This is a genomic window from Shewanella chilikensis (assembly GCF_002836945.1).
Taxonomy (GTDB): domain Bacteria; phylum Pseudomonadota; class Gammaproteobacteria; order Enterobacterales; family Shewanellaceae; genus Shewanella; species Shewanella chilikensis.
The window spans coordinates 1-43,098 of record NZ_NIJM01000037.1; the positions used below are offsets into that span (position 1 = coordinate 1).

Consider the following 43,098-nt stretch of genomic DNA (forward strand, 5'->3'; position numbering starts at 1 on the left):
CCCGGCATGCCTTCAGTCAGATGCCTTGAACGCCAATTGCTGTGTAAGCCAGAGTACCGCGAGGACTTATTCGCACCTTCCCTAAGTAACTCATGTTTCCCTGACACCGGTTCCTCCAAAAAAGGACCTGTGACCGAAGTAGCGGAGGTCAGCATACCTAACGGAGGGCCCTGATAGATTATCTTTCCGCCATGTTTTCTGGCTCCCGGGCCTATTTCTAGTAAGTGGTCGGCATTGGCTATCATCTCAAGATTATGCTCGACGATTATCACCTTTTTTCCTTGATCTGCGAGTAAGGTAAACAGCTCGAGCATGCACTCTACATCGGCCATATTCAGGCCAGAGGAGGGGATTTAAGGACATTCTGCAGCGACCACTCCTGAGTTATACAAAGAAAATACCGCCAAACCAATTGCGGCAAATTTCTTCAGATAAAGGACTGATGTGCCCAGGCTGCCGGTAAGGCGATCGACTTAAATTCGCTTTTGCGGTGGTTTTGTATATCAGGTCGCGGTAGATCACTTGTATGGCTCAATCCTTGACCGTGGCGTCTGCCCTTCAAGTGGTGCACGTCGTTAACTCTTCCGATATCGAGTACATGAAAAAGTCGACGGCGATGCTCGAATTTTTATCCTTTATTCAAATTAAAATTGTTGTTTGGGTGTGGGGGGCGTCTACTATTGGTATTCCGCCTTCCACAAAGTCAAAGGTTCGGCAGAGCACCATTGCCAGAATTTCTTCTCAACCAAGTCACTTGCCTCGGAAGCATCCCGCCCCTCAAACAAGCGCCAATTTTCCTCTGCAAATTTCAGGGCATACTGTCTCAAGTGACCTGTGACTCTCTCAAAATCGGATGGTTCGAGAAGAAATATGCTGCCATTCCTGTAAGACTCCCATGGCTTTTGATCTTTAGGTGGTTGTTGATGATTTTGAAAGAACGCCTCGCTGTAGATGCTGGCCGATCCACCCGCAGACACACAGTTGTCCCAACGTTGGCAGCGAAAGAAAAACTCGTCCTCAGCCTCAGCAGTACCTGTTAGCTCTCGATAGGGGCAAGCTCTGTCCCAAGGCCTATCGATATTGGCTTCCGCCATACCTTTGCGCGCCAGCTCTATTTCATGGGGCTTGGGGAACCTGTCCATCAGCAATTTCGCTGGTTCACCATTCTCGTCTGCCATCAAAATGGAGGTAGTTCCCAAAAGGAACATACCGAGCATGAGGCGGGCGCAAGCTGACTTTGAAAACGATGGCATTAAGTGAAATGACATTCTACCTCCCTGAAGAATTAAGTTATTTATCCTTAAACAGGAATAGGACATTTATAACAATGCCCTTTATCCTTACTTGTGCTGGTTATTTACGAGTACTGGCCTTTGAAGCCGTCCCGTTGTAAGCGTTCAAGCCACCAGCCTCAATGCTCTGTCTTATGGTTTGTTGATTTGGCCGCAATGGCAATTAGAGCAACAATTTCGATATACCAAGTCATACAGTGACCTTGAAATTTTCTTTGTATATAGCTTTTATCACTTGAAGTAATTGAAAGTCATTTTTCGGTGATTATTAAATCAATCCTTCGATGATTCAATTGCCCCTGAGAGTATAAAATACTCAGACATTACACCCTGAAGGATTAATTCATTAGTATGATGACATCAAATTAATCAATTCGTTAAAGTTATTTTTCGGTAAATTATGTAGGAGATGCATTTTCACTGTGTTCGGTGAAATTTTCAGTTTGGCGATTGCTCAGGTCGAGCCGAGTTCACTTCTATTTTTGAAACTCAGCGAACTACATTTAGGAACCGCTATTTAGCTGAACACTTGATTAGCTACTCAAATCCATGCTTTTGGGACCGCTATTCAACCAGTCGCTTACTCTTAATTGTTTTGGCGAGAAGCATATGGTCTTTGTTGTGTTGGTGTTGGGCGGGTGTTTAAGGTTTGTTGTGAACTTACAGGTTTAAGGTGTCTTGCGCTTAGGTTTATTTTGGCGTCCACCTTGTGTATTTGTGGTGTAGCCATAGTCATAAATTAAGCGTAGTGAGCGTGTGCCATCAGTTCTAAGTGTTCGTTTTTCAATGGAAATTAGCCCCCAATTGGTCCCCAATACGGCATTTATCATGTCATTGGGGGCCAACTGGGGGCTAGATTTAGCAATTAACGGCAATAGATGAAAACAAACGGCAAATGACGATCTAATTCACTTCCCGATACAGAAGCTGGAAAAAATTCTTCCCAGTAAATCATCAGAGGTAAATTGGCCTGTGATCTCGGCCAGAGCCTGTTGAGTCATGCGCAGTTCTTCGGCCAGCAGCTCACCTGCCTGATAGACTTCCAGCTGTACTTTGCCCTGCTGCAGATGGTCACCAGCGACTTCCAGGGCTTCCAGGTGGCGGCGACGGGCGATAAAACCGCCTTCCAAGTTACTCTGATAGCCCATCAGGTTCTTGAGGTGCTGTTTCAGCGCATCGACCCCGAGCCCTGTTTTGGCTGAGATCCTAAAAACGTCATAGCCTTTCTCTTCGCTGGGGTTCAGTGATTCACCGGTCAGATCCGCCTTATTGCGTACCACAGTGACGCCGAGGTTTTCCGGCAGGCGATCAATAAAATCAGGCCAGATTTCATGGGGATCAACGGCTTGGGTTTCTGTGCCATCGACCATAAACAATACTCTGTCGGCGGTAGCGATTTCTGCCCAGGCTCTTTCTATGCCTATCTGTTCCACTGTGTCAGTGGTGTCGCGCAGGCCGGCTGTGTCTATGACATGCAGCGGCATGCCATCCAAGTGGATATGCTCCCGCAATACATCCCTTGTGGTGCCGGCTATTTCGGTGACTATCGCTGACTCTTTTCCCGCCAGGGCGTTGAGCAGACTGGACTTACCTGCGTTGGGGCGACCGGCTATCACCACTTTCATCCCTTCGCGGATGATGGCGCCCTGCTTGGCACTGGCCTGTACCAAGTCCAGTTTATCTATGATGCGATAAAGGGCATTGGCAATCTTACCGTCGGAGAGGAAATCCACCTCTTCATCGGGAAAGTCGATGGCGGCCTCGACATAGAGACGCAGATTGGTAACCTGTTCTACCAACTCATGCACTTCGCGGGAAAACTCGCCCTGAAGTGATTGTAGTGCGCTTTTGGCGGCCTGTTCACTGGTGGCATCGATAAGATCGGCAATCGCTTCTGCCTGGGTTAGATCCAGCTTGTCATTCATAAAGGCCTGTTCGCTGAACTCCCCTGGGCGTGCCAAGCGGATCCCCTCGACTTCCAGGACTCGCTTAATCAGCATGTCCATGACGATTTGACCACCATGGCCCTGAAGTTCCAGCACATCTTCACCGGTAAAAGAATTCGGGCCTTTGAAGAACAGGGCGATACCCTGATCCAGCACTTCTCCATGACTTCCTTTGAAGTCACAGTAATCGGCATATCTTGGCTTGGGCTGGTGGCCCAGTAATGCCTGTGCAACGGCTTGGGCCTTGGGCCCCGAGACTCTGACTATGCCAACACCACCGCGACCTGGAGCGGTGGCCTGGGCCACGATAGTATCTGTTGTCACTGCATTAACCCTTGAAAACTTATTTATAAAAGCAAAAGGCGACCCTTAGGCCGCCCTTGAACATTTGACCCGAAATAGGCTTATTTTAAGCCTTTTTTCTCCAGGCCGGCATAGATAATCTTCTGCTGGATAATGGCAACTATGTTACCCACCAACCAGTAGAGTACCAGACCGGATGGGAACCAGAGGAAGAACACGGTAAAGATGACCGGCATCCATTGCATCATCTTCTGCTGCATAGGATCCATAGTCGGTGCCATTGGCTGCATTTTTTGCATCAGGAACATGGAAACACCCATCAGCAAAGGCAGGATGTAGTAAGGATCCTGTACCGACAGATCGTCAATCCACAGCATGAACGGCGCATGGCGCAGTTCCACACCTTCCATCAGTACCCAGTAAAGGGCAATAAAGATAGGCATTTGCAGCAAGATAGGCAGACAGCCACCCATAGGGTTCACTTTTTCCTTCTTGTACAACTCCATCATGGCCTGGCCCATCTTCTGGCGATCATCGCCGAATCTGTCCTTCAGCTCCTGCAGTTTTGGTTGCAGGTTACGCATTTTGGCCATAGAGGTGTATTGCGCCTTGGTCAGCGGGAACAGAATACCGCGCACCGTTAGGGTGATAAGTATGATGGCCACACCCCAGTTACCCACGATGGATTGGAAGAACATCAACAGCTTGTAGATAGGCACAGCCAGCCACCAGAGGAAGCCATAATCCACAACCAGGTTAAGGGTGTCAGACAGTTCGGACAGGGCGGCTTGATCCTTTGGACCTACGTAGAAGTCGGCGCTCAAGGTCATTTCAGTGCCAGGGGCTACTGTCTTTTTCTCGCCCATGAAGCCAATGTTGGCGGTACCTGAACTATCTCTGGTAAATATGGTGTTGGTTTCATTCTTTGGCGGAACCCAGGCCGACACAAAATAGTGTTGCAGCATGGCGGCCCAGCCACCTTCTGTCTTCTTCTCCAGGTTCTTTTCCTGGATATCTTCAAAGTTATACTTTTCGTAGCGGATATCGGCAGTCGAGAAGGCGGCACCACGATAAGTTGGCATCATCATGCTGCTGTCTGAAGGCTTGATAGTTTGTTTTATCTGACCGTACATCTGAACTTGCAGTGGCTCTGATGTGGTGTTGTTAATCTTGTACTCAACGTCTACGGCAAACTGACCTTTGTGGAAGGTGTAGATCTTGGTGTACTTGGCGCCGTTTGCTGCTGTGTAGCTCAATGGAACAGTCAGTGTGTCCTGGCCATCGGCAAGAGTGAATTCTTTGGCGCTGGCTGAATAGGTAGCACGGCCCTTGGTACTGTCTGTACCGCCGCTGCCCATTAGGCCACTCTGGGCTATGTATACGAACCCAGGCTTCTGTTCCAACAGGACGAACGGTTCGTCTTTGTTCAGCTCCAGTTTGTGAGAAACCAGAGCGGCATGAACAATGTCACCGCCGACAGGGTTGATCAGCACATCCAGTTGATCTGTGGTGACTCTGATAAGATCTTTGGACGCCACGGCTGTTTCTTCTGGCATGCCTGATTCGGCTACCGGAACGTCAGCGCTGTGAGTTGTCTCTTGAACGGAAGTGGCAACTGTATTTTCAGTTACAGCGGGTTTGGGTGCTTTATCGGTTTGCCATTGTTGCCACAGCAAAAAGCTGACAAACAGCAGGCCGATAAGCAGTAAATTGCGTTGAGATTCCATAGCCTATTTATTACACCTGTCATTTTTAGGGGGGACGGGATCACTGCCGCCCGGATGTAAAGGGTGACATTTTAATATGCGTTTGATTGCAAACCAACTCCCTTTAATCGTTCCGTGCACTCGCACCGCTTCTATGGCGTAGTGAGAGCAGGTTGGATTAAAGCGACAACGAGGCCCCAGCATAGGGCTGATAAGGAGTTGGTAGGCTCTGATCGCCTTAATTATCAGCCATTGAAACGGCGACTGAGTTTGCGCCATAACTTTTCTACCAGCTTTCTGAGCTGTTCATTATCCATATCCAGCACACCGCCGCGAACCAGGACCACTATATCCAGTGGTGGCAAATCATGTTGATTGAGGCGGAAGCTATCCCGGATCACCCGCTTGATACGATTGCGTTGATTGGCTCTCTTTACATGGCGTTTAGCCACAGTGAGTCCAAGACGCGGATGTTGCATCTCATTGGGTACAGCAAGCAGGGTTATCTCAGCTGAGGAGGCTTTAATGGGGTTGGAAAATACGGTTTTGAATTGCGCGGGAGTTAGCAAGCGTAACTCCCGCGTAAAGGTGTAACGAGTCACCTAGTTGTCTACTCGCAATTAAGCAGACAGACGAGCGCGACCTTTGGCACGGCGACGAGCCAGTACCTTACGGCCGTTCGCTGTAGCCATACGAGCGCGGAAGCCGTGAGAACGCTTGCGCTTCAGGTTGCTAGGTTGAAAAGTACGTTTACTCATGATGGCAATCCGTCTTTGTTAGTGAATTTACCTTATCTCTGTTTGAGGTAAGGGCAAAAAAGAGGCCGAATTGTAATCACTTTAGTCAGGGCAGTCAACACGTGCAGCCCCTCTCAAGGTAATTTATCTCGGCATTTTCGCGATCTGTTGAGCTGTTGTCACCACAGGATGTGGATAACTCTGTGTACGGACACTACATCTTGTGGATCCATTAATCTTTTGGCAGATCGGCGGTCGCTGATTATAGATCAGGGTGGATCGCTTTATAAAGCGGGATTTTAACCGGCTCGCCAAATAGCGGATCTTGGGAGATCGATCTGGATCCGACAGATCTGACTGTTGGGATCTGCCTGGGGATAATTACACTTAAAGGATAGCGATTATTCAGATCTCACTATAGAATACCCTCCTTTCGAGGCGATCTTTTGGGGATAAGTACGTGGCGGTTTCACTTTGGCAGCAATGTATCGGACGACTGCAAGATGAGCTTTCTGCTCAACAATTCAGTATGTGGATCAGACCGTTACAAGCCGAAATGGATGGGGATACCCTGGTGCTTTATGCGCCAAACCGGTTCGTGCTTGATTGGGTTAGAGATAAATATCTCAACATTATCAATCAGTTTTTTACTGAGCATTTGGGCAATGATGCACCCAAACTCAGGTTTGACATAGGTAGTCGTCCGTCGGCCAAGCCTCAGGTACAGGCCCCAACTGCGACCAAGGCCTCTGTCAGCGCACCCAAGAGCGCAGCCGGCAAAGGTGCTACTTTTAATACTGCTGCCGAGCCGGCTGTAAACCACAGCTATCGCAGCAATATTAATCCTACTTATCAGTTCGATAACTTTGTTGAAGGTAAGTCCAACCAACTGGGTAAGGCGGCCGCATTGCAGGTGGCAGAAAACCCGGGTGGCGCCTATAACCCGCTGTTTTTGTATGGCGGCACCGGCCTGGGTAAGACTCACCTGCTGCACGCCGTAGGCAACGGCATTATCAAGAATAATCCCAACGCCAAAGTGGTCTATATGCACTCAGAGCGTTTTGTGCAGGACATGGTCAAGGCGCTGCAAAATAATGCCATTGAAGACTTCAAGCGTTACTACCGTAGCGTAGACGCCCTGTTTATCGATGACATTCAGTTTTTTGCCAATAAAGACAGATCTCAGGAAGAGTTTTTCCATACCTTTAATGCTTTGCTTGAGGGCAATCACCAGATCATTTTGACATCGGATCGGTATCCGAAAGAGATCGATGGTGTGGAAGATCGGCTCAAGTCGCGCTTTGGCTGGGGTCTTACCGTGGCCATCGAGCCGCCTGAGCTGGAAACCCGGGTCGCCATTTTGATGCGCAAGGCGCAGGAGAGTGGGATCAACTTGCCGGATGAAGTGGCCTTTTTCATTGCCAAGCGCTTACGCTCCAACGTGCGTGAATTGGAAGGGGCATTGAACCGGGTTATCGCCAATGCCAACTTTACCGGTCGGCCAATAACCATTGATTTTGTGCGCGAAGCCTTGCGTGACCTCTTGGCTCTGCAGGAAAAATTAGTCACTATAGACAACATTCAGAAAACAGTGGCTGAATATTACAAGATCAAGATGGCCGATATGCTGTCCAAGCGCCGTTCCCGCAGTGTGGCGAGACCGAGGCAGATGGCCATGGCGTTATCTAAAGAATTAACCAATCAGAGCTTGCCTGAGATAGGTGATGCCTTTGGTGGTCGTGACCATACAACTGTGTTGCATGCCTGCCGCAAGATTGCGCAGCTGCGGGAAGAGAGTCACGACATTAAAGAAGATTATGCCAACTTGATTAGAACCTTATCTTCTTAATCAGGGAACAGGACCATGAAATTTTCGATCGATAGGGATGCCCTATTAAAGCCGCTCCAGTTGGTCAGTGGCGCGGTGGAAAGACGCCATAACTTGCCCATTCTGGCAAACCTCCTGGTGGAAGTAAGTAATCACTCACTCAAGATGACGGGTACAGATCTTGAGGTGGAACTGGTTGGCAGTGCTGAGGTCAGTGGCGAAGTGCAGGAAGGGCGCACCACAGTGCCGGCCAAGAAACTGCTCGATATCGTCAAGTCACTGCCTGAGCAGAGCGAAATCAAAATCGAACAGCAGGAAAACAAGTGGCTGCTTCGCAGCGGTCGCAGCCGTTTCTCGTTGGCGACGCTACCGGCGGAAGAATACCCCAATGTCGAGAGTTTCCAGCCTGCCATCGAATTTAACCTCAAGCAGGGCACACTCAAGTCACTGATAGATGCCACTCAGTTTTCCATGGCCAACCAGGATGTGCGTTACTATCTCAACGGTTTGCTGCTGGAAACCGAGGGTAATGTACTGCGTGCCATTGCAACAGACGGCCACCGCTTGGCTCTGAGTCACAGAGAGATAGCAGCCTCTTTGCCGGAAAATCAGGTGATCGTGCCTCGTAAAGGGGTGATGGAGCTGGCTCGCCTGCTGGACAGTGAAGATCAGGATATCCATATTGCCATTGGTGATAACGCCATTCGTGCTACCACAGCCAGCGCCGAGTTCACCAGTAAGTTGGTGGATGGTCGCTTCCCGGATTATCGCCGGGTATTGCCCAAAGGCGGCGACAAGATAGTGCTGGCCAGTCGCAATCAGCTTAAACAAGCGCTATTGCGGGCATCTATCTTGTCCAATGAGAAGTTCCGTGGTGTCAGGGTGCAGCTGGAAAATGCGCTGCTCAAGATCACCGCCAACAACCCGGAACAGGAAGAAGCCGAAGAGATCATCGATGTGGATTATGCCGGTCAGCCGCTCGAAATCGGCTTCAACGTCTCTTATCTGCTGGATGTGCTCAATGGCCTCAAGGCCGATGAAGTCAGGATTACCCTCAGTGATGGTAACTCCAGCGCCTTGATTGAAAACCACGTCGAGGAAGACTCCATGTACGTGGTGATGCCGATGCGCCTCTAGGGGCGACTTTGGGCCATAAATGAGTCTAACTCGTCTCAATATTCAAGCTTTTCGTAATATCGATTCAGCCCAACTGCTCCCCGGCACTGGGCTGAATCTTATTTACGGCCAAAATGGCAGTGGCAAAACCAGTGTCCTGGAGGCGATTTACTTTCTGGGGATGGGGCGCTCGTTTCGCAGTCATCTGTCTCAGAGGGTGATCAATAACCAACAGGATCAGTTGACTCTGTTTGCCAATTTGAGCCTGCCCTCCGGTGACAGTAAGTTGGGGCTGCGGCGGTTTCGCAGCGGCGAAACCGAGGTCAGAATGGATGGCGAGAAGATAAAGCGCCTGTCTGTGCTGGCCGACACCCTGCCTATTCAGGTAATAACCCCAGAGAGCTTTTCACTGTTGTTTGAAGGCCCCAAGGCCAGGCGCCAGTTTATCGACTGGGGGGCGTTTCATTGCGATCCGCAGTTTTATCAGGCTTGGGTTAATGTCAGACGAATTCTTAAACAGCGTAATCAGTTACTTAAGGATGGTGCTGCCTATCAGCAAATCGCATTCTGGGACCGGGATTTTGTCCGTTACACCGAGTTGGTCACCGAGATACGAAAGGCATATGTAGACTCGTTAAATGAACTACTTAAGGGTATAATCGGGGAGTTTCTACCACAGGTTGATATCAAGGTTTCTTTTACCCGTGGTTGGGATAGTAAAACTGAGTTTGCGGCCCTGTTGCAGGCGTCTTATTCCCGGGATCTATCCATGGGGCACACAGTCAGTGGCCCCCATAAAGCTGACTTGAGACTCAGAGTGGGTAATCTGCCCGCTCAGGATGCTTTGTCTCGTGGTCAACTGAAGTTGTTGGTGTGTGCATTACGAATAGCACAGGGAAAGTTGCTTAAACAACAAATAGATAAGAATAGTATCTATCTGGTCGACGATCTGCCGTCAGAGCTGGATGCGAAACACAGGAAGTTATTGCTGCGGCAGTTGAGCGAAACCGGGGCGCAAGTGTTTGTCACTGCGATTGACCCGGCGGCAATATCAGATTCATTAAGCACGCCCCCCAGCCGAATTTTTCAGGTGGAACAGGGGCGGGTAACGGTCATTGAATAACCGATGAGAGAATAATATGTCAGAGAACAGTTACGATTCTTCGAGTATTAAGGTCCTTAAGGGCCTTGATGCGGTACGTAAAAGACCTGGGATGTATATTGGTGATACCGACGATGGCACGGGTCTGCATCACATGGTATTCGAAGTCGTCGATAACTCTATCGATGAAGCTTTGGCGGGTCATTGCAGTGACATAGTGATCACCATTCATGTTGATGGTTCTGTCTCTGTAAAAGATGATGGTCGTGGTATTCCGGTTGCCATTCACCCTGAAGAAGGAGTTTCGGCGGCTCAGGTTATTATGACAGTACTGCACGCCGGCGGTAAGTTCGATGACAACTCCTATAAAGTTTCCGGTGGTTTGCACGGTGTGGGTGTATCCGTGGTTAACGCTCTGTCGGAAAAACTGCAACTGACCATTCGCCGCGATGGTAAGGTTTATGAGCAGTTTTACAAACATGGTGAGCCGCAAGAGCCTATCAAGGAAATCGGTGAAGCGACCAAGACTGGTACTGAAATTCGTTTCTGGCCCAGCCATGAAACCTTTACTGATACCGAGTTTCATTATGAGCTGCTGGCCAAACGTATTCGCGAGCTGTCATTCTTGAACTCAGGCGTGGGTATCCGTCTGGTTGACGAGCGCGATAATAAAGATGAATTATTCCATTATGAAGGCGGTATCAAGGCCTTCGTAGAGTACCTGAACCGTAATAAGACCCCGGTGAATAAGGATGTTTTCCACTTTTCTCAAGAGCGGGAAGATGGCATCACTGTTGAAGTGGCTATGCAGTGGAACGACGGTTTTCAGGAAAGCATTTTCTGTTTTACCAATAATATTCCCCAGCGTGATGGTGGTACTCACTTGGCAGGTTTCCGGGCGGCATTGACCCGTAACCTGAACAACTACATGGAGAAGGAAGGCTTCAACAAGAAGGGCAAGACCAACGCCACGGGTGATGACGCCCGTGAAGGCCTTACTGCGGTGGTTTCTGTGAAGGTTCCAGATCCCAAATTCAGCTCCCAGACCAAAGACAAGCTGGTTTCCAGTGAGGTCAAAGGTGCCGTGGAACAGACCATGGGGGAGAAGCTGAATGACTATCTGCTGGAAAACCCAGCTGATGCCAAGATGATTGTTGGCAAGATTATCGACGCTGCCCGCGCCCGTGAAGCGGCCCGAAAAGCCCGCGAGATGACCCGTCGTAAAGGAGCCCTGGATTTGGGTGGTTTGCCGGGTAAATTGGCAGACTGTCAGGAAAAAGACCCAGGTCTTTCTGAAATCTACATAGTGGAGGGTGATTCGGCCGGCGGTAGTGCCAAACAGGGCCGGAACAGAAAGAACCAGGCTATTTTGCCACTCAAGGGTAAAATTCTTAACGTAGAGAAGGCTCGCTTCGACAAGATGCTGTCTTCTCAGGAAGTGGCGACTCTTATCACCGCCCTAGGCTGTGGTATCGGCCGCGATGAATATGATCCGGACAAGACCCGTTATCACTACATCATCATCATGACAGATGCTGACGTCGACGGCTCGCACATCCGTACGCTGCTGTTGACCTTCTTCTTCCGTCAGATGCCAGAGCTGATTGAACGTGGCTTTGTTTATATTGCTCAGCCTCCTTTGTTCAAAGTGAAGAAAGGCAAGCAGGAGCAGTATCTGAAAGATGAACCTGCATTGACTGAATACTTGACCACTCAGGCTCTTGATGGCGGCAGCATCTATACATCCAAGGATGCACCGGCCATGTCTGGTGAAGGTCTGGAGCGTCTGGTTTACCAATATCGTGAAGTGGAAGCTATCATTGAGCGCTTGGAAAAACGTTATCCAACCAATGTGACCAACCGCATGCTGTATCGTCCGCGGGTGACCGCCGAAATGTTGGCAGACGAAGCCGCTATGACCACTTGGTGCAAAGGCCTGCTGCAGGATCTCGAAGATGAAGAGAACGGCGGCGTTATCTACAAGATGGAAACAGTGCTGGATCCTGAGCGTAAGGTGTATCTACCGCAGCTCATTGTGCGCAAACACGGTATAGATACCCATTATCTGTTTGGTTATGACTTTTTCCATTCCAGCGATTATGAGCGCATTGCCAAGCTCGGTGAGCAGATCTGTGATCTAATTGAAGATGGTGGCTATGTTAAACGTGGTGAGCGGGTCAAAGAGGTCAGCAGTTTTGTTGAAGCACTTGACTGGCTGATAGCCGAGTCCAAGCGCGGTCTCTATATCCAGCGCTATAAAGGACTGGGTGAAATGAACCCCGAACAGCTATGGGAAACCACCATGGATCCCGAGAGCCGCCGCATGTTGCAAGTCACCATTGAAGATGCGATTGCGGCCGATCAGCTGTTTACCACTCTGATGGGCGATCAGGTTGAGCCAAGACGCGACTTTATTGAGGCCAACGCCCTCAACGTGGCTAACCTCGACGTTTAATCAAACTGCTTATTGTTTTTAAAAGGAAGGCTTCTGGCCTTCCTTTTTTATTGGATGTTCGCCGCGTTTACTTTGTTAAATAGTGATTATACTGAACCATCTTGGGTAAAATAATTGCGCAGGAAATCAATTGATAGGACTCTTCAGGAAACTGTTTAATCTCAGGGAAAACGTTGAAGTAGAGCGACCGAAAAGCTTCAACGAAGCCCCGCCCAATATTCAGTATGAGCAGCAAATCTTGAGTCGCTCGCGGGAGATCACCGCCGAGAGCGATGAGCTGGTGGCCGCCGTCGATGCTACGGCTCTGTTTTACAGTTTACTGTTCTCCGTCAGCAGCCAAAATAACGGTGGTGTTGCCAATAAACTCGAAAAGCGGGTCATGAGCGACATTGAGCAGGCTCTGGCCTCACCGCAGCAGATAGCCGATTCTGTACTGCAGATCCCTGGCCGAATACTGGAGCTGGACAACAAACTCAGCGATCCTGAATTTGATAATCAGGATATAGTCGCGCTTATTCAGCAAGATCCCGTGTTGAGTGCCGAGGTTATCCGCATCTGTAACTCGGCGGCATTTCGCCGCAGCGAGCGGCAGATAACCAGTCTTCAGCAGGCTCTGGTTCAATTGGGTAGCAACAGACTGAGACGGATAGTGACTACCTGCATGATGAAAGAGATGATAGATATCAAACCCATCTACTTTCGCCGCTTTGGAGCCCATTTGTGGCGCCATTCACTGCAGGTGGCTTTCCTGGCGGGAGAACTGGAAACCGAAGAACCGGATACTGCTTTTATGGTGGGCCTGCTGCACGATGTCGGCAAGATAGCCATCTTCAAGCTGTTGCTCGATGCATTTATTCAAGTCGAGCCTGGCGAGCAGCCCAAGTCCTGGCTGTTTCGTCAGGTGATGACGGCGCGCTCCTTGTCATTGAGCAGTCTACTGGTGAGCTGCTGGCAGTTGCCCAAGGCATTTGAGACTGTATTGCAACCTTTGGCCAATGTCGGTGCCAAGCCGGAAAATCGTTTAAGCCAGCTGATTTGGCAAGCCAATCTGCTCAGTGAATGTTCTATGCTGGTGCAAGAGGATAAGTTGCCCCCGGAATTGCTGGACGCCTTGTTGAAAGAAGCCAATATCAGCCGGGAAATGTTTGAACAGTGGCATCAGAAACTGCTTGAAATAAAATGAAAAAACGCGCCTTTCGGCGCGTTTTTTAGCTGTTTGGCATCACTGCAACTGCCATCACTGCAACAGTGATATATCGGCCACCCGCAGGAACTGATTTCGCAGCTGGTTCAGCAGTGCCAGACGATTGCGGCGCAGCGCCTCATCGTCGGCCATTACCATCACATCTTCAAAGAAGGTATCTACCGGCTCTTTCAGCGTTGATAACAGGGTCAATCCCTGTTGATATTCCCCTTTGGCAAACAAGGGCTCAAGTTGTGGCTGAAGTGAGCTCAGAACTTGATTCAGGGCCTTCTCTGCATCTTCCTGCAGCAGGGCTGTATCGACTTCGCTTGGCAACTCACCTTCAACCTTGGCGAGAATATTGGAAACCCGCTTGTTGGCTGCGGCCAGAGAGGCGGCCTGTTCCAAGCTGCGGAAATGGCTGACGGCCTGGATACGGCTGTCAAAGTCGGCCGGACGAGTCGGACGACGGGCCAGAACCGCCAGAATGACATCGGTACTGATGCCTTTATCCTGATACCAGGCGCGGAAACGGCCCATCAGGAATTCCAGCACCTCTTCGGCGCAGTTCTGATTACTGAGGTTGCTGCCGTGGGCCTTGATGGCGCTGGCAATCAGCTCGACCAGATCCAGTGGCAGTTTGTTCTCAACAATGATCCTCAGTACACCTATGGCCGCGCGGCGCAGGGCAAAGGGGTCGGCAGCGCCTTTAGGTGCCTGGCCGATACCGAATATCCCGCTCAGGGTATCCAGCTTTTCTGCCAGTGCAACGGCGCAGGATACCGGCGCTGTAGGCACAGTATCACCGGAGAACTTGGGCTTGTACTGTTCTTCCAGTGCCAGGGCAACCGCTTCGGTTTCCCCTTCGAGGCGCGCGTAATGCATGCCCATGGTGCCTTGGGTGTCGGTAAATTCCATAACCATATTGGTCATCAAATCGGCCTTGGACAACAGACCGGCCCGTTTGGCATCGGCTTGGTTGGCATCGATTTTGGCCGCAATGGCTTCGGCCACACAGGAGATGCGCTCCACTCTGTCTTTAAGGGTGCCCAATTGTTTCTGGAATACCACGGTTTCCAGGCTGGCAATGCGGGACTCGAGTGATTGCTTTTTATCTGTGTTAAAGAAGAATTCGGCATCGGCCAGGCGAGGGCGGACAACTTTCTCATTCCCGGCAATGATTTGCGCCGGATCTTTGGACTCAATATTGGTCACAAAGATGAAGTTGGGCATCAGCTTATTGTTGCCATCAAATACCGGGAAGTATTTCTGATCGCCTTTCATTGTGTAGACCAGGGCCTCGGCAGGCACCTGCAAAAACTTCTCTTCAAAAGCCGCTGTCAGTACCACTGGCCACTCAACTAAGGAGGCGACTTCTTCAAGCAGTTCGTCGGCGATATCGGCACGGCCACCCAACTCGGCAGCGGCTTTTTCGGCGTCTGTCTTGATGATATCCATTCTGGCCTGATAGTCGGCAATCACCTTGCCGCGCTCTTTCAAGCTGCTGAGGTAGTTGTCGGCATGATCCAGCTCGAAGCTGGCTTCGCCCATAAAGCGGTGACCACGAACGGTACGTGCCGAGTTGATACCCAACAGCTCACCGGCAACCAGCTTGTCACCCAACAAGATGGTAACTGTGTGCACGGGGCGGATAAATTGAGTCTTGTTGCTGCCCCAGCGCATAGGCTTGGGGATAGGCAACTTGTCCAGGGCGCGCTGTGCCATGGTCGGGATCAGGCTTTCAGTGGTCACACCTTCAACCTTGGCGCGGTGCAGTAGCCATTCACCCTTGTCTGTCACCAGACGCTCGGCTTCGGCAACGCTGATACCATTGCCGCGGGCCCAGCCTTCGGCGGCCTTGGTTGGCTTGCCGTCGGCATCAAAGGCTGAACTGACCGCTGGGCCTCTTTTCTCAACCACTTTATCCTGTTGTGCCAGGGCCAGTTGCTCTACGTAGAGCGCCAAACGGCGCGGCGCGGCATACCAGTGTGCCTTGCTATAGCTGAGTTCGGCCTTGTCCAGCTCTTCGCAGAAGTTGTTTACAAAAGACTCTGCCAGAGTGCGCAGGGCTTTTGGTGGCAGCTCTTCGGTACCTATCTCTATGAGTAAGTTGTCAAAATTCATTAGTTTCTACCTCACTTGCACATTGGGAAGCCCAGGGCTTCACGCGCCTGGTAATAAGCTTCGGCTACCGCTTTGGCCATGGTGCGCACCCGCAGGATGTAGCGCTGACGCTCGGTCACAGAGATGGCGTGACGGGCATCGAGCAGGTTGAAGGCGTGTGAGGCCTTCATCACTTGCTCATAAGCGGGCAGAGGCAGAGGTTTTTCCAGTGAAAGCAGGTGCTGACAGGTTTTTTCGCACTGATCGAACAGACCGAAAAGGAAGTCGACATCGGCATGTTCAAAGTTGTAGGTCGACTGCTCCACTTCGTTTTGGTGGAACACGTCACCATAGGTGATCCTTCCCATTGGGCCGTCGGTCCAAACCAGATCATAGACGCTGTCTACGCCCTGAATATACATGGCAAGACGTTCTAGACCATAGGTGATTTCGCCGGTTACCGGGCTACACTCTAGGCCACCAACCTGTTGGAAATAGGTGAACTGGCTGACTTCCATACCGTTGAGCCAAACTTCCCAGCCCAGGCCCCAGGCACCCAGGGTAGGTGATTCCCAGTTGTCTTCAACGAAACGGATATCATGGATACTGGGGTCCACACCCAGGGCCTGCAGTGAGCCCAGGTACAGCTCCTGAATATTATCCGGTGAAGGTTTCAATACGACCTGAAACTGATAGTAGTGCTGAAGACGGTTGGGGTTTTCGCCATAGCGGCCGTCGGTAGGGCGGCGCGATGGTTGGACATACGCGCTGCTCATCGGCTCAGGGCCCAATGAACGCAAAAAGGTTTGTGGATGGAAGGTGCCGGCACCGACCTCCATGTCCAGGGGTTGAACTATGGCGCAACCTTGCTGCGCCCAGTATTCTTGCAGGGTTAAGATAAAACCCTGGAATGTCTTCACGTCGTGTTTCGTCGTCATATCTACTGCTGTCAGCTATTAATAGAAAATGGTTTCGATTATACCTTGTCGATATAGGCTTATGTAGGTTATTTTTTATCGGATTTAACGATTTAAGGGATTTTGAGTAATGGATATAGTTCGTTGTGGCTGGGTGACCGATGATCCTCTCTATCAGGAATATCACGACAAGGTATGGGGAAGGCCGGTTTATGATGCCAAGGAACTGTTTGCCAAGCTCTGTCTCGATGGTCAGCAGGCTGGTTTATCTTGGCTGACCATTCTCAAAAAGCAGGCCAACTATGAACGCGCCTTTGCCGGGTTTGATCCCCAAGTTATTGCCGGGTTCGACCAAGCCAAGATAGAGGAATTGCTACAAGACCCAGGGATAGTACGCAATCGAGCCAAGGTGAATTCCATAGTTCGAAACGCCAAGGCATATCTGGCATTTGTGGAACAAGGTAATGATTTTTCAGAATTTCTTTGGGGTTTTGTCGGCGGGGTACCCAAAGTGAATCGCTTTGAAACCCTGACTCAGGTTCCGGCTCAGACAACCGAGTCAGAGGCTATGTCCAAGGCGCTGAAAAAACTGGGGTTTAACTTCTGTGGCCCGACGATTTGCTATGCCTTTATGCAGGCTGTAGGCATGGTCAACGATCATCTGTTGGATTGCTGTTGTTATCCCCATGATTAAGTTTTCCCGGCGTCGCCGTTTTTTGCTGCTACTGTTTAGTTCTGGTCCGGGGCCTGGGCCCTTTGCGACGATAATCTATCTGCCATTGTGCATGCTATTCTGGATGTTTATCGCATTTGCTTTGGGTCGTTTATTGACGCTTAGTGATGGTGTTAGTGTGTTTATTGGAGCGCTATTTACATTGCCAACTCTGGCGCTGGTGAACTTGTGGGCCGTTCGGGTGGGTGATACTTTACTGCGACTCAGCTTTGGCAAACAAGCCATCATGCCTACACTCATCCGCTTCCTGTTGCCGGCGCTTGTTAGCTACCTATTGTTATCTTTGGTATTGCTACTACTGCTTATAAAATAAAAGGATGTTCCACGTGGAACATCCTTCCGTTTTACGTCGGGCTTAATCTTTTTTAAATATCTTCAAAGAAGAAGGGCTGGCGCTGCTTCCTATCACCATTGAGTTGATTCATGGTTTCGGCATCATAGAGTTTACCATTGACCATAGTATGAGTGACCCTGTCTGTGACCCTAATATCCTCCAGTGGGTTACCGTCGATAACAATAAGGTCGGCTAATTTGCCCGGCGTTATCGAACCAAGCTGATGGTCCATAGCGAAGGTCTTGGCGGGATAAAGCGTTGCTGTCTTCAGCACTTCCATATTGCTCATACCGCCCTGGGCAAACATCCACATCTCCCAATGAGCAGCCAAGCCTTCGCGCTGACCATGGGCACCAATGTTGGGATGAATCCCCAATTGATTCACCTCATTGGCGACTCTGGCCACATTGAAGTGGTTGTAATGTTCATCCGGTGCGGTAGGCCTTCTCATGGAGCGAGCCCGCAACAGATCGGCTGGAACATATTTTGACAATCGTGGATGAGCCCAGACATCAGTCTTGTCGTACCAATAGTTTTCACCCGAAATGCCGCCATAGGCCACCACCAGCGTGGGGGTGTAACCCACTTGGGTTTGGCTCCAGAACTGCTTAATATCGTTGTAGATTGCTGCTGCCGGCAGGGAGTGTTCCACTGTGGTGTGACCATCGGCAATCATGGTGAGATTATGTTGCAGCAGACTTCCTCCTTCTGGAACCACCATCATCTCCAGTTCTCTGGCTGCGGCTATGACTTGTTGACGCTGATTGCGTCTGGGTTGGTTATAGCTCTTGACGCTGAAAGCACCGACTTTTTTAAGTCGTTCGAGGTGGAATTTGGCATCATCCAATGAGTCTATGTGGCTGGTGTAGCCAGGTAAGTTGGCACCATAGAGTATGGTGCCGGTTGAGAAGATTCGCGGGCCAACAATCTTTCCGGCTTTTTGTTGCTCGCTGGCAGCAAAAATTTCGGTAGTGTCATTGGAGGGGTCATGGATGCTGGTAACCCCCAAGGCCAAGCCGGCATATAGCTGCCAGTTCTGCTGGGGGATGATTTCGCTTTCACCTTGAGCGCCATGGGCATGGGCGTCAAACAGACCTGGCATCAGTGTCTTACCTGAAATATCCACTAGCATGGCATCATCCGGAATTTCCATGTCGGCTTCACCCACGGCTAGGATATGGTTATCTTTCACCAACACCACTCCCTTATCTATTACCCTATCATTCTCCATTGTGATGATCTTACCGCCGACGAAAGCGATTGTTCCACGTGGAACATCTATCTCTGTCTGAAAACCAATCTCAGTAACTTGGACCTTGTCCTTAGCATTCTTCTCTCGATAGTCGTTATCCAGGCTCACTTGATAGAGCTCTGGGCCAAGGGTCCAATAGAGTTGATCGCTGTTGGCGCCCCAACTAATACTCTCACCGGCGCGGGTACTGAGCTGTGTTACCGGTAAATTAGTCGCCTTAGGCCCGATATCAACGGTTTCACCATGCTTGGCGAAGGGGGTGACCCAAACCCGGAAACGTTCCGCAAACGCGAGCTGTTTCCCATCGGGAGATACTCTGAATTCGGTGGCGTGTTTGCTGGTGTAGTGTACCCGCTTATCGAAACCACTAAGCGATATAGAGGCTAGCTGCGGCGTTTCACCATTCTCCATAAAGTAGACTCTGTCGTTGTCGGCACCAAACTGTGGCTGGAAGCCCTGAGCTGAGAGTTTCTTTAGTTCTTTACCATTGCTGTCAACCAGGTAGAGCCCGGGATCCTGACTCCAAGTTTTGGGGGTAATATAGCCACCGGCAATTTTACGAAACACAACTTGTTTGCCATCGGGAGAGAAGGTGGGCTCGATATATTTCCCCGGCTTTTGGGTAAGTGTTGTGGTTTTTCCTCCTCGGGCACTGATGGTTCTAACGCTGCCTTGTTGCTGATCATTCCATGTGGTAAACACCACTCGCTTACCGTCACGGGACCATTGAGGGAATAACTCTTCCAACTGTTCATCCAAACGGGTCAGGCGTTTCGGTTTGCCGTTCGGCAGTTGCTTTACCCAGATTTTTCCCAGAGCTTCGTAGATGACTTTGGTTCCATCTGGCGACACCTGAGCCATGCGCAGCATTTTGACATCCAGTTGCTGCTGATCTATATCCTGCTTAAAGCGCACCGTCGGCTGCACAGCAAGCTCTGTGGTGACATTGAATGGGATCTCTGCCGCTTGCTTGGAAGCCAGTTCGAGCTTGTGGATTTTGCCTTTTGCCCAGAAATAGATCTCTGCACTATCTGGGCTCCAGGCCATAGTGGGATAAACACCGTGTATCGCCCAGGTTTCCTGCATGTCTCTGTCAAGGTCACCATAGAGCTTTTGCTCTTTACCGGAAGCCAGATCCAACAAGTATAAGGTTGACTGAAAACCGTCGCGTTTGATGTAGGCCAACTGTTTACCATCCGGGCTCGGGGTCGGCCTGATGGCGCCACCAGTGCCCTCGACAAGCACTTCGATATTCCCGGTTTGGGTATCGTAGCGTTTTATCTTGTATATGCCTTTGACCGAGTCTTTGGAGTAGTGGAAGGTTTTACCCGGGGTGGCATCTTGGCTGAAATAGATATATCGGCCGTCAGGGGAATAGGCGGGTTCACCCAGGTCTTTCTGATCATTTGGCCGCTCGGTGAGTTTAACTCCTTCGCCACCGGCAATATGATAAAGCCAGACTTCACCGGCACCTAGACTGCGGCTGGCTGTGAAGTGCTTTCGCGCCACCAGATATTGGGAGTCTGGGCTCCAGGCCGGGCTGTTGAGCAGGCGGAATGTTTCATTGGTTACCGGACGCGGATTACTGCCGTCAGCATTCATTACCCAGATGTTGTCGCCGCCATCTTGATCCGACGTAAAGGCAATGTATTTGCCATCAGGGCTGTAGACGGGTTGCATCTGCCAGGCTATGCCTTGTGCCAGAGGTTTGGCTTCGCCGCCCTGAGCGGGAATTCTGTAGATGTCACCCAGCAGATCAAAAACCAGATATTTGCCATCCGGGCTCAGGCTCAGATTCATCCAGGTACCTTCAGATACCTGAATTTTGGCTTGTTCAAGAGGAGCATTCAGCGGGGCATTGACGTCCCACTTGGGGGCTTGATCGTCACTGAATGCCGAAGCTGAAAAGAGCAATGAAACAGCTGTGTACAGAGGGGTTAGTTTAGGTCTCAACATGACAGCGGCCTTATTTTAGTTATCGGTTACCGACTGTCTGTTATCTCACAAATTTATTAACAGTAAAACCTCAATACTGTATCAATTGGTTTTCTGTTTTTTATAAGTCTAAGTTGCGATTTGGCCAACTATCGAGTATCTGGACCGGGTCCTGAGGTCTGATTTTTCCCGGATTGATCACTTTGGCGGTACAGCCACCACGCCAAGCAGGCATTAATGCTGCTTCCAACCCTGGGTGTGCTCGCTCCATTTTGCCGCAAGGGTCTGTTTCTCCGGTAAGTTCAAGCACCAGATGCTCACCAATCTTCAGGTATTTCCCCACCAACTCAGGTGCAAACTCCAGACCATCCAGCAGCAAGTTGGCTCTGCGGCTCGTCCAGGGAAGCTCTGTCTGCAATTGAGCACAGGCTTGTTGCCACTGCTGTTGGGACAATAGTGTCACTTGACGCTTTCCCGGTTTACCGAAAATGTCGCCCTCTACACCTTGAGCCAAACTGACTTCGGCATAAGGTAATAAATCCATTGGGGCGTTTCTTTGCTTTTTATGGGCGATAGCGAGCAGGGTAATCATTAGGTTCCTTCCTGGTAAGTGGGTTAGAGACCTTTCTTAATCAAATATTGATAAGGTAGGTTATCCGTTTGGCTGGCCACCAAGGTGTGGTCCATAAACTGGCAAAAGCTGGGAATATCTCTGGTGGTAGCCGGATCATCGGCGATAATGAGCAGAGTTTCTCCCTCGGCCATATAACGGACTTTCTTGCGAACCATCATGACAGGCTCCGGACACCTCAAACCTAAAGCATCCAGTTGATGTTGGGCACTGGCAAAAACCTGACTCATATAACCTCTTACAACGAGAACAACAGAAGTGGCTAATATTACTCCAAGGCAGCGGTCAAACCAAGTTGGCAGCTATTTTTTGTGCTCTACCGCATTGTTCCACGTGGAACAATGTCTTACTCGTTATTCAGCTCGGGGTTCTACTTCTCATTCAATCAAAGCGCTTTATCGTCAGAGAGCTAACCTCGTATTTGTGGACATCAGGTTAATTAAAGGGGTATCTCTGTGATGGGGATAAACAGCTTTTACATAAAAAAACCGCTTAAGAAATAAGCGGTTTTTCATTGAGAAGGGCAGCTTTTCTATGCCCCTCTGTGTTGGCTATATTTACTCAGACACGCTCAAATACAGTGGCAATACCTTGGCCGAGACCAATACACATGGTTGCCAGACCCAAAGTCGCGTCTTTACTCTCCATCAGATTGATCAAAGTGGTAGAGATTCGGGCTCCCGAGCAACCCAGAGGGTGACCCAAAGCGATGGCTCCACCGTTGAGGTTAACCTTCTCATCGACCAACTCCATAAGACCTAGGTCTTTCACGCAAGGCAGAGACTGCGCGGCAAAGGCTTCGTTCAGCTCAACCAGATCGATATCCGCTATGCTGAGGCCTGCGCGAGTCAGTGCCTTTTGTGTGGCTGGAACCGGGCCATAGCCCATGATTGATGGGTCACAACCGGCAACCGCCATCGACTTGATACGAGCTCGGATAGGCAGTCCCAGCGCCTTGGCTTTCTCTTCTTCCATCACCAGCATGGCAGATGCGCCATCGGACAGGGCCGAAGAGGTACCAGCGGTAACAGTGCCGTTAGCCGGGTCAAACACGGGACGCAGGCCCGCCAGTGATTCTATACTGGTTTCAGGGCGGATCACTTCGTCATAATCTATTTTGATCAAGGCACCATTGGCATCATGGCCTTCGATAGCCTGGATCTCTCTGGCAAAACGGCCTTCAACAGTGGCTGCATGCGCACGTTTGTGCGAGCGAACGGCAAACTCATCCTGCATTTCACGGCTGATACCGTGCATGCGACCGAGCATTTCCGCCGTTAGTCCCATCATACCGGCTGCTTTGGCAACCCGGGTTGCCAGGCCAGGGTGGAAGTCGACCCCATGACTCATGGGAACATGACCCATATGTTCAACACCACCAATGATGAAGGTGTCACCCATGCCTGTCATGATGGCCCTGGCTGCTTGGTGAATGGCTTCCATGGAGGAGCCACAGAGACGGTTTACGGTAACTGCGCCAACCTGCTTGGGGATACCCGCGAGCAGAGAGGCATTACGGGCGATATTGAAACCTTGCTCCAGAGTCTGCTGCACACAGCCCCAGATAACGTCTTCTATGGTGCCGGGATCCAACTGGGGATTACGTACCAGCAGGGCCTTCATCAACTCGGCAGAGAGTGTCTCTGCACGAACATTTCTAAATACACCGGCCTTGGAACGGCCCATGGGTGTACGAATGCAATCTACGATAACTGCTTGTTTCATGGTTAAAATCCTTTCCGCAAATTAGGCCTGATAGTAAGAACCGTTGTTGGCTGCCAGTTCACGCATGCCATCGGTCACTTGGTAGAGTCCCCCCAGGTGGGCGTATTTGTCAGCCAGGGCGACAAAGTTGGCAACGCCCATGGTATCCAGATAGCGGAACACACCGCCTCTGAATGGTGGGAAGCCAAGACCATATACCAGACCCATGTCGGCTTCGGCCGGGGTGGCGACTATGCCTTCTTCCAGGCAGCGTACGGTTTCAATAATCATGGGGATCATGGTGCGGGCGATGATTTCATCGCTGCTGAACTCTTTGAGTTCACCGTATTCGGCCTGCAGTAATTCGTAGCTGACAGGATCCTTGTCTTTCTTCGGCTTACCACGCTTATCCACAGAATACTGGTAGAAACCTCTACCGTTCTTCTGCCCCAGGCGCTCATGACCAAACATGATATCTATGGCGTCTTTGCCTGTTTTGCCCATACGGTCCGGGAAGCCTTCGGCCATGACGGCCTGGGCGTGATGGCCGGTATCCAAACCGACTACATCCAGCAGATAAGCCGGGCCCATAGGCCAACCAAACTGTTTCTCCATCACCTTGTCGACGGCGATAAAGTCTGCACCATCGGCCAGCAGGCCGTTAAAGCCGGCGAAATAGGGGAAGAGTACCCGGTTAACAAAGAAGCCGGGGCAGTCGTTGACCACAATCGGCGTCTTACCCATCTTGCTGGCATAGGCCACTACAGAGGAGATGGTTTCTTCCGAGCTGTGTTCGCCACGGATCACTTCCACCAGAGGCATCTTGTGCACTGGGTTAAAGAAGTGCATGCCGCAGAAGCGGGAAGGGTCTTTCAGACTCTTGGCAAGCAGGTTAATCGAGATGGTTGAGGTGTTGGACGCTATGATGGCATCGGCAGCTAGCTGCTGCTCGACTTCGGCCAGCACAGTAGCCTTAACCTTGGGATGTTCTACTACCGCTTCTACTACTATATTGGCGTCTTTGACAGCGCTGTAATCGAGCGATGGGGTGATGTTATTGAGCACTTTGGCCATCTTGGCCGGGGTGGAGCGACCACGCTCTACCTGGGCCGTCAGTAGCTTGGCCGCCTCGTTAAGGCCGAGATCCAGCGCCTTCTGCGCTATGTCTTTCATCACAATCGGTGTACCTTTGCTGGCACTTTGGTAGGCGATACCGCCGCCCATAATGCCTGCGCCCAATACAGCGGCTTGTTCTATGTTCTTGGCTTGTTTGGCGGCCTTCTTGGCTTTGCCTTTGACCAGTTGGTCATTGAGGAAGATGCCGATCAGCGCCTTGGCCACATCAGTTTTGGCCAGTTGAATAAAGGCTTGATGTTCTACCAATAAGGCTTCTTCGCGCCCCAGACCGGCTGCCTTTTCCACAACGTTAACCGCCGCCATTGGCGCCGGATAGTGCTTGCCGGCAACGGAAAAAACCATGCCCTTGGCTGTGGTGAACGACATCATGGCTTCTAGCTTTGGCAGTGTCAGTGGCGACTGTTTACGTTGACGGCGGCTCTGCCAGTCAAGTTTGCCAGCCAGCGCGTCCTGTAGCATCTGTAGTGCTGCGGCCTGGAGCTGCTCTGGAGCCACGACGGCATCTACTGCGCCAACTTTGAGAGCGGCTTCTGGGCGTTGGTCTTTGCCTGTGGTGATCCACTCCAGTGCATTGTCTGCACCTATCACTCTGGGCAGACGCACTGTGCCACCGAATCCCGGGATGATCCCCAGCTTGGTTTCCGGCAGGCCGATTCGGGCACTGGTGTCGGCAATGCGGAAGTCTGTGGCCAAAATGGTTTCGCAACCACCGCCCAAGGCAAAACCATTGATGGCAGAAGCGGTTGGGAAAGGCATGTCTTCCAGCTTGTTGAATACCGCATTGGCTTGCTGCAACCATGACAAGAGTACTTCATCTTCCTGAGCGAACAACCCGAGGAACTCAGTAATGTCGGCGCCGACTATAAAGGCAGCTTTAGCCGATGTCAGCAGCAGTGCTTTCACGCTGGATTCTGCTTTGATGGCGTCCAGAGCCTCATCCAGAGAGGTCAGGGTGGCGCGGTCGAATTTGTTTACCGATCCTTCGGCATTGAAGCAAAGGCGGGCGATATTATTCTCGAGTAACTCAACTTGAATCATCGAATTTTGGTAGATCATTGCTTGCATCCTTATTGCTTAGGAGTAGGGCAGCTCAGGCCATCATTTGACCAGTTGTTGCTCAGTGTGCTTCGAAAAAAGGAAAAATACAACACCCAATTTAAACGATCGTTTAATTGCTTGCCGGTTAGCTGCAAATTTCAGCTTTGTGATACACTGCACATTGGCTTTTGTTGTAACTGTGAACAGCGTCCAATGGCAAGGGGAACCTTGATTTCAGATAACAGGAACGGCTTATTATGCAACTGGCTCAGCATTATCAATCACATATAAATATTCTTAATCAAAGAGTTGCCGAGATTTGTGCCCGTGAGGGACTGTCTGGGTTGGCAATTCATTCGGGTCAACCCCACAGGCAGTTTCTGGACGATATCGATTACCCCTTTAAGGTGAATCCCCATTTCAAGGCCTGGGTGCCTTTACTGGAAACGCCTCACTGTTGGTTGCTGGTCAATGGTCGCGATAAGCCAATACTAATCTTCTACCGTCCCGAAGACTTCTGGCATAAGGTGACAGATCTGCCGCAAAGCTTCTGGTGTGACAGCTTTGATATCCGTATTTTGACCAAGGCCGATAAGGTGGCGGACCTCCTGCCTGTGGCAGAGGGTTGCTGGGCCTATATTGGTGAACACCTGGAAGTGGCTTCTGTGCTCGGATTTAACAACTGTAATCCAGAAGCCGTAATGAGTTACATGCATTTTTATCGTGCCTGTAAGACAGATTACGAGTTGGAATGTATGCGTCAGGCCAACCATATTGCGGTCGAGGGCCATCGCGCGGCCAAGAACGCCTTCTACAATGGTGCCAGTGAGTTTGAAATCCAACAGCAATATCTGAATGCCATAGCACAAGGGGAGAATCAGGTTCCCTATGGCAATATTATAGCCCTCAACCAAAACGCCGCTATTTTGCATTACACTGCGTTGGAGCATGAAAGCCCACAGCAGAGGTTGTCTTTTCTGATCGATGCCGGTGCTTCTTTCCACGGCTATGCCGCCGATATCAGCCGTACCTATGCTTTTGAAAAAAATAGGTTCCACGATCTTATCCTGGCGATGAATCAACTGCAGCTTCAACTGATTGAGCACTTGCGACCCGGCAAACGTTATACCGAACTGCATCTGCAGGCTCATCAACAGCTGGCGACTCTGTTACTTGAAGTCGGTCTGGCCAATGGCTCACAAGAGACGCTGTTGGAGCAGGGCATTACCCGGGCGTTCTTCCCTCATGGGCTGGGGCATATGTTGGGATTGCAGGTGCATGATGTCGGTGGTTTCTTCAATGACGAGCGCGGCACTCATGTGGCCCCTCCTGAAGATCACCCGTTTCTGCGCTGCACCAGGACTATGGCGCCCGGGCATGTAGTAACCATAGAACCAGGACTCTATTTCATCGATAGCCTGTTGGTGCCTCTTAAGCTAGATGGCCGTAAGAAGTTGGTGGATTGGGACCTCGTCGCCAGTTTACGTCCGTTTGGTGGGATCCGTATCGAAGACAATGTCATAATCCACGCCCATGGCAACGAAAATATGACTCGAGAGTCAGGTCTCATTGATTGAAAGTTATCCCATTGCGGCAGAAGAGCTGGAATATGAAGAAGAGATAAAGCACAGCCGCTTTATCTCTCTGGTATTTCCCTGTCATTCGCCGGAAGAGTTTAAACAGCAACTACAACAGATAAAGCTGCGTTATCCGGGGGCTAGTCATTATTGCCAGGCATTTATTTGTGGTGCAGCCATGGGGCAGTCGGCCATGGGGTCGAGTGATGATGGCGAGCCTGGCGGTAGTGCCGGTCGCCCCATGTTGGCGGTATTGCATGGGGCTGGCATAGGTGAGATTGGCGCGGTTGTCGTGCGTTACTATGGCGGCACCAAGTTGGGTGTGGGTGGGCTGGTTCGTGCCTACAGTAGTGGGCTCAAGCAGATGCTGCCACGGCTGGCGACCAAGACAAAAATGCTCAGGGAAAAAGGCCGTTTGGTTTGCCGTTACGACCAATTGGCCGATATCGAACATCTGCTGCAAAGGCTTGACGTGTTGATAGAGGAGCGGGAGTTTTCCGACCATATTCGCCTGACTCTGGCTGTGCCCTTATCTGTTACCGAGAGTATCAATAACGAGTTGGCTCCCATGAGCCAAGGACAATTAAAGATAGATTTTTCACAGTGAACACTCTGATAACTTGTGCGACAATGCTGGGTTTTATTGGCCAATGGACTGATTGAAAAACGGCATGCATTACCGAACAATTACCCGTATTACCGGGTTACTGATAGGGCTTTTCTCCATCACTATGCTGCCCCCGGCATTGGTGGCCCTTATCTATGAAGACGGCGGTGGTACGGCGTTTATTAAAGCCTTCTTTATCAGTCTATTTATCGGTTTCTGGCTCTGGTATCCCAATCGCCACCATAAGGCAGAACTCAAGACCCGAGAGGGTTTTTTGATAGTGGTGCTGTTCTGGACCGTACTTGGTGCCATAGGTACCTTGCCCTTTTTGCTATCGAAACAGCCGGACTTGTCACTGGCCGACAGTATTTTTGAATCTTTTTCGGCGCTGACAACCACGGGGGCCACTGTGATAGTCGGCTTGGATAACCTGCCAAAGGCGATACTCTTTTATCGTCACTTGCTGCAATGGTTAGGTGGCATGGGGATCATTGTACTGGCGGTAGCTATTCTGCCGGTTTTGGGTATTGGGGGGATGCAGCTTTACCGAGCCGAGATCCCAGGGCCCGTCAAAGACTCCAAGATGACCCCAAGGATTGCCGAAACTGCCAAGACGCTCTGGTATATCTACCTGATGTTGACCCTGGCCTGTGCCGGCGCCTACTGGCTCGCTGGTATGAGTGCCTTCGATGCCATCAGTCATTCATTTTCTACTATCGCTATTGGCGGTTTCTCCACCCATGACGCCAGTATGGGCTACTTTCAAAGCCCAACCATCAATTTGATTTGCGTGGTATTTCTACTGATTGCGGCAGTGAACTTCAGCCTGCACTTTGCGGCGTTTTCCCGCCGGGGGATCAACTTCAGGGTTTATTTTCGTGATGCCGAATTCAAGGCGCTTATCGCTATTCAGTTACTGCTGACCGCCATCTGTTTCGCCACCTTGTATCACTCAGGCATCTATGACACACCGGAGCAAACTCTGGATCATGCGCTGTTTCAGGCAGTCTCTATTTCCACCACAGCCGGTTTTGGTACCGAGAGCTTCCATGTTTGGCCGCTGTTTCTGCCCATCCTATTGATGTTTTCCAGCTTTATCGGCGGCAGTGGCGGTTCTACTGCTGGCGGGATCAAGGTTATCCGCGTGGTGTTACTGCTGTTGCAGGGGTCGCGCGAGCTTAAGCGTCTAATTCACCCCAGGGCTATGTTCTCGATTCGTATCGGTTCCAAGGCGTTGCCGGATAGAGTAATAGATGCTGTTTGGGGCTTCTTTTCCGCCTATGCCTTAGTGTTTGTCATTTGTATGCTGATCCTGATGGCCATGGGAATGGATGCGATAACGGCCTTCAGCGCCACCGCAGCTTGCCTCAACAACCTGGGGCCAGGCCTTGGCGAAGTTGCCAGCAACTACGCCAGCATAGAAGATGGCGCCAAGTATGTGCTTGTGGTTGCCATGTTGTTTGGGCGCTTGGAAATCTTTACCTTATTGGTGTTGTTTACCCCGACTTTCTGGAAGAACTGATGAGCAAAACTCTGATTATTTATTCGACCGTTGATGGCCAGACCAAGGCGATATGCCAGACAATGGCTGATGAATTGAGCAAAGCGGGTGAGACAGTCTCTATGGTATCGCTGGCTGAGGCGGAAGCTGAGCCTCTGCAGACTTTCGATAAAATCTTGGTGGGTGCCAGCATACGTTATGGTAAGCATAGGCCGGAGCTGTATCGTTTCGTCAATAACCACCATGCGCTGCTGAACGCCAAGAAGAACGCCTTCTTTACCGTGAATGTCGTGGCCCGTAAGCCGGAAAAGAATACCCCGGAAACCAACCCTTATATGCAGAAGTTTTTGCAGTTGTCCCTGTGGCAGCCGCAATTGCAAGGCGTGTTTGCCGGCAAGATAGCCTATCCTAACTACGGCTTATTTGACCGTAGCATGATTCGGCTGATCATGTGGATAACCAAGGGGCCAACTGATATCAGCGGTACTTATGAATTCACCGATTGGCAGCGGGTGAAGGCCTTTGCCGCCGAGTTTGCCGAGCTTTAAGACCTAAGCGCAATACTTGCGGTGCAGGATAGAGATGACCTCTGTGACCTGCTGGTTCTTGAGCGAGTAGTAAACAACCTGCGAACTCTTGCGGGTTGCCACCAGATCTTCGGCGCGCAGTACTGCCAGATGTTGTGACAGAGCAGATTGGCTCAGGGGTACGGTTTCATTCAACTGAGTGACGCTCAGCTCTTGATCCAGTAGTAGGCAGAGGATCATCAGGCGGTAAGGGTTGGCGATGGCTTTGAGCCATTTGGCAGCATTTTCCGCATTGGAAAGCATGGCTGCGATATCAATATCTTTTTGCATCAGCTTGGAACCTCTTCGCCTTTTGATTAGGTTATTCTAATTGAATGGGGAGATGAGCACAATCATCAGTCTTTTATCTGGATCGCAATTCTAGCCTGAAAACTACCGATTCAGCGCAATTTGCGGCAATATTCTCAAGAGTTGAAGCCGATTATGTGATCTCTCAACTTGTTCAATCCGGGCGACAAGCTACACAATTTAAGTTACAGACACTCAATAGGCGAACTTATGAAATCCATTCTTGTGCTCTACTTTTCCCGTGGTGGCCACACTGCCAAGATCAGTCGCTGTATAGCTGAAAGACTACAGCAGTTGGGTCATGAGTGTGACAGCATGGATTTGGCTGCAGCCGAGGCGGAAAACATCGACTGGCAAAAATATGATGCCGTGGTACTCGGTGCCTGTGTGCTTTATGGCACCTACGACAAGAGTGTGTTCGCTTTTTGCAGCAAACACCAACAGGTGTTGACAGAGAAAGGGCTCAGCTTCTTCTCTGTTAATGTGGTGGCCCGCAAGCCGGAGAAACGGATCCCGGAAAACAACAAGTATCTGCAGAAGTTCATTGCCCTGTCGGATTGGAAACCCAAGGATGTGAAGATTATCGCCGGTAAGGTGGATTACCCCTCTTGGGGCTGGCTGGATAGCTTTATGATCCGGTTGATCATGAAGATGACCGGCGGCCCAACCGATCCCAAGACGGTTATCGACTACACGGACTGGGAAGATGTAAAGCGCTATGCCGAGTATTTGAGTGATTTGGCATCCTGATAGAGCCGATGTTTTCCAAGCGCAGTCATGGTACTGCGCTTTTTTGTATGTGTGAAAAAGGTGGCTGCAAGGTCAGCACTGTGTGCCTGTTGCCCGCTTAATATGGGCGGCTTTATTGGTACGACTTTTAGGGGGTGTCATGAAAGACGGTGAGATTCGCCTGCGTGCGTTGGAAAAAACAGACCTGAGATTTATTCATCAACTAAATAACAATCGCATCATAATGGCTTATTGGTTTGAAGAGCCTTATGAATCGTTTGATGAGCTTGAAGAGCTCTACAACAAGCATATCCATGACAAGACAGAGCGGCGCTTTATCGCAGAAAATGCTCAGCAACAGACTATAGGCCTGGTTGAGTTGGTGGAGATCAATGACATTCATCGTAACGCCGAGTTTCAGATAATCATAGCGCCGGAGTTTCAGGGGCGAGGCTATGCCAGAGCTATGGTCAACAAGGCGCTCAATTACGCCTTTACCATACTAAACCTCTACAAGGTTTATCTGCATGTGGCACTGGAGAATGACAAGGCGTTACAGCTCTATCAAAAGTGCGGCTTTAAAGAGGAAGGCCATTTGGTACAGGAGATCTTTATCAACGGCCAATATTCGGATGTCAAACGTATGTATGTCTTGCAAGCCGATTATCTACAGTTGAATAATATTCATCTATAATGGGGTTGTCAGTATTTCCAGAAACTGGGGTGGAACAATACGGCGACGGTCAGGATCTCCAAGCGGCCCAATAACATGCCTATCGACAGCGCCCATTTGGCCAAGTCCGGCAGGCTGGAAAAGTTGCCTGCAGGGCCAATAACCGGACCAAGTCCTGGGCCGACATTGGTCACAGCCGTAACTGCACCAGACAGGCTGGTGATAGGATCCAGACCACAAAGTACCAATACCAGCGTCAGCATCACGATAACCAGCATAAACAGCAGCGCGAAGGTCACCAGGGAACGCACAATCTCTTCGTTGATAGGTCGGTTGTTGTAGCGCTCGCGGAAAATACCGTTGGGATGAAACTGCTGCTTCAATTGTTCACGCATGATGGCGCCGGCGATCTGGAAGCGGAATATTTTTATGCCGCCGGAGGTTGAACCTGAGCAGCTGCCGACAAACATCAGGAATAGAAAGGCGATATTTGCCAGCGCCCCCCAACTGCCATAGTCGGTCAGACCATAGCCTGTGGTGGTGACCACGGAAACCACGTTAAAGCTCGAGAGCCGCAGGGCATCAATAAAGGCTATTTCCCGCGAACTGTAGAGCCAATAGGCCAGAGAGAAAGACACTAGCAGCAGAAAAAGAATAAAGCCTTTTACTTGGGCATCATTCCACACCTTGATACTACGTTGTTGTAGACTCTGAACAAACATCAGTAGCGGCAGACCACCGGCAGCCATAAATACCACCCCGACCCAGTGCGCCGCCTTGGGAAAGGCCGCCATGGAACTATCCGAAGTCGAGTAGCCCCCAGTGGAGAGCGTGGTCATGGCATGGTTGAGCGCCTGAAACCAGTTCATCCCCGCCAGGTGATAAGCCAAACCGCAGCATACCGTCAGTCCTAGATACACCAGAAACAGGTATTTAGCCAAGCTCTGGGTACGAGGGATGGCTTTCTCGGACCAATCTGAGGATTCGGTTCTGAACAGCCGCATCCCCCCTACGTTGAGAAACGGCAGAATGGCTACCGCCATCACAATAAAGCCTATGCCACCGAGCCACTGCAACAGCGAACGCCAGACGAGAATGCTGTGATCCATGCTGTCCAGGCCGGATAATACTGTGGATCCTGTGGTGGTGATCCCCGACATGGTTTCAAAGAAGGCATCGGTATAGCCAATACCGTGATACAAGGTAAAAGGCATGGCGGCGAATAAGCTGACAATAAACCAGGTGAGGCTGGTCAGCAGGAACATATCGCGGATATTCAGATTGAGTTTTTGTCCTTGCCCCCTATGCATACAAAGGCTGGAGATTGTGCCAGTGACCAGTGCCGATGCCATGAAGGCCGCCACTGTTTCTTCGCCGTAAAACAGGGCGAAGAAGAGTGGAATAAACATAAAGGCCGTCAGCATGGATAAAAACAGGCCTAGGATGAATAGCAGTGGGCGAAAATTCAGCATGGCCAGAGCCTTAGAAGAAAAACGCGCTCGGCTGGAACAGTTTTTCCACTTCACCGATAAACTTCTTGTTCACCAGAAAGAGAATGACATGGTCTCCCTGTTCAATAACTGTCTTATCGTGGGCCATCAAGACTTCATCATCGCGGACTATGGCACCTATGGTGGTGCCCGGCGGCAGCTTGATTTCGCCTATCTGTTTGCCGACGACTTTGCTGGTGCTGGAATCTCCATGGGCTATGGCCTCAATCGCCTCGGCAGCACCGCGACGCAGTGAGTATACGTTGCAGATATCCCCTTGACGGATATGGGTCAGCAGAGCCGAGATGGTGGCTTGTTGCGGCGAAATGGCAATATCGATATTGGCTTCCTGAACGATATCGACATAGGCTTCACGCTGAATAAGCACCATCACTTTCTTGGCACCCATACGTTTGGCCAACAGCGCCGACATGATATTGGCCTCGTCGTCGTTGGTGACGGCGATAAACACATCGGTTTGATCTATGTGCTCTTCCATCAAGAGTTCCTGATCGGAAGCATCGCCGCAGAATACCGTGGTATTTTCCAGCTTTTCCGACAGTGCCTCGGCTCTGTCCTGACGGTGCTCTATCAACTTGACCGAGTGATTACGCTGTAGCTTCTTGGCCAGTCCCAAACCTATGTTACCGCCACCGGCGATCATGATATTGCGGTAGCTGTTATCCAGCTTCTGCATCTCACTCATTACTGCCCGCACATGGCGACTGTCGGCGACAAAGAACACTTCATCATCGGCTTCTATGATAGTGGTTCCCCTGGGCATAATCGGCCGTCCCTGACGGAAAATAGCCGCCACCCGGGTATCAATATTCGGCATGTGTTCGCGCAGCGTTGCCAGCGCGTTACCCACCAAGGGGCCACCATAATAGGCGCGAACCGCCACCAGACTCAGTTTGCCTTCGGCGAACTCTAAAACTTGTAAAGCCCCTGGATAATCTACCAGACGCTGTATGTAAGCGGTTACTAACTGCTCGGGGGCTATCAGCTCATCTATGATGAAACCACCCCGGGTACGAGGTTCATTACTCTTGGTTTCACTATCGATAAACAGTTTATCCTGCATCCCCAAATACTGCTCTGAGCGAATACGGGCTATCTTGGTTGGTGTGCCAAACAGGGTATAGGCAATTTGACAGGCGGCCATGTTGCATTCGTCGCTGTTGGTTACAGCGATCAGCATATCGGCATCTTCGGCGCCGGCTTCTTTCAAGACGCCGGGGTGAGCTCCGTGACCGACAACCACTCGCAAGTCATATTTGTCTTGCAGAGCCCTAAGGCGGTTTCTGTCACTGTCGACTATGGTGATATCGTTGTTTTCACCCACCAGGTTTTCTGCAAGGGTGCCACCGACCTGACCTGCGCCCAAGATGATTATTTTCATGGCCTCGTCTTATCCCTGAAGTTTCGACTTAACGATTCGCGCGTAGTAAAACCCGTCCATATTGTCCTGTCCGGGCAAGATTTGCCAGCCTATCGCATCTGGCTGGTCTGCCTGAGTGATAGTCTCCAGCCGTGCATCCGGCGTACGTTCCAGAAAGGCGGCAACTTGATCGCGGTTTTCCTGGGGCAGGATAGAGCAGGTGGCGTATAACAGCACACCGCCTGGCTTTAACCACTGCCAGCAGTGATCCAATATCTGTTGCTGCACCTTAGCCAACTCCTCAATATCCTGCGGCTTACGCAGCCACATGATATCCGGATGGCGCCGAATAACGCCGGTAGCCGAGCAGGGAGCATCCAGTAATATGCGATCAAACTTGCCACCCTGCCACCATGAAGCAATATCGGCGGCATCGCCGTGCACCAACTTGGCATTTAGCTGCAACCTTTGCAGGTTCTCGGCAACTCTCTGTAACCGCTTGTTGTCGTTGTCGACCGCCACCAGCTCTATGTCCGGACACAGCTCCAGCAGATGGCAACTCTTGCCTCCCGGAGCGGCGCAGGCATCGAGAATGGTTTCGCCCGCTAGAGGTGCCAGCAGGGCGGCGGCCCATTGAGCAGCACCATCCTGCACAGACACTGAGCCCTCGCCAAAGCCGGGCAGAGTGGTGACATCGCAGGCTTGCTCGAGCAATATACTGTCTTCCCCCTGACCTGGAGTGGCGACAATTTCGGCGTCAGTCAAGAGTTGCAGATATTGCTCACGACTTTGGGATAAACGGTTGTTGCGCAGCCACAGGGGCGGTCGCTGGTGACTCTGTTGCACCACCTGCTGCCAGTTTTCCGGATAGGCGGCAGTGAGCGCCTTGAGGATCCAGTTGGGCGTATTGTGTTCCAGCACAGGGTTATCTGTGGCCAGTGGGCTATTGTCTCGCTGGATATTGCGTAAAACGCCGTTGACTACCTTGACCAGGTTTTCAAACTTCAGCTGACGACAGGCTTCAGCAGTTTCCGAAATAGCTGCATGGGCCGGTATCCGGGTGAAATACAGCTGGTAACAACCCACAAGAAGCAGCTGGTGGACGATACGCTGTTTCCCTTTGAATTGTTTACTGAGGCAGTCGCTGACTCTCTTGTCCAGTTGTGGCAGGGTGCGCATTACGCCATAGCAAAGCTCGGCCAAAAGCGCTTTGTCTTTGCCGCTGTGAAGTTGCTGCTGTTGTTCGGGCAAGGCAACCGAGAGGGACATGCCCCGCTCCAGCACCTGAAAGATGGCCTTGGCGGCAAGAGCTCTGAGATTCTGCCTCATGATGCTTGAGCCAAATTTTTTCCGGGCTGGAACCATTCGCCCCTGGCGTTGAGAATATCGGCGATATCCAGCGGTTTTTTCCCTGGCAGTTGTGCCTTTTTCAACACCAATAGGCCATCGGCAGTGGCAATGGCTAATCCTCGCTTGTCGGCGCGCACCACAGTGCCAGGCGCAAACTGCTCGGCTGACTCTTCCACTTCGGCCTGCCAGACCTTGATATTTTGTCCCTGGCATTCAAAGTAGCTCACCGGCCATGGGTTAAAGGCGCGGATCTCCTGCCAAAGATTGCGGGCAGCTTTATGCCAGTCGATGCGGGCTTCCTCTTTACTGAGTTTTTCGGCGTAGTTGGCCAGTGATTCGTCCTGTGGCTCGGCGGTGAGTTTGCCTTCGGCCAGACCTTGCAGAGCTTGGATTAGTGCCACCGGTCCCTGCTGAGCCAGCTTTTCATACAGGGTTGCTGAAGTGTCGTCATCGGCTATCGGTAGCGAAGTCTTGAGCAACATGTCGCCGGTATCCAAACCGACATCCATCTGCATTATGGTGACCCCGGTTTCTTTGTCCCCGGCCCATAATGCCCTTTGGATAGGCGCCGCACCGCGCCAGCGCGGCAGAATAGAGCCGTGAACATTGATGCATCCCAGGCGAGGAGCCTGCAACACTGCCAATGGCAGGATCAGGCCATAGGCGACCACCACCATGATATCAGCTCCCAGATCTGCCAGCTCCTGCTGGGCTTCTTCATTGCGCAGTGATTTGGGTTGATAGACGGGAATATCGTGTTCCAACGCCAGTGCCTTGACCGGGCTGGGTGTTAGCTTTTGGCCTCGTCCGGCGGGCTTGTCCACTCGGGTATAGACGGCGATGACTTGATGTTCTGAGTCCAGCAGCGCCTGCAGGTGGCGCGCTGCAAAGTCCGGAGTTCCGGCAAAAATGATCTTCAGTGGTTTCAAAATAGATCCTAATGATTCGGGATTAATTCAGGCTTTAGCTTCCTGACGTGCTGCTTTTTCCAGCTTTTGTCTGATCCGCTGACGTTTCAGTGGTGACAGATAATCAACGAAAAGCTTGCCCTTTAGATGATCCATCTCATGCTGAATACAGATGGCAAATAAACCGTCTGCTTCAATAGTAAATTCATTGCCATCGCGGTCGAGTGCCGTCACGGTAATAAATTCGGCTCTGTCCACCTTGGCATAAATACCGGGTACAGACAGACAACCTTCTTCATTACAGAAGTCGCCGCTGGCACTGATAATTTGGGGATTGATAAAGACTTTTGGACGTTCAACGTCATCCTGCAAGTCCATCACTATCAGTTGCTTATGAAAATCGACTTGAGTCGCGGCCAGACCAATACCCTTTTCTTCGTACATGGTCTCGAACATATTATCGATTTGCGTCTGCAGGTCAGAATCAAATTCTGTCACTGGTTGGGCAATCGTGCGTAATCTCTCGTCTGGGAATCGTAATACTTTTAACAGGGTCATAGATAAACTCTTAACAAGTCTGTCAAATCCGTGCCAGTTGGTTATACTGACTTGTGCTATTGCGTTAATTTTAATCCTTAGCGGCTATCAATAACAGCAAAAGCTCTCACTAATGAGCCAGACAACATGGAAGCCCCCATGAAACGGTTAATTTTACTCGCGTTACTGACATTTAATTGCACCTTCGCTGCTGCAGATACCCTGACATTAAAACCCGGTCACCCTGATACTTACGTGGTCAAGAAAGGCGATACCCTTTGGGATATATCGGCTCTGTTTCTCAAAGACCCCTGGCGCTGGCCGAAACTTTGGGGCGCCAATCCCCAGATAGCCAATCCACACCTTATTTATCCCGGCGATCGATTGACATTGGTGTTTATCGACGGTGAACCCAGGTTGGTCAATAAACCCCATGTTCGCAAGAGCCCCGCAGGAAGAGCTCAGCCCAAAGGCGGTGCCATTCCCGCGGTGGATTTGGCCTTGATTCAACCTTACCTGGTGCAAAACCGGGTAGTTGACCCTGAGTGGTTCAAGGAACAACCTATGGTGCTGGGGGGAGAAAGAGATTCCCGTCACCATGTGATGGACGACATCATCTATATCCAGGCCAATCTGCCACAAGGCGATAAGGTCGGGATGTATCAGCCCGGGCGTGAATTTACCAATAAGGAAAGCGGTGAGTTGCTGGGTCAGGAAGTAATCCTCAGTGCCAGTGGCCGAGTGGTGGAGTCGGGTGAAATCTCCAAGGTGAAGCTGCTCAACAATTTCCGCGAAACCAAAGCCGGTTTCCGAGTGTTGGCGATAGAAGATGACTCCTTGTTGTCTGCCTACTTTATTCCCAAGGCCAGCGATTTAGAGGGCGCCAAGGTGTTGGCATCTGAGCGTAAAATTCGCGCCATGGGTAAACTGGATGTGTTTTATCTGGACCGGGGCAACCGAGAAGGTGTTGAGCCCGGCGATGTGTTCTCTATCTATAAGGACGGTGCCGAGGTGGTTATCAACGGCGAGGGTATCCCGGTGCCGCCGACCGAACGCTCTGCTTACGACAACCTGATGGCCAAGATGGGTTCAGACAATGCCGTTAAGCTGCCCGACCTCTATCGCGGTCAGGTCATGGTGTTTAAGGTATTCGACAAGACAGCTCTCGGGCTCATCATGGTGAATGAAAGCCCTGTCAGGGTAGATGACCTTTTGGTCAGGCCTGACACATTATTGAAAGGTGAATGACGCATAATAGTCTGGTTGATTGGTTGGTTGTCGCTGCGGTATCTGGACTGGGACCCCTCCGGATAAGGCAATTGCTCTTGCACATGGATGTGGCTGAGTTGAGACAGAGGCTGGAACATGAACCCCGGTCTTTGCCAATAAACCAGACACAGCTCCAGCGCTTGGAGTTGGCTCCTGAAAAAGTTGACCAAGCCTTGCAATGGCAGCAGGGTGCCGAGGGTAGATATCTAATCTGCCCCGACGATCCTTTTTATCCGCCCCTCTTGAAACATATTCCTGATTTTCCTCCAATTTTGTTCGTCAAAGGACAGGTTGAAACCCTGCTGCAACCTGCGCTGGCCGTTGTTGGCAGTCGCGATGCCAGCCGAGCCGGTTTATCACTTGCCTGGCAGTGGGGCGCCGAATTGGATGCCTTGAACATCAGCGTATGCAGCGGCATGGCTGCCGGCATAGATGGCGCTGCTCATCGGGGAGCTTTGTCGGCAACCGGCAAAACCATTGCGGTACTGGGTACCGGAATTGACGAAATTTACCCTCGAAGGCATAGGGTTCTTTATGATGATATTCAAGTACATGGTGCAGTTATCAGTGAACTTTGGCCCTCTGTCGGCGTATTTTCCGGGAATTTTCCCAAGCGAAACCGTATAATCAGCGGCCTTGCAATGGGAACCTTGGTGGTAGAAGCTCGTCGGCGCAGTGGCTCACTGATCAGTGCACGCCTGGCAGCAGAGCAAGGTCGAGAGGTTTTTGCGGTTCCAGGTTCAGTCATGGGCGATGAACATCAGGGATGCCACGATTTAATTCGCAATGGGGCAAAACTTGTGGAGTCGGTGGCCGATATAGTGGAAGAGTTGGCGCCTTTATGTAGCTGCCACCTTGAAGACTTGCGCAAGAGTCACCATATAAAACCAAGTGAGAACTCTGAGTTGCCATTTAAAACGCTGTTAGCTAGTGTAGATTATGAGACCACACCTTTGGATGTGGTGGTTGAGCATAGTGGAATAACGTTGGATCTGGTGTTGGAACAATTGCTTGAACTTGAGTTGCAAGGTTGGGTTGCCGCAGTACCCGGTGGTTACGTTAGACTTAAGAGGAAATAGCCATGTTTGATATCCTCATGTATCTGTTTGAAAACTATGTTCATAGTGAAGTTGAAATGTTGGTCGACGAAGATGAGTTGACCAAAGAACTCACCCGTGCCGGTTTCCATCAGTCCGAAATCATCAAGGCGCTTTCCTGGCTTGAGCGGTTGGCCGAACTACAGGAGAGCGATACTCCCTACCTTAGAGGGCATACTCAACATTCCTTCCGCATCTACACCAAAGATGAAATGGAAAAACTGGACGTCGAGTGCCGTGGTTTCCTATTGTTCCTGGAGCAGATTCGGGTATTGAATGTGCAAACCCGGGAAATGGTTATTGATAGGGTGATGGAATTGGACGAGCCAGCTATGGTGTTGGAAGACCTCAAGTGGGTGATTCTGATGGTATTGTTCAATGCGCCCGGTAATGAGTCTGCCTATGAGCAGATGGAAGATCTTATCTTCGAGCAACCAGAAGAAGGTCGATTACACTCCTGAACGGCAGTTTACATTCGACAATCTCAGCACGGATAGTATGGCTAATGTGAGGTGGTTTTATATCGCTCTGGCGCCAAACGAGATGTGCTGAGATTCTTGAGCAAAAAGAGAAACTGCAAGATGTATGTGCCGTTATTGCCTGTCTTGGCCGGTATCTATTTAATTTGCTTTCAGGATATTCTCAGAAAGTTGGGCAATCTTTTTTGGCTGCAGTGATCTTCATTTCCCCATTGTCTGGATACTTCAATTTTTATCATTTCGCAAACGAGAGCGATAAGCCTTTCTGAAAAAGACCACGACAGTTTCCAACCTATGTAACTTTTTCCTGAAGTGAAGGCTATTTTACTATCTGTTCTTGCCGGCTGAGTCTTTCAGTGAGTGTGGTCATCAACTCGACTCCCTTTATCCGTGTGGCGCTGGTAAAATGTTCGCCTAACTCTTTTAACAGCGAGATGTGTCATGGCCAAGATAGACCAGCAGTTGTTCAATGCTCGGGCGCACGCGCTCGAAAAAGAATATGAACTTTGTCCCAAGTGCGGCAGTGAGCTCTCCGTGCGCCACAGTAAGCATGGTGGCTTCATTGGCTGCAATAATTATCCAGCGTGTGATTACACCCGACCTTTGGTGCAGCACGAATCCATCGACTCTCAGCCTATTCCAGGCTCCGAGTGTCCCCAGTGTGGCCACGAGTTAGCGGTCAAATCGGGGCGCTTTGGTATTTTTATTGGTTGTACCCAGTATCCACAATGCACCCATATCGAGCGACACGATCAGCAGGAAGAGGCTGAAAAAGTGCCTTGTCCTCAGTGTAATAGCGGAGTGCTTGAGCATAGGACCAGCAAGTTCGGCAAGAGCTTCTATGCCTGCAGCAACTACCCCAAGTGCAAGTTTCTGGTGAATTTTCCTCCTCGGGCAGAAGCTTGCCCTGAATGCGGTTTCGGGATTCTGGTAGAGCGCAAGGGCGCTGCCGGCGACAGACTGGAATGTCCCCGTAAGGAATGTAAGTACAAGCGAACTCTGTGATCCGGCTCAATATGTGACTATAATCACCTCCGCTGTCGCCGAGGGCGTTCAGCCGTCTTTGTCTCTATAAAAGGTACACTCAATGCTGCACTTGCTCGCCGCCGGGAGTAAGCAACTGCTTCTGGATGGAGGGGTCATAGCATATCCCACCGAAGCTGTTTATGGTTTGGGATGCGATCCCGATAATGAAGCCGCCGTTTCCCGAATTCTCGACATCAAACAGCGTCCCTGGCACAAGGGGCTTATCATGGTCGCCAGTGACTATCGGCAGTTGCAACCCTATCTGGACGAGTCTCAACTGAGTGATGAGCAACTGCAGCAGGCGTTTGCCAAATGGCCCGGACCTTACACCTTTGTTATGCCGGTGCGTCAGGGGATGAGCCAACTGCTTTGTGGCCATTTTGACTCTATAGCCGTCAGGGTGTCGGCTCACCCTATTGTCAGGGAGTTGTGTGATACCTTGGGCAAGCCGCTGGTATCCACCAGTGCCAACTTGGCGGGTGAGTCGCCGGCTCTGACAGTGAATGATATTGAAACAACGTTTGCCGGGCAGATAGATGCCCTTATCGAAGGAGAGTTGGGGCAGCAGCGCCAGCCTTCCACCATCATAGATATTCGCAGCGGCCAGATCCTGCGTAATGGCTAATAATTCCAAGCAAGAAGGAGTGAGCATGACGGCACCAGATTCCCACCAGGTAAAAACATTCTTGATGCAACTGCAACAACAGATTTGTGAAGGACTGGAACGACTGGACGGCAAAGCTGAGTTTGCTACTGATTCTTGGAAACGGGCCGAGGGCGGTGGCGGTATCAGTAAGGTACTTAACGGCGGTGAGGTGTTTGAACAGGCCGGGGTGAACTTCTCCCATGTAGAAGGCGCGGCCATGCCGGCCTCGGCTACGGCGCACAGGCCTGAGCTGGCCGGACGAAGCTTTGAAGCCATGGGGGTTTCACTGGTTATCCACCCGCGTAATCCCTATATCCCAACCACTCATGCCAACGTGCGCTTTTTTATTGCCCGCAAAGAAGGCGCCGATCCCGTCTGGTGGTTTGGTGGTGGCTTCGACCTGACCCCCTATTACCCCTTCCTCGAGGATGTGCGCGAATGGCATCAGCAAGCCAAAGCGATTTGTGAGCCTTTCGGCGAAGCGGTATACCCCGAGTACAAAAAATGGTGTGATGAGTATTTCTTTCTGCCACACAGAAACGAAACCCGTGGTGTCGGCGGCCTTTTCTTCGATGACCTCAATCAAGGTGGCTTTGAACACTGCTTTGCTTTCATGCAAGCGGTCGGAAATGGTTTCTTACCTGCCTATGCCCCCATTGTTGAGCGGCGTAAGGATACCGAATATGGCGAGCGTGAACGTGAGTTCCAACTTTATCGCCGTGGTCGCTATGTAGAGTTCAATCTGGTCTATGACAGAGGAACGCTGTTTGGGCTGCAAACCGGCGGCCGAACCGAGTCAATACTCATGTCGATGCCGCCCTTGGTTCGCTGGCAATACGCCTATGAACCCGAAGCCGGCTCTGCCGAAGCCAAGCTCTACAGTGACTTTTTGCACCCCAGGGATTGGCTCACTGAATAGTTAGTGAGGGTAACCAATAAGCCTTAATCTGGCTTATTGGTTACGCATATGGTCTGCTAACTGAGCGATAGCATTGAAAATCACCTTCCTGTGCTCTGGATCCTTCAGGTTGGCCTCCAGCGAGGCCCTCATGCATAACAGCCACTGATCGCGCATTCTTTCATCAACGGCAAACGGCATGTGTCTGGCTCTCAGCGCCGGGTGGCCATATTTGGCTTGATACAGCTGAGGCCCTCCCAACCAACCGCTGAGAAACTCATATAGTTTCTGCTCCGATTGTGCCAGCGGAGCCTGATGTATGGACAGGAGTTCCTGAGTATCCGGCCGCGTTTGCATCTGCTGATAAAAGCTCTTGGCTATGGCGCGTATCGTCTCGTCGCCACCAATCAGATCATAGGCGTTGGACTGGGTGGGGTCCCGCTCGGCCTCGGGTTTGCGATTGATAATTTTCTTTAGCCAGTTCATTTTCGTGTTGAATCTTGTTGTCGATTTTGGCGCCAGTATACAATGAAAACCCCATAGGTCGGGCAATGTAGATCAGATAAGGATCGGTTGACCGATCCTTCTGATGAGAGACAATCG

Annotated in this window: 39 protein-coding genes and 1 pseudogene; 19 read left to right on the forward strand and 21 right to left on the reverse strand. The window is 50.8% G+C overall.

What is annotated here, in order from left to right; genetic code table 11:
* From CX651_RS20155 to rpmH, 7 genes and pseudogenes are all read right to left on the reverse strand, one after another.
* Window positions 1-332 (reverse strand): annotated as a pseudogene (locus tag CX651_RS20155) (hypothetical protein); the annotation flags it as partial.
* 345 nt (window positions 333-677) lie between these two features.
* Entirely contained in the window at window positions 678-1,319 is a 642-nt protein-coding gene (locus CX651_RS19975; protein WP_189577803.1) for a hypothetical protein, read from the reverse strand.
* Window positions 1,320-2,200: 881 nt separating this feature from the next.
* Window positions 2,201-3,562 (reverse strand): tRNA uridine-5-carboxymethylaminomethyl(34) synthesis GTPase MnmE, encoded by a 1,362-nt coding sequence (mnmE, locus tag CX651_RS13875; protein WP_101056525.1) that lies wholly within the window; start codon window positions 3,560-3,562, stop codon window positions 2,201-2,203.
* An 80-nt stretch (window positions 3,563-3,642) separates the two neighbouring features.
* Window positions 3,643-5,268 (reverse strand): membrane protein insertase YidC, encoded by a 1,626-nt coding sequence (gene yidC, locus CX651_RS13880; RefSeq protein ID WP_101056526.1) that lies wholly within the window; start codon window positions 5,266-5,268, stop codon window positions 3,643-3,645.
* 3 nt (window positions 5,269-5,271) lie between these two features.
* Entirely contained in the window at window positions 5,272-5,526 is a 255-nt protein-coding gene (gene yidD, locus CX651_RS13885) for a membrane protein insertion efficiency factor YidD (RefSeq protein ID WP_101056527.1), read from the reverse strand.
* Window positions 5,493-5,849 carry a ribonuclease P protein component gene (gene rnpA, locus CX651_RS13890; protein WP_101056528.1) on the reverse strand — a complete coding sequence of 119 codons (357 nt, stop codon included), beginning with the start codon at window positions 5,847-5,849 and terminating at the stop codon, window positions 5,493-5,495. The genes yidD and rnpA overlap by 34 nt, the downstream gene beginning before the upstream one ends.
* A gap of 18 nt (window positions 5,850-5,867) precedes the next feature.
* Window positions 5,868-6,005: a 50S ribosomal protein L34 gene (rpmH, locus tag CX651_RS13895; RefSeq protein WP_011758135.1), complete on the reverse strand. Its 138-nt coding sequence runs from the start codon at window positions 6,003-6,005 to the stop codon at window positions 5,868-5,870.
* Window positions 6,006-6,444: 439 nt separating this feature from the next.
* Between rpmH and dnaA the strand changes: the two genes are divergently transcribed.
* From dnaA to CX651_RS13920, 5 genes are all read left to right on the forward strand, one after another.
* The gene (dnaA, locus tag CX651_RS13900; protein WP_039035678.1) at window positions 6,445-7,833 is read left to right on the forward strand and encodes a chromosomal replication initiator protein DnaA; all 1,389 of its coding nucleotides are present in this window, start codon (window positions 6,445-6,447) and stop codon (window positions 7,831-7,833) included.
* Between the two features lie 15 nt (window positions 7,834-7,848).
* Window positions 7,849-8,949 (forward strand): DNA polymerase III subunit beta, encoded by a 1,101-nt coding sequence (gene dnaN, locus CX651_RS13905; protein ID WP_101056529.1) that lies wholly within the window; start codon window positions 7,849-7,851, stop codon window positions 8,947-8,949.
* Between the two features lie 19 nt (window positions 8,950-8,968).
* A complete protein-coding gene (recF, locus tag CX651_RS13910) occupies window positions 8,969-10,051 on the forward strand; it encodes a DNA replication/repair protein RecF (RefSeq protein ID WP_101056530.1) in 1,083 nt (360 codons plus the stop codon).
* A gap of 16 nt (window positions 10,052-10,067) precedes the next feature.
* Window positions 10,068-12,485: a DNA topoisomerase (ATP-hydrolyzing) subunit B gene (gene gyrB / locus CX651_RS13915; RefSeq protein WP_101056531.1), complete on the forward strand. Its 2,418-nt coding sequence runs from the start codon at window positions 10,068-10,070 to the stop codon at window positions 12,483-12,485.
* Window positions 12,486-12,615: 130 nt separating this feature from the next.
* Entirely contained in the window at window positions 12,616-13,668 is a 1,053-nt protein-coding gene (locus CX651_RS13920) for an HDOD domain-containing protein (RefSeq protein WP_229839786.1), read from the forward strand.
* A gap of 54 nt (window positions 13,669-13,722) precedes the next feature.
* Here CX651_RS13920 and glyS read toward each other — a convergent pair whose 3' ends face one another.
* Window positions 13,723-15,792, reverse strand: a complete 2,070-nt coding sequence (gene glyS, locus CX651_RS13925) for a glycine--tRNA ligase subunit beta (RefSeq protein WP_101056532.1) — start codon at window positions 15,790-15,792, stop codon at window positions 13,723-13,725.
* A gap of 11 nt (window positions 15,793-15,803) precedes the next feature.
* A complete protein-coding gene (gene glyQ / locus CX651_RS13930) occupies window positions 15,804-16,709 on the reverse strand; it encodes a glycine--tRNA ligase subunit alpha (RefSeq protein ID WP_028780936.1) in 906 nt (301 codons plus the stop codon).
* A 109-nt stretch (window positions 16,710-16,818) separates the two neighbouring features.
* Here glyQ and CX651_RS13935 point away from each other — a divergent pair, with 109 nt between their 5' ends.
* Window positions 16,819-17,382 carry a DNA-3-methyladenine glycosylase I gene (locus CX651_RS13935; protein ID WP_101056533.1) on the forward strand — a complete coding sequence of 188 codons (564 nt, stop codon included), beginning with the start codon at window positions 16,819-16,821 and terminating at the stop codon, window positions 17,380-17,382.
* Window positions 17,383-17,485: 103 nt separating this feature from the next.
* On the forward strand, window positions 17,486-17,734 hold the full coding sequence (locus CX651_RS13940) for a hypothetical protein (RefSeq protein ID WP_146226013.1): 249 nt from the start codon (window positions 17,486-17,488) through the stop codon (window positions 17,732-17,734).
* A gap of 52 nt (window positions 17,735-17,786) precedes the next feature.
* On the opposite strand, the gene CX651_RS13945 is transcribed toward CX651_RS13940, so the two are convergent.
* From CX651_RS13945 to fadB, 5 genes are all read right to left on the reverse strand, one after another.
* Entirely contained in the window at window positions 17,787-20,963 is a 3,177-nt protein-coding gene (locus CX651_RS13945) for an amidohydrolase family protein (RefSeq protein ID WP_101056535.1), read from the reverse strand.
* 100 nt (window positions 20,964-21,063) lie between these two features.
* On the reverse strand, window positions 21,064-21,534 hold the full coding sequence (locus CX651_RS13950; RefSeq protein WP_101056536.1) for an MOSC domain-containing protein: 471 nt from the start codon (window positions 21,532-21,534) through the stop codon (window positions 21,064-21,066).
* 23 nt (window positions 21,535-21,557) lie between these two features.
* The gene (tusA, locus tag CX651_RS13955) at window positions 21,558-21,803 is read right to left on the reverse strand and encodes a sulfurtransferase TusA (RefSeq protein ID WP_101056537.1); all 246 of its coding nucleotides are present in this window, start codon (window positions 21,801-21,803) and stop codon (window positions 21,558-21,560) included.
* Between the two features lie 331 nt (window positions 21,804-22,134).
* Window positions 22,135-23,298, reverse strand: coding sequence for an acetyl-CoA C-acyltransferase FadA (fadA, locus tag CX651_RS13960; RefSeq protein WP_101056538.1), 1,164 nt, complete (start codon window positions 23,296-23,298; stop codon window positions 22,135-22,137).
* A 21-nt stretch (window positions 23,299-23,319) separates the two neighbouring features.
* Window positions 23,320-25,470 carry a fatty acid oxidation complex subunit alpha FadB gene (gene fadB, locus CX651_RS13965; protein WP_101056539.1) on the reverse strand — a complete coding sequence of 717 codons (2,151 nt, stop codon included), beginning with the start codon at window positions 25,468-25,470 and terminating at the stop codon, window positions 23,320-23,322.
* A 236-nt stretch (window positions 25,471-25,706) separates the two neighbouring features.
* Between fadB and pepQ the strand changes: the two genes are divergently transcribed.
* The 4 genes from pepQ to hemG (CX651_RS13985) all read left to right on the forward strand — a co-directional run bounded on the left by pepQ (window position 25,707) and on the right by hemG (CX651_RS13985) (window position 29,685).
* Entirely contained in the window at window positions 25,707-27,029 is a 1,323-nt protein-coding gene (pepQ, locus tag CX651_RS13970; RefSeq protein WP_101056540.1) for a Xaa-Pro dipeptidase, read from the forward strand.
* Window positions 27,022-27,636 carry a YigZ family protein gene (locus tag CX651_RS13975; RefSeq protein ID WP_101056541.1) on the forward strand — a complete coding sequence of 205 codons (615 nt, stop codon included), beginning with the start codon at window positions 27,022-27,024 and terminating at the stop codon, window positions 27,634-27,636. The genes pepQ and CX651_RS13975 overlap by 8 nt, the downstream gene beginning before the upstream one ends.
* Window positions 27,637-27,700: 64 nt before the next feature.
* Window positions 27,701-29,158, forward strand: coding sequence for a TrkH family potassium uptake protein (locus CX651_RS13980; protein WP_101056542.1), 1,458 nt, complete (start codon window positions 27,701-27,703; stop codon window positions 29,156-29,158).
* The gene (gene hemG / locus CX651_RS13985) at window positions 29,158-29,685 is read left to right on the forward strand and encodes a menaquinone-dependent protoporphyrinogen IX dehydrogenase (RefSeq protein ID WP_101056543.1); all 528 of its coding nucleotides are present in this window, start codon (window positions 29,158-29,160) and stop codon (window positions 29,683-29,685) included. Before CX651_RS13980 ends, hemG (CX651_RS13985) begins: the two co-directional genes overlap by 1 nt.
* 3 nt (window positions 29,686-29,688) lie before the next feature.
* On the opposite strand, the gene CX651_RS13990 is transcribed toward hemG (CX651_RS13985), so the two are convergent.
* On the reverse strand, window positions 29,689-29,994 hold the full coding sequence (locus CX651_RS13990; protein WP_039035694.1) for an ArsR/SmtB family transcription factor: 306 nt from the start codon (window positions 29,992-29,994) through the stop codon (window positions 29,689-29,691).
* A gap of 228 nt (window positions 29,995-30,222) precedes the next feature.
* Between CX651_RS13990 and hemG (CX651_RS13995) the strand changes: the two genes are divergently transcribed.
* Entirely contained in the window at window positions 30,223-30,762 is a 540-nt protein-coding gene (hemG, locus tag CX651_RS13995; RefSeq protein WP_039035695.1) for a menaquinone-dependent protoporphyrinogen IX dehydrogenase, read from the forward strand.
* A gap of 139 nt (window positions 30,763-30,901) precedes the next feature.
* Entirely contained in the window at window positions 30,902-31,435 is a 534-nt protein-coding gene (gene speG / locus CX651_RS14000) for a spermidine N1-acetyltransferase (protein ID WP_101056544.1), read from the forward strand.
* Between the two features lie 8 nt (window positions 31,436-31,443).
* On the opposite strand, the gene CX651_RS14005 is transcribed toward speG, so the two are convergent.
* The 5 genes from CX651_RS14005 to def are packed head-to-tail and all read right to left on the reverse strand — an operon-like array spanning window position 31,444 to window position 37,101.
* Window positions 31,444-32,886, reverse strand: coding sequence for a TrkH family potassium uptake protein (locus tag CX651_RS14005; protein ID WP_101056545.1), 1,443 nt, complete (start codon window positions 32,884-32,886; stop codon window positions 31,444-31,446).
* A 10-nt stretch (window positions 32,887-32,896) separates the two neighbouring features.
* The gene (trkA, locus tag CX651_RS19980; RefSeq protein ID WP_039035698.1) at window positions 32,897-34,306 is read right to left on the reverse strand and encodes a Trk system potassium transporter TrkA; all 1,410 of its coding nucleotides are present in this window, start codon (window positions 34,304-34,306) and stop codon (window positions 32,897-32,899) included.
* A 9-nt stretch (window positions 34,307-34,315) separates the two neighbouring features.
* On the reverse strand, window positions 34,316-35,614 hold the full coding sequence (gene rsmB / locus CX651_RS19985; RefSeq protein ID WP_110691259.1) for a 16S rRNA (cytosine(967)-C(5))-methyltransferase RsmB: 1,299 nt from the start codon (window positions 35,612-35,614) through the stop codon (window positions 34,316-34,318).
* Entirely contained in the window at window positions 35,611-36,564 is a 954-nt protein-coding gene (fmt, locus tag CX651_RS14015) for a methionyl-tRNA formyltransferase (RefSeq protein WP_101056546.1), read from the reverse strand. The genes rsmB and fmt overlap by 4 nt, the downstream gene beginning before the upstream one ends.
* 27 nt (window positions 36,565-36,591) lie before the next feature.
* Complete coding sequence (gene def, locus CX651_RS14020) at window positions 36,592-37,101, reverse strand: peptide deformylase (RefSeq protein ID WP_101056547.1); 510 nt, start codon at window positions 37,099-37,101, stop codon at window positions 36,592-36,594.
* Between the two features lie 126 nt (window positions 37,102-37,227).
* Between def and CX651_RS14025 the strand changes: the two genes are divergently transcribed.
* The 6 genes from CX651_RS14025 to hemF all read left to right on the forward strand — a co-directional run bounded on the left by CX651_RS14025 (window position 37,228) and on the right by hemF (window position 42,516).
* A complete protein-coding gene (locus CX651_RS14025; protein ID WP_039035702.1) occupies window positions 37,228-38,328 on the forward strand; it encodes a LysM peptidoglycan-binding domain-containing protein in 1,101 nt (366 codons plus the stop codon).
* Window positions 38,325-39,428: a DNA-processing protein DprA gene (dprA, locus tag CX651_RS14030; protein ID WP_446692569.1), complete on the forward strand. Its 1,104-nt coding sequence runs from the start codon at window positions 38,325-38,327 to the stop codon at window positions 39,426-39,428. The genes CX651_RS14025 and dprA overlap by 4 nt, the downstream gene beginning before the upstream one ends.
* 2 nt (window positions 39,429-39,430) lie before the next feature.
* Window positions 39,431-39,907 carry a DUF494 family protein gene (locus CX651_RS14035; protein WP_025889803.1) on the forward strand — a complete coding sequence of 159 codons (477 nt, stop codon included), beginning with the start codon at window positions 39,431-39,433 and terminating at the stop codon, window positions 39,905-39,907.
* A 459-nt stretch (window positions 39,908-40,366) separates the two neighbouring features.
* The gene (locus CX651_RS14040) at window positions 40,367-40,930 is read left to right on the forward strand and encodes a DNA topoisomerase family protein (protein WP_025889805.1); all 564 of its coding nucleotides are present in this window, start codon (window positions 40,367-40,369) and stop codon (window positions 40,928-40,930) included.
* 82 nt (window positions 40,931-41,012) lie between these two features.
* Window positions 41,013-41,576 (forward strand): L-threonylcarbamoyladenylate synthase, encoded by a 564-nt coding sequence (locus tag CX651_RS14045; protein WP_101056549.1) that lies wholly within the window; start codon window positions 41,013-41,015, stop codon window positions 41,574-41,576.
* Window positions 41,577-41,601: 25 nt separating this feature from the next.
* Window positions 41,602-42,516 (forward strand): oxygen-dependent coproporphyrinogen oxidase, encoded by a 915-nt coding sequence (gene hemF / locus CX651_RS14050; protein ID WP_101056550.1) that lies wholly within the window; start codon window positions 41,602-41,604, stop codon window positions 42,514-42,516.
* Between the two features lie 33 nt (window positions 42,517-42,549).
* Here hemF and CX651_RS14055 read toward each other — a convergent pair whose 3' ends face one another.
* Window positions 42,550-42,981, reverse strand: a complete 432-nt coding sequence (locus tag CX651_RS14055) for a group II truncated hemoglobin (protein ID WP_025011814.1) — start codon at window positions 42,979-42,981, stop codon at window positions 42,550-42,552.
* Window positions 42,982-43,098: the final 117 nt, after the last annotated feature.

Bases quoted from the DNA above. Each gene is read 5' to 3' on its own strand.
- CX651_RS14040 (WP_025889805.1), top strand. From the start codon at position 40,367: ATGGCCAAGATAGACCAGCAGTTGTTCAATGCTCGGGCGCACGCGCTC.
- rsmB (WP_110691259.1), bottom strand. From the start codon at position 35,614: ATGAGGCAGAATCTCAGAGCTCTTGCCGCCAAGGCCATCTTTCAGGTG.
- CX651_RS19975 (WP_189577803.1), bottom strand. From the start codon at position 1,319: ATGTCCTATTCCTGTTTAAGGATAAATAACTTAATTCTTCAGGGAGGT.
- hemG (WP_039035695.1), top strand. From the start codon at position 30,223: ATGAAATCCATTCTTGTGCTCTACTTTTCCCGTGGTGGCCACACTGCC.
- speG (WP_101056544.1), top strand. From the start codon at position 30,902: ATGAAAGACGGTGAGATTCGCCTGCGTGCGTTGGAAAAAACAGACCTG.
- yidD (WP_101056527.1), bottom strand. From the start codon at position 5,526: ATGGCGCAAACTCAGTCGCCGTTTCAATGGCTGATAATTAAGGCGATC.
- rpmH (WP_011758135.1), bottom strand. From the start codon at position 6,005: ATGAGTAAACGTACTTTTCAACCTAGCAACCTGAAGCGCAAGCGTTCT.
- dnaN (WP_101056529.1), top strand. From the start codon at position 7,849: ATGAAATTTTCGATCGATAGGGATGCCCTATTAAAGCCGCTCCAGTTG.
- CX651_RS13945 (WP_101056535.1), bottom strand. From the start codon at position 20,963: ATGTTGAGACCTAAACTAACCCCTCTGTACACAGCTGTTTCATTGCTC.
- gyrB (WP_101056531.1), top strand. From the start codon at position 10,068: ATGTCAGAGAACAGTTACGATTCTTCGAGTATTAAGGTCCTTAAGGGC.
- CX651_RS13980 (WP_101056542.1), top strand. From the start codon at position 27,701: ATGCATTACCGAACAATTACCCGTATTACCGGGTTACTGATAGGGCTT.
- fadA (WP_101056538.1), bottom strand. From the start codon at position 23,298: ATGAAACAAGCAGTTATCGTAGATTGCATTCGTACACCCATGGGCCGT.
- hemG (WP_101056543.1), top strand. From the start codon at position 29,158: ATGAGCAAAACTCTGATTATTTATTCGACCGTTGATGGCCAGACCAAG.
- CX651_RS13940 (WP_146226013.1), top strand. From the start codon at position 17,486: ATGTTTATCGCATTTGCTTTGGGTCGTTTATTGACGCTTAGTGATGGT.
- CX651_RS14055 (WP_025011814.1), bottom strand. From the start codon at position 42,981: ATGAACTGGCTAAAGAAAATTATCAATCGCAAACCCGAGGCCGAGCGG.
- CX651_RS13950 (WP_101056536.1), bottom strand. From the start codon at position 21,534: ATGATTACCCTGCTCGCTATCGCCCATAAAAAGCAAAGAAACGCCCCA.
- def (WP_101056547.1), bottom strand. From the start codon at position 37,101: ATGACCCTGTTAAAAGTATTACGATTCCCAGACGAGAGATTACGCACG.
- fadB (WP_101056539.1), bottom strand. From the start codon at position 25,470: ATGATCTACCAAAATTCGATGATTCAAGTTGAGTTACTCGAGAATAAT.
- glyS (WP_101056532.1), bottom strand. From the start codon at position 15,792: ATGAATTTTGACAACTTACTCATAGAGATAGGTACCGAAGAGCTGCCA.
- glyQ (WP_028780936.1), bottom strand. From the start codon at position 16,709: ATGACGACGAAACACGACGTGAAGACATTCCAGGGTTTTATCTTAACC.
- trkA (WP_039035698.1), bottom strand. From the start codon at position 34,306: ATGAAAATAATCATCTTGGGCGCAGGTCAGGTCGGTGGCACCCTTGCA.
- CX651_RS13935 (WP_101056533.1), top strand. From the start codon at position 16,819: ATGGATATAGTTCGTTGTGGCTGGGTGACCGATGATCCTCTCTATCAG.
- recF (WP_101056530.1), top strand. From the start codon at position 8,969: ATGAGTCTAACTCGTCTCAATATTCAAGCTTTTCGTAATATCGATTCA.
- CX651_RS13990 (WP_039035694.1), bottom strand. From the start codon at position 29,994: ATGCAAAAAGATATTGATATCGCAGCCATGCTTTCCAATGCGGAAAAT.
- hemF (WP_101056550.1), top strand. From the start codon at position 41,602: ATGACGGCACCAGATTCCCACCAGGTAAAAACATTCTTGATGCAACTG.
- yidC (WP_101056526.1), bottom strand. From the start codon at position 5,268: ATGGAATCTCAACGCAATTTACTGCTTATCGGCCTGCTGTTTGTCAGC.
- CX651_RS14045 (WP_101056549.1), top strand. From the start codon at position 41,013: ATGCTGCACTTGCTCGCCGCCGGGAGTAAGCAACTGCTTCTGGATGGA.
- CX651_RS14025 (WP_039035702.1), top strand. From the start codon at position 37,228: ATGGAAGCCCCCATGAAACGGTTAATTTTACTCGCGTTACTGACATTT.
- dprA (WP_446692569.1), top strand. From the start codon at position 38,325: ATGACGCATAATAGTCTGGTTGATTGGTTGGTTGTCGCTGCGGTATCT.
- CX651_RS14005 (WP_101056545.1), bottom strand. From the start codon at position 32,886: ATGCTGAATTTTCGCCCACTGCTATTCATCCTAGGCCTGTTTTTATCC.
- CX651_RS14035 (WP_025889803.1), top strand. From the start codon at position 39,431: ATGTTTGATATCCTCATGTATCTGTTTGAAAACTATGTTCATAGTGAA.
- tusA (WP_101056537.1), bottom strand. From the start codon at position 21,803: ATGAGTCAGGTTTTTGCCAGTGCCCAACATCAACTGGATGCTTTAGGT.